The sequence below is a fragment of the Rhizobium sp. 01N48 genome (genome assembly GCF_056399145.1).
In genome coordinates this window covers 1-57,003 of sequence record NZ_JBFTQT010000015.1, presented here as the reverse complement: position 1 = coordinate 57,003, position 57,003 = coordinate 1, and the positions used below count along the sequence as shown (strand labels likewise).

General features: G+C 59.8%; 52 protein-coding genes and 1 pseudogene (1 of these 53 only partly in view). 31 read left to right on the top strand and 22 right to left on the bottom strand.

Features of this window, described 5'->3' with window-relative positions; genetic code table 11:
• Nucleotides 1-666: the 5' portion of a GntR family transcriptional regulator gene (locus tag AC1DOG_RS22555; RefSeq protein WP_477931190.1), read on the bottom strand. The gene continues 27 nt to the left of window position 1, outside the view; 666 of the gene's 693 nt are visible here — the first part of the coding sequence; its start codon is at nucleotides 664-666; its stop codon lies beyond the left edge, outside the window.
• 192 nt (nucleotides 667-858) lie between these two features.
• Between AC1DOG_RS22555 and AC1DOG_RS22550 the strand changes: the two genes are divergently transcribed.
• From AC1DOG_RS22550 to AC1DOG_RS22530, 5 genes are read left to right on the top strand one after another with little or no spacing between them, the layout of a single operon-like run.
• Nucleotides 859-1,521, top strand: a complete 663-nt coding sequence (locus AC1DOG_RS22550; protein ID WP_112944015.1) for an aspartate/glutamate racemase family protein — start codon at nucleotides 859-861, stop codon at nucleotides 1,519-1,521.
• A complete protein-coding gene (locus tag AC1DOG_RS22545; protein ID WP_477931188.1) occupies nucleotides 1,518-2,879 on the top strand; it encodes a dihydroorotase in 1,362 nt (453 codons plus the stop codon). Before AC1DOG_RS22550 ends, AC1DOG_RS22545 begins: the two co-directional genes overlap by 4 nt.
• 21 nt (nucleotides 2,880-2,900) lie before the next feature.
• Nucleotides 2,901-3,827: a dihydrodipicolinate synthase family protein gene (locus AC1DOG_RS22540; RefSeq protein WP_477931186.1), complete on the top strand. Its 927-nt coding sequence runs from the start codon at nucleotides 2,901-2,903 to the stop codon at nucleotides 3,825-3,827.
• Complete coding sequence (locus AC1DOG_RS22535; protein ID WP_477931184.1) at nucleotides 3,827-4,585, top strand: SDR family oxidoreductase; 759 nt, start codon at nucleotides 3,827-3,829, stop codon at nucleotides 4,583-4,585. The genes AC1DOG_RS22540 and AC1DOG_RS22535 overlap by 1 nt, the downstream gene beginning before the upstream one ends.
• 3 nt (nucleotides 4,586-4,588) lie before the next feature.
• Nucleotides 4,589-5,734 carry a MalY/PatB family protein gene (locus tag AC1DOG_RS22530; protein WP_477931182.1) on the top strand — a complete coding sequence of 382 codons (1,146 nt, stop codon included), beginning with the start codon at nucleotides 4,589-4,591 and terminating at the stop codon, nucleotides 5,732-5,734.
• A gap of 210 nt (nucleotides 5,735-5,944) precedes the next feature.
• On the opposite strand, the gene AC1DOG_RS22525 is transcribed toward AC1DOG_RS22530, so the two are convergent.
• Nucleotides 5,945-6,823 carry a LysR substrate-binding domain-containing protein gene (locus tag AC1DOG_RS22525; RefSeq protein WP_113198921.1) on the bottom strand — a complete coding sequence of 293 codons (879 nt, stop codon included), beginning with the start codon at nucleotides 6,821-6,823 and terminating at the stop codon, nucleotides 5,945-5,947.
• Nucleotides 6,824-7,059: 236 nt separating this feature from the next.
• Here AC1DOG_RS22525 and AC1DOG_RS22520 point away from each other — a divergent pair, with 236 nt between their 5' ends.
• Both AC1DOG_RS22520 and pqqA read left to right on the top strand, forming a co-directional pair.
• Nucleotides 7,060-9,447: a membrane-bound PQQ-dependent dehydrogenase, glucose/quinate/shikimate family gene (locus AC1DOG_RS22520; protein WP_477931180.1), complete on the top strand. Its 2,388-nt coding sequence runs from the start codon at nucleotides 7,060-7,062 to the stop codon at nucleotides 9,445-9,447.
• 190 nt (nucleotides 9,448-9,637) lie between these two features.
• Complete coding sequence (pqqA, locus tag AC1DOG_RS22515) at nucleotides 9,638-9,733, top strand: pyrroloquinoline quinone precursor peptide PqqA (protein WP_477931178.1); 96 nt, start codon at nucleotides 9,638-9,640, stop codon at nucleotides 9,731-9,733.
• 241 nt (nucleotides 9,734-9,974) lie between these two features.
• Here the strand turns inward: pqqA and AC1DOG_RS22510 are convergent, their stop codons facing one another.
• Together AC1DOG_RS22510 and AC1DOG_RS22505 are read right to left on the bottom strand one after the other, a co-directional pair.
• Nucleotides 9,975-11,513 (bottom strand): lipopolysaccharide biosynthesis protein, encoded by a 1,539-nt coding sequence (locus tag AC1DOG_RS22510; protein ID WP_477931176.1) that lies wholly within the window; start codon nucleotides 11,511-11,513, stop codon nucleotides 9,975-9,977.
• Nucleotides 11,506-12,714: a glycosyltransferase gene (locus tag AC1DOG_RS22505; protein ID WP_477931174.1), complete on the bottom strand. Its 1,209-nt coding sequence runs from the start codon at nucleotides 12,712-12,714 to the stop codon at nucleotides 11,506-11,508. The genes AC1DOG_RS22510 and AC1DOG_RS22505 overlap by 8 nt, the downstream gene beginning before the upstream one ends.
• Nucleotides 12,715-13,061: 347 nt before the next feature.
• Here AC1DOG_RS22505 and AC1DOG_RS22500 point away from each other — a divergent pair, with 347 nt between their 5' ends.
• Nucleotides 13,062-13,802 (top strand): hypothetical protein, encoded by a 741-nt coding sequence (locus AC1DOG_RS22500; protein WP_477931172.1) that lies wholly within the window; start codon nucleotides 13,062-13,064, stop codon nucleotides 13,800-13,802.
• Nucleotides 13,803-14,294: 492 nt separating this feature from the next.
• Nucleotides 14,295-15,329 carry an Ldh family oxidoreductase gene (locus tag AC1DOG_RS22495; protein WP_477931170.1) on the top strand — a complete coding sequence of 345 codons (1,035 nt, stop codon included), beginning with the start codon at nucleotides 14,295-14,297 and terminating at the stop codon, nucleotides 15,327-15,329.
• A 70-nt stretch (nucleotides 15,330-15,399) separates the two neighbouring features.
• On the opposite strand, the gene AC1DOG_RS22490 is transcribed toward AC1DOG_RS22495, so the two are convergent.
• The 10 genes from AC1DOG_RS22490 to AC1DOG_RS22445 all read right to left on the bottom strand — a co-directional run bounded on the left by AC1DOG_RS22490 (nucleotide 15,400) and on the right by AC1DOG_RS22445 (nucleotide 25,430).
• Nucleotides 15,400-16,362 (bottom strand): dihydrodipicolinate synthase family protein, encoded by a 963-nt coding sequence (locus tag AC1DOG_RS22490; protein WP_477931168.1) that lies wholly within the window; start codon nucleotides 16,360-16,362, stop codon nucleotides 15,400-15,402.
• A gap of 118 nt (nucleotides 16,363-16,480) precedes the next feature.
• The gene (locus AC1DOG_RS22485) at nucleotides 16,481-17,185 is read right to left on the bottom strand and encodes a GntR family transcriptional regulator (RefSeq protein WP_477931166.1); all 705 of its coding nucleotides are present in this window, start codon (nucleotides 17,183-17,185) and stop codon (nucleotides 16,481-16,483) included.
• 140 nt (nucleotides 17,186-17,325) lie between these two features.
• Entirely contained in the window at nucleotides 17,326-18,186 is an 861-nt protein-coding gene (locus tag AC1DOG_RS22480; protein ID WP_477931213.1) for a glycerophosphodiester phosphodiesterase, read from the bottom strand.
• On the bottom strand, nucleotides 18,161-19,240 hold the full coding sequence (locus tag AC1DOG_RS22475; protein WP_477931164.1) for an ABC transporter ATP-binding protein: 1,080 nt from the start codon (nucleotides 19,238-19,240) through the stop codon (nucleotides 18,161-18,163). The genes AC1DOG_RS22480 and AC1DOG_RS22475 overlap by 26 nt, the downstream gene beginning before the upstream one ends.
• A gap of 36 nt (nucleotides 19,241-19,276) precedes the next feature.
• A complete protein-coding gene (locus AC1DOG_RS22470; RefSeq protein ID WP_477931162.1) occupies nucleotides 19,277-20,104 on the bottom strand; it encodes an ABC transporter permease in 828 nt (275 codons plus the stop codon).
• Nucleotides 20,101-20,982, bottom strand: a complete 882-nt coding sequence (locus AC1DOG_RS22465) for an ABC transporter permease (protein ID WP_477931160.1) — start codon at nucleotides 20,980-20,982, stop codon at nucleotides 20,101-20,103. Before AC1DOG_RS22465 ends, AC1DOG_RS22470 begins: the two co-directional genes overlap by 4 nt.
• Before the next feature lie 11 nt (nucleotides 20,983-20,993).
• Complete coding sequence (locus AC1DOG_RS22460) at nucleotides 20,994-22,139, bottom strand: extracellular solute-binding protein (RefSeq protein ID WP_112973772.1); 1,146 nt, start codon at nucleotides 22,137-22,139, stop codon at nucleotides 20,994-20,996.
• A gap of 205 nt (nucleotides 22,140-22,344) precedes the next feature.
• Entirely contained in the window at nucleotides 22,345-23,292 is a 948-nt protein-coding gene (locus AC1DOG_RS22455; RefSeq protein ID WP_113011074.1) for a lytic transglycosylase domain-containing protein, read from the bottom strand.
• 124 nt (nucleotides 23,293-23,416) lie between these two features.
• Nucleotides 23,417-24,406, bottom strand: a complete 990-nt coding sequence (locus AC1DOG_RS22450) for a LacI family DNA-binding transcriptional regulator (protein ID WP_112822638.1) — start codon at nucleotides 24,404-24,406, stop codon at nucleotides 23,417-23,419.
• A gap of 19 nt (nucleotides 24,407-24,425) precedes the next feature.
• Nucleotides 24,426-25,430 carry a Gfo/Idh/MocA family protein gene (locus AC1DOG_RS22445; protein WP_477931156.1) on the bottom strand — a complete coding sequence of 335 codons (1,005 nt, stop codon included), beginning with the start codon at nucleotides 25,428-25,430 and terminating at the stop codon, nucleotides 24,426-24,428.
• 197 nt (nucleotides 25,431-25,627) lie between these two features.
• Here AC1DOG_RS22445 and AC1DOG_RS22440 point away from each other — a divergent pair, with 197 nt between their 5' ends.
• The 7 genes from AC1DOG_RS22440 to AC1DOG_RS22410 all read left to right on the top strand — a co-directional run bounded on the left by AC1DOG_RS22440 (nucleotide 25,628) and on the right by AC1DOG_RS22410 (nucleotide 33,328).
• Nucleotides 25,628-26,920: an extracellular solute-binding protein gene (locus AC1DOG_RS22440; RefSeq protein ID WP_112944031.1), complete on the top strand. Its 1,293-nt coding sequence runs from the start codon at nucleotides 25,628-25,630 to the stop codon at nucleotides 26,918-26,920.
• A gap of 85 nt (nucleotides 26,921-27,005) precedes the next feature.
• Entirely contained in the window at nucleotides 27,006-27,893 is an 888-nt protein-coding gene (locus AC1DOG_RS22435; protein ID WP_113011077.1) for a carbohydrate ABC transporter permease, read from the top strand.
• 1 nt (nucleotide 27,894) lies between these two features.
• Nucleotides 27,895-28,806 (top strand): carbohydrate ABC transporter permease, encoded by a 912-nt coding sequence (locus tag AC1DOG_RS22430; RefSeq protein ID WP_477931154.1) that lies wholly within the window; start codon nucleotides 27,895-27,897, stop codon nucleotides 28,804-28,806.
• 21 nt (nucleotides 28,807-28,827) lie between these two features.
• Nucleotides 28,828-29,913: an ABC transporter ATP-binding protein gene (locus AC1DOG_RS22425; protein ID WP_477931152.1), complete on the top strand. Its 1,086-nt coding sequence runs from the start codon at nucleotides 28,828-28,830 to the stop codon at nucleotides 29,911-29,913.
• Between the two features lie 25 nt (nucleotides 29,914-29,938).
• Complete coding sequence (locus tag AC1DOG_RS22420) at nucleotides 29,939-30,685, top strand: ThuA domain-containing protein (RefSeq protein ID WP_477931150.1); 747 nt, start codon at nucleotides 29,939-29,941, stop codon at nucleotides 30,683-30,685.
• A 215-nt stretch (nucleotides 30,686-30,900) separates the two neighbouring features.
• On the top strand, nucleotides 30,901-32,355 hold the full coding sequence (gabD, locus tag AC1DOG_RS22415) for an NADP-dependent succinate-semialdehyde dehydrogenase (RefSeq protein ID WP_477931148.1): 1,455 nt from the start codon (nucleotides 30,901-30,903) through the stop codon (nucleotides 32,353-32,355).
• A 445-nt stretch (nucleotides 32,356-32,800) separates the two neighbouring features.
• Nucleotides 32,801-33,328 carry a hypothetical protein gene (locus tag AC1DOG_RS22410; RefSeq protein ID WP_477931146.1) on the top strand — a complete coding sequence of 176 codons (528 nt, stop codon included), beginning with the start codon at nucleotides 32,801-32,803 and terminating at the stop codon, nucleotides 33,326-33,328.
• Nucleotides 33,329-33,335: 7 nt separating this feature from the next.
• Here AC1DOG_RS22410 and AC1DOG_RS22405 read toward each other — a convergent pair whose 3' ends face one another.
• From AC1DOG_RS22405 to AC1DOG_RS22390, 4 genes are all read right to left on the bottom strand, one after another.
• Nucleotides 33,336-34,253 carry a LysR substrate-binding domain-containing protein gene (locus AC1DOG_RS22405; RefSeq protein WP_477931144.1) on the bottom strand — a complete coding sequence of 306 codons (918 nt, stop codon included), beginning with the start codon at nucleotides 34,251-34,253 and terminating at the stop codon, nucleotides 33,336-33,338.
• Nucleotides 34,254-34,275: 22 nt separating this feature from the next.
• Entirely contained in the window at nucleotides 34,276-35,856 is a 1,581-nt protein-coding gene (gene ahpF / locus AC1DOG_RS22400; protein ID WP_477931142.1) for an alkyl hydroperoxide reductase subunit F, read from the bottom strand.
• 106 nt (nucleotides 35,857-35,962) lie between these two features.
• The gene (gene ahpC, locus AC1DOG_RS22395; RefSeq protein WP_018901244.1) at nucleotides 35,963-36,526 is read right to left on the bottom strand and encodes an alkyl hydroperoxide reductase subunit C; all 564 of its coding nucleotides are present in this window, start codon (nucleotides 36,524-36,526) and stop codon (nucleotides 35,963-35,965) included.
• A gap of 187 nt (nucleotides 36,527-36,713) precedes the next feature.
• Nucleotides 36,714-37,418: an SDR family oxidoreductase gene (locus tag AC1DOG_RS22390; protein ID WP_477931140.1), complete on the bottom strand. Its 705-nt coding sequence runs from the start codon at nucleotides 37,416-37,418 to the stop codon at nucleotides 36,714-36,716.
• A gap of 128 nt (nucleotides 37,419-37,546) precedes the next feature.
• Here AC1DOG_RS22390 and gcvA point away from each other — a divergent pair, with 128 nt between their 5' ends.
• On the top strand, nucleotides 37,547-38,446 hold the full coding sequence (gene gcvA, locus AC1DOG_RS22385; RefSeq protein WP_112822618.1) for a transcriptional regulator GcvA: 900 nt from the start codon (nucleotides 37,547-37,549) through the stop codon (nucleotides 38,444-38,446).
• A 165-nt stretch (nucleotides 38,447-38,611) separates the two neighbouring features.
• Nucleotides 38,612-39,979: a guanine deaminase gene (gene guaD, locus AC1DOG_RS22380; protein ID WP_477931137.1), complete on the top strand. Its 1,368-nt coding sequence runs from the start codon at nucleotides 38,612-38,614 to the stop codon at nucleotides 39,977-39,979.
• Between the two features lie 8 nt (nucleotides 39,980-39,987).
• On the opposite strand, the gene mmsB is transcribed toward guaD, so the two are convergent.
• Nucleotides 39,988-40,863: a 3-hydroxyisobutyrate dehydrogenase gene (gene mmsB / locus AC1DOG_RS22375; RefSeq protein WP_477931135.1), complete on the bottom strand. Its 876-nt coding sequence runs from the start codon at nucleotides 40,861-40,863 to the stop codon at nucleotides 39,988-39,990.
• Between the two features lie 171 nt (nucleotides 40,864-41,034).
• Between mmsB and AC1DOG_RS22370 the strand changes: the two genes are divergently transcribed.
• From AC1DOG_RS22370 to AC1DOG_RS22355, 4 genes are all read left to right on the top strand, one after another.
• Nucleotides 41,035-42,222: an acyl-CoA dehydrogenase gene (locus AC1DOG_RS22370; protein WP_477931133.1), complete on the top strand. Its 1,188-nt coding sequence runs from the start codon at nucleotides 41,035-41,037 to the stop codon at nucleotides 42,220-42,222.
• 95 nt (nucleotides 42,223-42,317) lie between these two features.
• A complete protein-coding gene (locus AC1DOG_RS22365) occupies nucleotides 42,318-42,776 on the top strand; it encodes a DUF4126 domain-containing protein (RefSeq protein ID WP_113011083.1) in 459 nt (152 codons plus the stop codon).
• The gene (locus AC1DOG_RS22360) at nucleotides 42,776-44,143 is read left to right on the top strand and encodes an FAD-containing oxidoreductase (RefSeq protein ID WP_477931131.1); all 1,368 of its coding nucleotides are present in this window, start codon (nucleotides 42,776-42,778) and stop codon (nucleotides 44,141-44,143) included. The genes AC1DOG_RS22365 and AC1DOG_RS22360 overlap by 1 nt, the downstream gene beginning before the upstream one ends.
• 39 nt (nucleotides 44,144-44,182) lie before the next feature.
• Nucleotides 44,183-44,758 carry a DedA family protein gene (locus AC1DOG_RS22355; protein WP_477931129.1) on the top strand — a complete coding sequence of 192 codons (576 nt, stop codon included), beginning with the start codon at nucleotides 44,183-44,185 and terminating at the stop codon, nucleotides 44,756-44,758.
• A gap of 11 nt (nucleotides 44,759-44,769) precedes the next feature.
• Here AC1DOG_RS22355 and AC1DOG_RS22350 read toward each other — a convergent pair whose 3' ends face one another.
• Nucleotides 44,770-45,813: an NAD(P)-dependent alcohol dehydrogenase gene (locus tag AC1DOG_RS22350; protein WP_112973753.1), complete on the bottom strand. Its 1,044-nt coding sequence runs from the start codon at nucleotides 45,811-45,813 to the stop codon at nucleotides 44,770-44,772.
• A gap of 339 nt (nucleotides 45,814-46,152) precedes the next feature.
• On the opposite strand from AC1DOG_RS22350, the gene AC1DOG_RS22345 reads away from it, so the two are divergent.
• From AC1DOG_RS22345 to AC1DOG_RS22315, 7 genes and pseudogenes are all read left to right on the top strand, one after another.
• Complete coding sequence (locus AC1DOG_RS22345; protein ID WP_477931127.1) at nucleotides 46,153-47,178, top strand: sulfate ABC transporter substrate-binding protein; 1,026 nt, start codon at nucleotides 46,153-46,155, stop codon at nucleotides 47,176-47,178.
• 8 nt (nucleotides 47,179-47,186) lie between these two features.
• Complete coding sequence (gene cysT / locus AC1DOG_RS22340) at nucleotides 47,187-48,044, top strand: sulfate ABC transporter permease subunit CysT (protein WP_026283490.1); 858 nt, start codon at nucleotides 47,187-47,189, stop codon at nucleotides 48,042-48,044.
• Nucleotides 48,034-48,909, top strand: coding sequence for a sulfate ABC transporter permease subunit CysW (gene cysW, locus AC1DOG_RS22335; RefSeq protein WP_477931125.1), 876 nt, complete (start codon nucleotides 48,034-48,036; stop codon nucleotides 48,907-48,909). Before cysT ends, cysW begins: the two co-directional genes overlap by 11 nt.
• A gap of 9 nt (nucleotides 48,910-48,918) precedes the next feature.
• A complete protein-coding gene (locus AC1DOG_RS22330) occupies nucleotides 48,919-49,965 on the top strand; it encodes a sulfate/molybdate ABC transporter ATP-binding protein (protein ID WP_112944047.1) in 1,047 nt (348 codons plus the stop codon).
• Between the two features lie 273 nt (nucleotides 49,966-50,238).
• A pseudogene (locus AC1DOG_RS22325) lies at nucleotides 50,239-51,643 on the top strand (sensor domain-containing diguanylate cyclase).
• A 392-nt stretch (nucleotides 51,644-52,035) separates the two neighbouring features.
• A complete protein-coding gene (locus AC1DOG_RS22320; RefSeq protein ID WP_112944048.1) occupies nucleotides 52,036-52,263 on the top strand; it encodes a hypothetical protein in 228 nt (75 codons plus the stop codon).
• 726 nt (nucleotides 52,264-52,989) lie between these two features.
• A complete protein-coding gene (locus tag AC1DOG_RS22315; protein WP_477931123.1) occupies nucleotides 52,990-53,448 on the top strand; it encodes a phage regulatory CII family protein in 459 nt (152 codons plus the stop codon).
• Nucleotides 53,449-53,491: 43 nt separating this feature from the next.
• Here AC1DOG_RS22315 and AC1DOG_RS22310 read toward each other — a convergent pair whose 3' ends face one another.
• Nucleotides 53,492-53,698, bottom strand: a complete 207-nt coding sequence (locus AC1DOG_RS22310; RefSeq protein ID WP_477931121.1) for a hypothetical protein — start codon at nucleotides 53,696-53,698, stop codon at nucleotides 53,492-53,494.
• A gap of 421 nt (nucleotides 53,699-54,119) precedes the next feature.
• Entirely contained in the window at nucleotides 54,120-55,571 is a 1,452-nt protein-coding gene (locus AC1DOG_RS22305; protein WP_112944051.1) for a CHAD domain-containing protein, read from the bottom strand.
• Nucleotides 55,572-55,644: 73 nt separating this feature from the next.
• Between AC1DOG_RS22305 and AC1DOG_RS22300 the strand changes: the two genes are divergently transcribed.
• Together AC1DOG_RS22300 and AC1DOG_RS22295 are read left to right on the top strand one after the other, a co-directional pair.
• Nucleotides 55,645-56,127 carry an NUDIX hydrolase gene (locus AC1DOG_RS22300; RefSeq protein WP_312471364.1) on the top strand — a complete coding sequence of 161 codons (483 nt, stop codon included), beginning with the start codon at nucleotides 55,645-55,647 and terminating at the stop codon, nucleotides 56,125-56,127.
• Complete coding sequence (locus AC1DOG_RS22295) at nucleotides 56,124-56,975, top strand: extracellular catalytic domain type 1 short-chain-length polyhydroxyalkanoate depolymerase (protein WP_477931118.1); 852 nt, start codon at nucleotides 56,124-56,126, stop codon at nucleotides 56,973-56,975. The genes AC1DOG_RS22300 and AC1DOG_RS22295 overlap by 4 nt, the downstream gene beginning before the upstream one ends.
• The last annotated feature ends 28 nt before the right edge of the window (nucleotides 56,976-57,003 follow it).

Here is a 57,003-nt window from a genome sequence, read left to right as displayed (position 1 = left end):
TGCGACAAGCGCGCCCAGTATCCCCTGGCGGGTATTTTCATTGTGCTCGACCACGGCGTCGCGCGCCTTTTCGGCATCGCGCTGGCGCAGCGCCGCCACGATGCGGTGATGATCGTCATTCGTCTCCGGATTTATGTCGCGGACCCGTGCGCCCATATAAAACAGCCGCGCGCATTCCTCCAGATGGCTCATGATCAAGGCATAGAGCCGCGGATTGCGGGAGCCCCGCGCTATGGCGGAGTGGAACTCCTGATTGGAATCGACAAAGGTCTTGGTGCTGACCTCCTCGCCGATCACATAGCTGACATCGGCGAGTTGATCGAGCAGATCGAGATCTGTATCGGAAAGGTTTTTGGCGGCAAGTGCTGCAGCAGTCCCTTCCAGCATGCCGCGAATGGCAAAAAGATCGTTCATGTCCTTCACCGTCACCGGTGTCACACGATAGCCGCGCCGCGGATAGGCTTCCATGAAACCTTCGACGCAAAGTCGCGCCAGCGCTTCGCRCACCGGCGTCTTGCTCACCGACAGCTGCTCGGCCAGTTCCGGCTCCGAGACCTCCATGCCGGGCGCGAGGTCGCCTGTGATGATGCGCTCGCGAAGAACGGCATAGGCCGTTTCCGTCAGCGACTTTCCGCGCTTGCCGCTCGACGTGTCCGCTTTAATCAAAATCAATCTCCGTTTCCGATTCCGGCGGCGCAATCCGTCGAGCCAGCATCAACATAGGCGAGCAATCCGCCAATTTCCACGAACAGTTCACGTAGGCATGCCTGGACCAACAGAACTTTGACAGGGTCGATTTTCTGATATACTACGTAATATATTTAGTAGACGCAATGCTGTCCCCCAACAGGTATCGCCTTGTCAGAAATTCTCGTTATCAATCCCAACAGCTCCGTCTCGGTCACCCGATCGATGGAAACATGCCTGGGCATCGTTCGCGACGCCAGCTGCCATGACATCCGTTGCACGGAACTGCAGAAGTCCCCACCCGGTATCGAGACCGACGCCCATGTGGCAGCGGTAATACCCAACATCCTCGAAGCCGTCGCAATCTCCGACGCCGACGCCTTCGTGCTTTCATGCTTTTCCGATCCAGGCATTGCTGCCGTTAGAAAGGCAACAACACGCCCCGTCATCGGCATTGCCGAGGCTGCCTATCTTGCGGCTCTTGGCCTCGGCCAGAATTTCGGCATCGTGTCACTCGGGCAATCCTCCATCGACCGTCACCTCCGCTATCTTAAGGCCCTCGGCTTTGACGGTCGGCTGGCCGGGGATCGCTCCATCGACATGACTGTCGTCGAACTCATGGCTGGCGACGTGGTCGAAACAGTCGCCCGCACGGCGCGCCTTTTGCGCGACGAAGACGGTGCTGATGTGGTCATCCTCGGCTGCGCTGGTCTCGGCGGCTATCGCCAAGCGATGCAGGACGCGTTGCGCATTCCCGTCATCGATCCGGTACAGGCCGGCGTCGCGCTGGCATGCACCACCCTCGACCTTCAATACGCAAGGCAAGCATCATGACCTATGATATTGTAATCAGCGGCACTGCCGTCCTGCCTGAAGGACCGCTCGACAACGCCTGGATCGCCATCCGCGATGGCAAGATCGCGGCCATCGGCACCGGTGAAGCGCCCGATGCTGCACAAAGCTTCGAAGCCGGCGCCGACCTTATCATTCCCGGTGTTATCGACGGCCAGACCCACGCTTGTAGTTATGGCGGCCTTCCGGGCATCCGCTCGACGACACGCTCGGCGGTGGCCGGTGGCATTACGACCATTGTCGACATGCCCTATGACAATCCAGATCCGCTCAACTCGGTCGCAAGGCTGACTGCCAAGGTCGCAGCGATCCGCGAGCATGCCCATACCAACGTCGCGCTGTACGCTACAGTGATGCCTGGCCAGGCAATCGACGAGATCGACGGTCTGATCGCAGGGGGCGTCGTCGCCTTCAAGATTTCGACCTTCGAAAGCAGCCCTACCCGCTTTCCGCGTATCTCATCCAACCAGACTTTGGAGATCTTCACAGCGCTGGCTAAGACCGCGATCCCGCTTGGCGTGCACAATGAGGACCAGGAAATTGTCCGCGCAAATATCGCTGCGGCCAAGGCCGCTGGGCGCGATGGCATCGAGGCGCATTCCCAAAGCCGGCCACCGGCCGCCGAGATGGCCGCGACCGCCCAGTTCCTCGAACTTGGAGCCGCCGCCGGCGCGCACGCACACATCGTGCACCTGACGACGACACGCGGCTTCGATCTCGTCGAAAACTATCTGAACGACGGCCATCGCGCCACTGGTGAACTCTGCATCCACTATCTGTGGCTCGACCCCGAGATCGATGGGCCTGCACTCGGCGCCAAGATGAAAGTCAATCCGCCGATCCGCCCTGGTCAGATCGAGTTTCTCTGGGATGATGTCGTCTCCGGTCGCGTCGCCTTCGTGAGCTCCGACCACTCGAGTTGGCCGATCGACAACAAGTTCACAACATCGATCTTCGATGCCGGCGCAGGTGTTCCAGGCCTTGAGACGTTGCTACCGGCCTTTTACACCGGAGCCGAGATACGCGGTTTTGACGCAGTGACCTTGACGGTCGAGCAGCTGTGCGAACGCCCCGCCAAATTCTTCGGCCTTTGGCCGCAAAAGGGAGCGCTCATCGTCGGCGCGGATGCCGATATCGCCATTGTCAAGTCGCAAGCGCAGGTGTGGGACGCGTCCAGAGCCCATGACGAGCTCCGCTGGAGCCCCTTTGACGGCCGCGAATTCAGCGTTCGCGTCGCGCGCACCTATGTCGGCGGCAAGCTCGCCTATGATGGCAGGGATATCGTCAACGCACCCGGCGATGGCCAGTATGTCGGCCGTGGTAATTCCGCCTGGTTCTGAGTGCTCTCGCAAGGATTATTCATGTCACATATCACAGCCGACACTTCAGGCGTCTTCGTCATAGCCTGCACCCCCTTCGACGAGAACGGTGCGATCGACGCCACTAGCATCGACAGCATGGTCGATTTCTATTACGAAAAAGGCACCGACGGCCTGACGATCCTGGGCATGATGGGCGAAGCGCCGAAGCTGACCCAGGCCGAATCGATCGAGGTGACGCGCCGGACCCTGGCGCGCTCGGCCGGCAAACCTGTCGTTGTCGGCGTGTCTGCCCCCGGCCTTGCCGCGATCGGCGAACTGACGAAAGCGGTCATGGATATCGGTGCAGCCGGTGTCATGGTCGCGCCGCCGTCCAGCCTGCGGACCGACGACCAGATCGTCACATATTATCGCAATGTCGTCGAAACGATCGGCACCGATGTTCCCATCGTACTGCAGGACTTTCCGCTGGCGACTGGCGTACAGATCAGCTCGAAAACGCTTGGCGTGATCTTCGAGGCGCATCCGAGCATCGTCATGCTGAAGCATGAAGACTGCCCGGGCTTGCAGAAGGTCGCCGACCTGCGTGCCGCCGAGGCAAAGGGCCGTCGGCGCGTCTCGATCCTTTGTGGCAACGCCGGCGTGTTCCTGCCAGAAGAAATGCAGCGCGGTGCCGACGGCGCAATGACCGGCTTCGCCTACCCCGAAATGATGGTGGGCGTTTGCAAACTGAGCAATGAAGGCCGGCATGAGGAGGCGCATGATCTCTTTGACGCCTATCTGCCATTGATGCGCTACGAGCAACAGCCTGGCCTCGGCCTCGCGGTTCGCAAATATGTATTGGCCAAGCGCGGTGCGATCGCCAGCGCCACCCAGCGTCGCCCCGGTGCTGCACTCAACGCGGCGGCGGTGGCTGAAGTCGAGCGGCTGATCGCCCGCCAGGAAAAGAAACTAGGAGCTTTGAACTGATGGACCTGCAGATCTCTGGTAAGAAGGCACTCGTTCTCGGCGCCAGCCGTGGTCTCGGCGCCGCCATCGCGGCCGGCCTCGCAGCAGAAAGTGTCAAGGTCTTTGCAGCGGCGCGCAGCGCTGACAAGATCAAGGCGACCGACAACATCATACCTGTCGCCGTCGACCTTTCCGACGCCGTCTCGGTGGCTGCCCTGGTCGAAATGCTGACGAGCCAGGGCGGCGTCGATATCGTCGTCAACAATTCCGGGGGCCCCAAGGCCGGTCCGGCGCTCGGTCAGTCGACCGAAAGCTGGGTTGACGCCTTCCAGTCGATGGCGACCTCTATCTTTTCGATCACCGACGCCATGTTGGCCGGAATGATTTCCCGCAAATGGGGGCGCGTCATTACGATCGGTTCTTCTGGTGTCGTCCAGCCGATCGCAAATCTGGCGTTGTCGAACGGTGTGCGCGCAGCTATCGCCGGCTGGTCAAAGACGCTGGCCTCCGAGGTTGCCCGTCACGGCATCACGGTGAACATGATCCTGCCCGGCCGCATCGCCACCGACCGCGTTCGCGAACTCGACGGGATCAAGGCCGAAAAGACAGGCGCCTCGATCGAGGCGGTCGAGGAAGCGTCGCGCAACGAAATCCCGGTTGGCCGTTATGGCAACCCGTCGGAATTTGCAGCCGTTGCCGTTTTCCTGGCAAGCTCTCAGGCAAGCTACGTCACAGGATCGTCAATCCGGGTCGATGGCGGCATGATCAGGGGACTGTAAGCGATGACCGATTTCGATGCTGTTTATGATCGCCGCGGCACAGGCAGCTCGAAGTGGAGCAAGTATCCGACAGACATTCTGCCGATGTGGGTCGCCGACATGGACTTTCCAGCAGCACCCGAGATCTTGGAGGCCATACGCAACCGCCTCGAACATCCGATGCTCGGCTACGGCGTAGCCCGCGACGAGCTGCGCGCCCGCATTGTCGAGGACATGCAGTCGAAATACCACTGGTCGATCACGCCTGAGGACATCGTATTTTTGCCGGGCGTCGAGCCAGGGTTCAATATGGGTTTGAAAGCGATGCTCGAGCCCGGCGATGGCCTGGTGGTGCAGACGCCGGTCTACCGCCCTATCCTCAATGCGCCGTCTCACTGGGGCCTCGTGCGTAATGACGTGCCGCTAAGGCAAACCGAGCACGGCTATGTGATGGATGTCGATCCGCTGGCCGCAGCGCTTTCGCAGTCGCGTGCGCTGCTTTTGTGCAATCCGCAGAACCCGACAGGCAAGGTGTTCACGAAAGACGAGCTCACCGAGATCGCCACGCTCTGCCGGGACAATGACGCGTTGATCATCTCCGACGAGATCCATTGCGACCTGCTGTTCGACGGTCGCCATCATATCCCGATCGCCACACTGTCTGAGGAAACGGCGAACCGGACCATCACCCTGATGGCGGCCAGCAAGACCTTCAACATAGCCGGCCTGAAAACCGCCTTTGCGATCATCCAGAACAAGTCGATCAGAGAACGCTTCGTGCTCTCGAAGCTTGGAATGGTCGATAGCGTCAATGTTCTCGGCCTTGAGGCAACCCTTGCAGCCTACACCCATGGCTCCGGCTGGAGAGCTCGGATGCTTTCCTACATCCAGGCCAACCGTGACTATCTCTCACAACAGCTGGCGTTACGTTTCCCCGCTATTCGACTTATCAAGGCAGAAGCGACGTTTCTTGCCTGGCTCGACTGCAGCGAACTAGGGCTCGCAGGCGATCCGCAGGCCTTCTTTCTAGAACATGGCAAAGTGGGGTTCAGCGCCGGATCAGAGTTCGGCGCGGCCTATGGAGACTACGTCCGTGTCAATTTCGGCTGCCCACGAGCGTTGCTGAGCGAGGGCCTCGACAGAATGGAACGGGCACTGGGCAAGCGCTAGATCCTTGTAAAGTCAGGGTCTAGCCAGCCAGCGCGTGGGTGGCATGCTGACGGTTAAGTGTCCAGACATACGCTACGAAACTGCAGCGATTCATTGGCAACGACATTCGCCTAATGATTGCCATCTATTGGTATTCTCGCACCGTGCGATAAACGCACATCCGCACCCATGTCAAAGTGTCAGGGGCCAACTCCCTCCCCATCCACTCGCCTAGTCCTCGTTTACCGCTGCCAGGAGCCAATCGCGAAACGCACCCACCACCGGTCGGGCCTCGTTGCGTCGGGGATAAACAAGGAAGTGGTTGGCTTCGGTAAGCGCCACCGCCCTTCCAGCAAATGGCTGGACGAGACGGCCGCTTGACAGCTCGCGCTCGGCGAGCTTGACGGCTTCGAGGCATACGCCCATGCCGTCCGCGGCTGCCGCTATTGCCATGAAGCTGCGATCGAAGCGAAGTGCCGGCTGGCGCGGCATCGCCGATCCATTGGCGTAAAACCAGTCCGACCAGCTCACATTCTTGATCATGCTTCTGATCAGAGGCACGCGATGCAAATCCTCGATCGTTAGTAGCTCTTGTGCCATTTCGGGCGTACACATGGGCTGGACTTCGACGGGCCCGAGCGAATGGATCACCAGTCCCTCGTCGGCAGAGCTCAAGCCATAGACGATATCGACGTCGAACTGGTCTTGAGCGAAATGCACGGGCTTGGTGTCGGCCGAAATCGTTACCTCGAAACCAGGATTGTCGATCAAAAACCTGGTAAGGCGCGGCGCAAGCCACTGCGCTGCAAAGCTTGGAGACGAATGCAGGCGCAATACTAGAGACTGGCGCGCTGACAGCGTGTCCATCGCCCCCCGCAACAGCGCCATGGCCTCGACGACCGGCCGCTGGAACATCACCCCATCTGCGGTCAGGCGCAGTTCGCCGTGGCTGCGATCAAACAGCAGCGTACCGATCTCGCGTTCCAGCTTGGTAATCGCGTGGCTAACGGCGCTGGGAGAAAGGTTTAGATCCCTGGCGGCAAGCTTGAACGAGAGATGCCGCGCCGCGGCCTCGAAAGCATGCAGCCCGCCGATTGGAATCCGTTTCATCTGTTGTCGACCCGTCCGTTTCGCCGTCGTGGCAGCGCTATGACATTTTGCCCGCTTGCGAAAGCGAAATGAGAAAAATTCATCTGCCCGGATATGATTTCATCCGTGGCCATCATTGCTTGTCCTGAAAATAGCAAGGGCGCAAAACGCGGCGTCACTCGGCCTGCGTCAATTTGCGCAGGCCTCCCAATCACGCCGACTTTTGCCGCAAGGCAGTGTCTTTCTGTGAGGCAATCTTGTTATCTTTTCGAGGCGCGAAGATCGCGCAGACTGTGTTCGGGGCGGTGCTATCGCTCCTAGGCTTGTACTTTGCCGCGGATGGCGGCTGGCTGGTGACCCTGGGCGGCACCTTCTACTATCTCATCGTCGGTCTCTTGATGGTCGTCAGCGGCGTTCAGGTGGCGCGCGGTCGCAATTCCGGCTTTATCATCTATTTCCTCGCCTGGACCCTGACGCTGGTCTGGAGCTTTGTTGAATCCGGGCTTGATCCGTGGAAGCTCGAAGTACGGCTCTTCGCACCCAGTGTCCTGCTTGCCGCCTTCCTGCTGCCAGGACTAGGGAGCGGCATCAAGGCTGCCAGCCCGCGATTCTGGCGCGGCTTCCAGGCCGTGACGGGTGTCGTTGCCGTGCTCTTGGTCGGCGCCATCCTTTACGCCGCCTATGGCCCTGCTTCAGGCGAGACCACGCAGATCACAGCTCAGAAAGCTCCAATGAGCCCGACGGGGTGGGTGCACTACGGCAATGATGCCGGCCAGAGCCGCTTCGCCGATCTGGCCCAGATCACGCCGGATAATGTCAACAAGTTGCAGGTCGCCTGGAGCTCGCATTCGGGCGACCTGCCCGATGAGATGGAGCTGCATCGCAAGGGTCGCGAGTATCACTCTGAATCGACCCCTATAAAGATCGGCAACACGCTCTATAGCTGCACACCGCACTCCTGGGTTATCGCAACCGATGCCACCACCGGCAAGGTGAAGTGGACATTCGATCCCAAGCTACCCCGCACCAATCCCTACATCGTGTGCCGTGGCGTGAGCTACTACGACGCCCCTCAGGCGGACAGTTGCAAGGCCCGCGTCTTTGCGCCGACGATGGACGGTCGCATTTATGCACTCGATGCCGATAGCGGTCAGATCTGCGATGGTTTCGGCCAGAATGGCTTCATCGACCTCAAGGACCAGACTGGCAAGGACAACAATGGCAAATCCTGGGGCGGTGGTTGGCAGGTCTCGACCTCCACGCCGCTGGTCATGAACGATCGCCTTGTTGTCGGCAGCCGCGTGATCGACAATATGTCCACGGATGAGCCCTCGGGCGTCGTGCGCGCCTTCGATCCCCTTGACGGACATCAGGTCTGGGCCTGGGACGTCGGCCGTTCGGAGGATGCCCTGCCCGGCCGCCTGCCGGAGGGTGAAGTTTACACCAAGGGCACGCCCAATGTCTGGGGCACCGTCACCGGCGATGCCAAGTTGAACCTGGTCTATCTTGGAACCGGCAACGCCGCCCCCGACTACTACACTGCCTTCCGCCGCCCTTTTGACAACAAGTTCGGCACCTCRCTCGTCGCACTTGACGTTACGACCGGCAAGTTGCGCTGGCATTACCAGCTCGTGCATAACGACATGTGGGACTTTGACGTGCCGGTCGGCCCGTCGCTATTTGACATGCCTGATGGCACGCCCGCGCTCATCCAGACGACCAAGATGGGCGAGGTCTTCATGTTCAACCGTGCAACAGGCGAGCCTTTGGTTGAGACCAAGGAAATGCCCTTTACGACAAACGGTGCAGCACCGAACGTTCCAGTTTCACCGACCCAGCCAGTTCCAGTGGGAATGCCCTCGCTCGTACCAGACAAGCTGACCGAGCAGGATATGTGGGGCGCAACGCCAATCGATCAGCTCGCATGCCGCATCGATTTTGCACGCGCACGCAACGAAGGCATCTTCACGCCGATCGGCCCAACGCGTTCAATCGGCAACCCGGCCTTCGACGGTGTGACGGACTGGGGCGGCGCATCGGTCGATCCAGTCAACAAAATCATGTACGTCAACACGATGAACATGCCGTTCTATTTCCAGCTGGTTGACCGCAACACGCCTTACGGCAAGGAACTCCTCAAGCAAAAGAGCAGCGGCGGTGAAAACGCCCAGAAACTCGACGTGCGCCTGCAGGAAAACACGCCCTATCTGGCAACCCTGCGCGCATGGCTCAGCCCCTTCATGGTGCCTTGCGTCCCGCCGCCATGGGGACAGCTGGTGGCAATCGACCTCAAGACGCAAAAGGTGCTTTGGCGCAAGACGCTCGGCAATGCTCGCAAGAACAACGCCTTCGGCCTGACGCAGAACTTGCCGCTACCAACAGGCACACCCAATCTTGGTGGTTCGTTGGCGACCGCCGGCGGTCTGGTCTTCATCGGCGCCACCACCGATAATTATGTCCGGGCATTTGATGCCCATACAGGCAAGGAAGTCTGGCGCTATAGCCTGCCCGCAGGCGGACAGGCTAATCCGATGAGCTATGTGGGTGAAGATGGCCGGCAGTATGTGGTCATAACCGCTGGTGGCCACGGCGCGCTCGGCACGTCTTACGGCGATGAGACCATCGCCTTCGCTTTGCCGAAATAGCTGGCTCTTGCCCGCTCGATCAACCGTCGGGCGGGCGGATGTCGATCTGCATCGATTGCATGTGCATAAAATCCATGCCGGTGAGACCCTGACATGAACTGCTGTGGCAAAACAAACTGTCCTGTCGCAGCGAAATTGCTGCCGGTCGAAAGACCGGTGGCGAATGAAACCAACACAAAGGAATTCAACAATGAAATGGTCTGTACCAAAATTCATCGAAGTCAGCTGCGGAATGGAAATCAATCGTTACGCGCCGGCAGATGGAGGTGAGCCAATCCTGTTTTAAACAACTGAAGCCAGCATGCCGAGCCTTTGGTTCGGGTTTCTAGCTTTAAGTGTGCCGGTGACAGCGTCGTGCATCGCTCATGCGACGTATCGATGCGGCCACCGGTGTCGCCGTTGATAGGGTTGGTACGTCGCCCGCCGATCATCCCTGGGAGCGTCTTCCCTAAAGGGCCCCAAACCCAGCCCTTTTTCGACGGCCTAAGCGGCTTTTCAGATCATGGTGCTTAAAATCGACGCAACCTCTACCATTTGTCCGCCGATAAACTCGGTGATTTCTTGAAGAGCGACGAAGCCAACTCGAGCAGCTCGCGGGCGTGTCGTCGGTATACAGGCAGAACCAACCCGCTCAAAATGCCGGCGATTGTAAACACCATCGTAATGAAGAGCGAGACGATAGGCTGATCGACATAACGGGTCGAGATCACCCGCGCAATCGTACCAATCGTATAGGCCCAAAGATACAAAGCGACCGGCAGCGCTGAACCAAATAGTAGGGGCCGAATGCGCCAGCCCAGTACCCGCATTCCAATGGTGCCAGCGACGAGCCAGCAACCCGCAAGTCCGACAGAATGTCCGATGGCTGCCCCCATTTCCCCATGCCTTGCGCCGATAGCGACCAGGCCTGCCATTACCACACGGCACGGCACTTCACACCAAAAGAGCGACCTCGTGTTGCCAGTCAAGAGAAAGGCCCAGTAATACACATAGCCAGACAACTGAAAGATCGCGCCTATCATTAACACTTGGACGACGGAGGCTACGCCTGCCCATTTTTCCCCAAGGACAATAGTGACCAACGGTGAGCCGCCGACTGCAACCAATAGACAGACTCCAAGCACAGCATATACCAGACACCTTTGGACTCGCTGCAGCACCTGCGGCAACGCTTTCAATTCGACTTGGGCCAAGAGGGGAAGAATGAGGGAGGTTAGGGGTGATGTCAGTTGGTCCACGGGGAGACTAAATAGTTGGAATGCTCGGGAGAACAGTCCAACCGCATCAGCTCCTAGGAACTTTCCCAGCGCAACTGAACTGACATTCGAACTGCAATAATTGCAAACCTGTGTAATCGTTGAAAACCACCCGAACCCGATATGCGGGCGGATCGTTTCGAGCCGAAACTTGAAGCTTGGCAGCCAGGCACAGCAATATATCAGGAGCAGAAAGGTAACGACGGAAACCGAGACATTTTGAGCTACCAAGGTCCAGTAACCTGCCCCCGATGCGGCGGCTGCAATACCCACCACCAGCCCCAATACTGCCGTCGCGGAATCGATCGCTGCAGTCTCGATGTATTTACTGCGCCTCATCATGTCGGTTCGATACTGGGCACTTGCGCCGTTGAATATGAAAATCGGAGAAAACCACAGCGCAATGTTGGCTACCCTTGGCTCACTATAAAATTCGGCAAGGTAGGGAGCTGCCGCAGCAACGATCAGCGCGAGCGATAGGCCGAGTGCTGCATTTGTCCAACAGAGGGAATTTCGCTCCAGCGTTGTCAACGCTGGCGATCGAAGCGCAGAAAGAGACAAACCAAAGTCGCCCAACATGCTTGCCGCGCCGACTATAGCACCGACCATTGCTACAAGGCCGAAATCAAATGAAGTGAGATACCGTGCTGTGACAATCAATCCGACAAACTGACAGATTATCCGAAGCGCTCGCCCGCACAAAATGATGGCAGCACCCCGCGTTGCCAAAAAAGCCTTGCCTTTTTGGCCAACGCCGGGGCCAGGAAGCTGCTGCCCTGGATCAAGAGCCCTAGTTTCCTGGTCAGGCATGGCCGATCGCACTAAGCTCTCGTGTAGCTTTCAAGTATGCCTCCTGAGTGTAGATTGACCGACACTTTAGGAATGACCTCTGTCGTAACGTCTCACATGATGATGGTTGTGCCAGACCACTCGTCACATATTTTGCAAATGTCGCCGCGCGGTCTTCGATCGCGAAAAAGAGCTCCGGCGGGATGCCTTCCGCTCCCACACTTGTTGCCACGACCGGTATTCCCCATAACATCGGAGTGATACTCTTGAATTTAACACCCGCGCCACTCAACAAAGGGACGACAACAACGCGAGCGCTTTTATAGGCGGGCGCCAGCGAAGGCATGTAGCCGGTAGCGGACGCACCAGGCGTCGTGTCAATAATCTCGAGGAGGCCTGGCGATACGCCACCGCCCGCCAGAACTATACGGTACGACGGGTCGCACCGGTAGATGTCTGGCCATACCTCCCTCAGAAACCACCGTGCACCCTGGTCGTTTTCCTTTCTCCCGAACTGCCCGACGAAAAGGGCAATTGGATCGCGGATGCTCAGGTCTGGTATCACCGCCGGCATTTCCGCATCATCCAGCGGCGGATTGACCACCGCCAGATGGAGCGACGGCACACCCTGCGACGCGAGTATACGCGCATCCTTATCATTAAGGCACACGTTCATGGTCAAAACCCTAGCTGTGCTGCGCTCACTATACCTTACGATGGCAGTGCGGATTGCTTTCACCAGGCGATGCGCGACCCTACCTTCGGCATTGAATTCCCTGGCAAGCCGTTGCGACATGACGTCATGGTAAAACCCGAATATCGGCCTCTTGAAACCCACCTGCCGGATAGACTTGGCTGTCCTTGCCATCTCGAACCACTGCAGCTCGATGATATCCGCGCCATCAACGGCGCGGCGGGCATCCGGATTGCGAAGAACGTGTGACCAAAAGGAAGAAAACAAGTTCGTAGGGTCAACCAACATTCTCAAGAAGCGAGTGGTGGTCCATGGCCATAAACGGCTCGGGGTGTTGTCAATGATCAACGTTTTGCAGGGAGCCAGAGGCAGTTTCGCCTCATCTTGTGGAAACAACGTATGGCGCGGAACAAGTAACGTCACTTCGTGATCGACACTCAAAGCTTGGATATGACGAAGGAGGAACTCGCCTCCTGCGTGCGAAACTCCAGGGTAAGCTATAACGGGAGAGGCGATCAACACATGCATCTTGTCTCTCCCAACTGGAAAGCGTCAATTCTCTTTACTTCGTTGTGCTGAACACCACCGTGTTCATTACGGACCGGGCCGGCATAACTCCGCCAGATCACCAGAGAAAAGATGCACGTGAACTATCACGATCCGCATTCTCAACTTAACTAAACTTGTAATTTTATCAAGATTGCTTAATTTTGATGTGAAGTCGCCGCGGAACCGACTATCCGCCGGATATTGCGACTGTCGACCGCGCGATTTTTGCCTAGATAACGAGCATCGGGTGTTCAGCTCATACATCGAACCAGAGAAGCACTAGTGTAATCTCAAACGGCAATGGCACTAATTAAAGAGGTTCTCGAATGGGTCCCGTCAGTGCGCTCGACATTCGGCTTCCGGATATCTGCCAAGATGAACTCATGCGGCTCTTTTTTGAGATGGAGACCAATGGGTTTGCTTGCGTCCCCCGTTTCTTGATGGACGCCGACCTCGCCATGGCACAGAAATTTGTTGCCACCTCCATGCACCGCTCTGGCAATGAGTATATTGCCTACAGGGGAAGTGAAGCCGTTCGCGGGTCTGGCTTGGACGATCTCGCTACCTCGTTGCGCTTCCAGTCCATTTTCGCCCGTCTCTATGAAGCCAGCCGGCAAAGACCCGCGCCTCCGGTGGAGTTCTATCAACTGCTACGATGCCTGGCGGGGACCGGCATGCTGAAACACTCGTTCAACTTCCATTATGATTCATACCTGATTACAGCCCTTGTTCCGATCGTCATACCTGACACTGGAAAGCCAGGGGATCTTTATCTTGCCCCGATCACGAGACCTGTTCGCAGGAGCTACATTGCAAACGTCATCGACAAAATCATTCTCGAGAAGTTCAAGCAGAAAGCATTGCGACGCCGGGCGGAAGTCGATCCGCAATGGTTCACGCGGATAAGAATGGTGCCTGGCAACCTCTATCTGTTTTGGGGGTACAGAACGGTCCATGCCAATGAGCCTTGCGATCCAGGCACAGTGCGCGCAACTGCACTTTACCATTTCTTCGACCCTCACTCTGGTAGCAGCCTCAAACACCGCCTGAGATGGTTGGGATCCTAATCGAGGTTGCTAATATCCAGATAGCGGCGGGGCGCACCTGGCGAGGTCTGCGCTCGAACGAGGCTTTAGGAATGGCTGAGGTTGCTGTGTCGGCAGCGACGTCATGACGAGCGTACACCGTTGGAACATGAACTTCCATGTCCGCCCGCCCCGCTTCCAACACACGGCGCGACCATTGCTCGTGTCTCGCGCCACCTGTCGCATTATAGGCGATTGTAGCCCTTCCGTTGCGCTTTAGGCTCGGGAGGGCGCCGCAAATAAACAGTGCTCGAACGTCGATGCGCCTTGGCCACGCAACAGCCGCCATGCGGCGCGTCTCTCGTGGTGCACTCATCATCGCCTGAACGCAGAATGATACTGCGCTTGGTTCGCAACTATCCTCCCTCAAGAAAGGGGGACGTAAAAACCACCAATAATCTTGTCGACGTCTTGTTTTTGCGGCTGTTTTCGATTCAACCTTTCCATCGAATTCGGTGCGAAAGGAACAAGACCATGGACCACGTCCGCATAAGCAAGAGCGAACTCACGGGGCGCGTTACGGCCGTTCTGCTGAAGGCTGGGCTGAGTGAGTTTCAGGCTCGGTCGGTGGCCGACGTCATCGTGGCCGGCGAAGCTGACGGCGCAAAGTCGCATGGCATCTACCGGCTGGATGGCGTGTTGCGCACGGTGAAGGCGGGTAAGGTCAATCCGGCAGCCACGGCGCATGTCGACAGCAGCGAAACCTCGGCGATCGTAAAGGTCAATGCGGGCGGCGGCTTTGCCAATCCGGCTTTCGAGCTTGGGCTCCCTCATCTTGTCGAGCGAGCAGACAAGTTCGGCATCGCGGCCCTCGTCATCAACGACTGCACGCATTTTTCGGCACTATGGTGGGAAGTTGAAGCTGTCACCCGTCACGGCCTCGCCTGCCTTGCCATGTGTCCAAGTTATGCGACGGTCGCGCCGACAGGTGGCAGCAAGCCATTGCTAGGCACCAACCCGTTTGCCTTCGGCTGGCCGCGCAATGAGGCTTTCCCATATGTATTCGACTTTGCGACTTCAGTGGCCGCGCGAGGAGAGATCGAGCTGCATCGCCGTGCTGGAAAGCTCTTGCCTGAGGGCTGGGCGATCGATCCCGACGGTAACCCGACCACGGAACCGGAAGCGGCGCTGGCCGGCGCCATGCTGCCGTTCGGTGGCCATAAGGGATCGTCGATCGGAACGATGATCGAGCTTCTCGCCGGCATCATGATCGGTGACCTGACAAGCTCGGAAGCACTCGACTATCTCGGCACCACCACGCTTGCGCCGCTGCATGGCGAGCTCGTCATCGCGATGTCGCCTCAGGCGTTCGCCGCCGGTCGCACTGGTGACCCCTTCGCGCGCGCCGAAATGCTGTTCGATGCCATTGTCGGGAGCGGCGCGCGGCTGCCGTCGCAACGGCGGTTTACGGCGCGCCAGAAATCCGACGCCGAGGGGATCGTGCTGACGGCGGCGGAAACCGAGCAGTTGGAGCGTCTGCTCGACAAGGGGCTCGACGCCGTGGCCTGACCACGGCCTCAAGGCACGAAATGAAAAGGGCCCCGCTGGGGCCCTTTTTTACTTTTGACTTTGTGTAGGCTTACGCCTTGTAGGTCTGAACCGCACCCGGGAGCTTGCTCCACTCGGCGTACCACGTGTCGAACAGCTTCAACTGGGCTTCGACGTAGCCGCGCTGGCTTTCCGAAAGGACGTCCGTTTCGTTGAAGTGCAGCGTATATTCATTGTCGCCCTTGAGCACCATCATGTGCTTGAAGAACAGGACGAGTTCGGGGCCTTCATCGAAGGAAGAGAGAACGGCGAGAGCCGATTCCAGTTCGAGCGCGCGCTGGCGTGCCTCGACATCGCCCTTGGCAGCGCCGTTCGCCAGATTGCACATGTGGATCACTTCCTTGGGAAGCACGCAGCCAATGCCGGTGATCGCGCCGGTCGCGCCGCAGTTGACGAAGCCATGGAAAACGGCCGTGTCGACGCCGATCATCAGCGATACGTCATCGTCGCGGCTGGTGATGTTTTCAGCCGCATAGCGCATGTCGGCAGCGCCACCGAATTCCTTGAAACCGACCAGGTTCTTGTGCTCTTCGCGAAGTGCAAAGAACAGGTCGGCGCGTGTGGCAAAGCCATAATAGGGGCTGTTGTAGATGACGGCGGGCAGCTCGGGTGCCGCCGAAAGGATCGCCTTGAAATGGTTCTTCTGGGCGGCAACGACCGAACCACGCGACAGCACGCGCGGGATGACCATCAGGCCCTTTGCGCCGACTTTCTGCGCGTGAGCTGCGTGCGCAACGGCTGACGCCGTGTTGACGGCGCCCGTCCCGACGATAACAGGGATGCCAGCCTTTGCCAGGCGTTCGACACCTTCCATGCGCTGGTCGTCTGTCAGGAGTGGCCAGTCACCCATGGAGCCGCAATAGACGACGGCCGACATGCCCTTGGCGATGAGCTCCTTGGCCTTGCGCACCAGTGCGTCAAAGTCGGGCGTCCGATCGTCGTTGCAGGGCGTCATCAACGCAGGGATCACACCGGAAAAGATACTGGCCTTCATGTCGCTCTCCATAATCAGTTTGACGGGTCATCAGCGGCGCGGCACGCACGCCATCCCTTATCGACAAGAAATATCATCGAAAATATTTCTTGTCGACAAGAAAAATGCAATCGCTTTCTCAGAGTTTGATGTCGAGCTTCTGGTTGCGAACGAACATGCGCTGGACCTGCTCGACAATCTGCTCGCCGTGAACTTTTCCGAGATGGTCCGCCAGGTCCAAATCGCGCGCCTCGATCGCCGCAATGATCTCGGCGTGTTCATCGACAAAGCGTTGCGGAAACTGTTCGTCATAGGAGTTGTAGTAAAGCCGGAGAATACGCCTCCCCTCGTCGAGAAGCCTGCGAAACAGCCCGGTGAAATAGGGGTTTCGCCCAGCCTCAGCGATTGCTGAATGAAACGCCGCATTGACCGCGATCATGTCGCGCAGGTCTCTTGCCTCGACAGTCGCGGCGTATTGGCTGTGGAGTTCGCGAATGGCGACCAGATCTTCGGGCCTGTGGTTTTGCGCCGCAAGCCTCGTCGTCACCCGGTACATCAGCACAAGTGCGTCGAAATAGGTGTTCAGGTTCAATAGGTCGATATTCGAGACCAGTGTGGAGCGATTGGGCAGGGTCTCGATCAGGCCCTCGCCGGCGAGCCTGACCAAGGCCTCTCGGATCGGCGTTCGCGACATCTGGAACCGCTCGGCAAGCAGCACCTCGTCAACCGAACTGCCAGGGGCAAGTTTCAGATCGAGGATCTCGTCGCGCAAAATGTCGTAGACCAGCTTCACGCCGGAGCCACGGCGCCGCTCAACCACATCTGTGTTGCTCTTTTCGACCATGATGGATTCCCGATTATGAGAATTCCCGCTTACTACAGTCGAACAGGAAGTTGAACAGGCACCACATCAACTGGGCCTGATTGATGTCGACGGTGGCCGAATACCAGCGCGGGCGCCCTGCCCTTGGCGCGCGAGAGTACCTAGCCGAGAAGTAGGGTCTCCAGGCCAACAGGGTCATCGGTGGTGATCTGGTCGACCTTCAGCGCCAGGAGGCGGCGCACGACCGGCAATGCGGCAGGAATTGCCGAATTGATGGTGTAAGCGTCGATGCTGCGCCCGGCGCGATGGAAGGCCGCAACGAGGTCGTATCCGGCATCGTCGGCAAACAGCACGAGTTGATGGTGCAGGTAGATCATCCGCGCGCGCGGCGAGGCAGCCACGGCGTCTGCGACGAAACCGTCAAAGTCACGGCTTTGCTTCAGGCGCTCGATCGCACCGTGATGGCACGGGTCGTAGCCGATCGGCATGTTCGGCACGGCCTGGGACAAGCGTTCGACAGCCTCGGGATCGCCGGCCGAGAGAATGACCGACTTTGCGACCGGCGAGATCGCGGCGGCGAAAGCGGCGATATCCTCTTCGCGGATATCGGGGGAACCTTCCTTGAGGTCGAGCTGCAGCACAGCGCCGCTTTCGCGGGCGACGCGCTTGAGCAATTGGCCGAGATCATCGATCAGCATCACCCTGTGGGCCGTAGGTTCGCCGAAGGGGTCGCGCAGATGCAGAGCGCGCAAGTCGCTCTCCGTCGCATCGATCACCCGCCCCTCGCCCGTTGTCGCCTTGTTCAGCGTCTCGTCGTGCAAAACGGCGAAGCCAGCGCCATTGAAACGCACCAGGTCGATCTCGATGCTGGCGCCCAGCGCCATCGCCTCGGCAATGCGTTGTCCCGTAAACGAGATGTCGCCGGCATAGCGGTGGCCGCGATGCCATTTCAGCCAAGTCTTGTGGCCAGCATGATCAATCGCGATGCCGTCGCGATCAAGCGTTACCGAGGATAAGATCATCATGTCGTTCACCTGAGGTTGCCGATTGGTAGACCAGCTGATTGTCGCGGAAAGCCCGGAAAGCGGAAGCCGTCGCCTCGATGCCCACGCCCTTCACCCAGTTGCTATCCGGTGCCGTCATCGCCTTCAAGCGCGTCCCGTCGGCGAGGTCGATATCCACGATCTTGTGCGTGCCGAAATCAATGCTGCGATGGACGATGGCGGTCGAGAGCGTCTTCGATGGCTGCAGCGACAACGCTTCGGGGCGAAACGCCAGGACGACGTCGCCATCTTCGATCGGCACGGTAACGGGAAAGGCCGGATGCTGGCTGACGCCACCACGAATGCTGGTCTTCACGAAGTTCATCGATCCGATGAAGCCGGCCACGAATTCCGTCTGTGGCACGCGGTAGACGATATCGGGTGGGGCGATCTGCTCGGTGCTGCCGTCGCGCATGACGACGATACGATCGGCAAGCGCCAATGCCTCATCCTGGCCGTGCGTGACGAAGAGGGTAGTGATGCCGACGCGCTGCTGGATGTCGCGCACTTCCTCTCGCAGCCGTTCGCGCAGATGCTGGTCGAGGCTGGCGAACGGCTCGTCGAGCAACAGGATCTTCGGCTCCAGCACCAGCGAACGCGCAAGCGCCACGCGCTGCTGTTGGCCACCCGACAACTGCGTCGTCATGCGCTTGCCATAGTCTGCAAGCCCGACCAGCGCCAGGGCGTTCTCGACGCGTTCGCGAATCTCGGCCTTAGGCAGGCGACGAAGCTTGAGGCCGAAGGCGATGTTGTTGAACACGTCCATATGGGTCCAGAGCGCGTGGCTCTGGAAGACCATGCCGGTAGGGCGCTTTTCCGGCGGTAGCCTCGTCACGTCCTTGCCGTCGATCAGGATCGAGCCGTCCGACGGCTGTTCGAAGCCGCCGATCATGCGAAGCAGTGTCGACTTGCCGGATCCGGACGGACCAAGCAGGCAGACGAGCTCGCCATCTTCTACATCGAGCGAGAAATCACGGACCGCAAACGAGGTCCCGAACGTCTTTGAGACGTTCTTGATCGTCAAGCGTGCCATATCAAGCCTTTCCTCGGGCCATGCCCGATCCTAGCGTCACGCGCCAAAGCCGCGGGCAAATGCGCCCGTTCCAACCACACGGCGGGCAAACATCAGAGCGAAGAACGACGGCACCCAGAGCATCACCGATAAAACGGCACCATATTGAACCACGATCTGATTGTTGATGAAGGTGATCATCAACACCGGCATGGTGCGGATCTCAGGGGCGCCGATGAGCCAGGCGCCTTCCGTTTCATAAAATGTTCCGACAAAGGTCAGGAGCAAGGCCGCCATGATTGTGGGGGCCGCCTGGGGCAAGGTGATCGACCAGAAAACCCGCAACGGTCCGGCACCTGCATCGCGGGCAGCCTCTTCCATGCGCCGATCGATATTCTGGAACGCTGCCACGGGGATCCAGATCATCAACATCAACGTCCCGACCAGCTGGATCAGGACAACGCCCCAGAAGGTGCTGATCAAGCCGAGCTTCAAGAAGATGCCAGCGATCGCCACCAGAAGTCCGAACTTCGGAAAGGCATGCGAGGCCAGAAAAGACAGGAAGAGCACGTTCTTTCCGGGAAACGACATGCGCGCAAATGCATAAGCCGCGGGTAAGCAGATGATGGCCGACAAAAGCGTGACCGTCGCCGTCAGTCGCAGGCTCAAGAACAGCGCGTCCCATACATCGGTGCGAGACAGTGTCTGCGACCAGAAGCGGAAACCGAACTGCTGCGGAATGACTGACGGATAGCGCCATACCTCGGTAAATGCCCAGGTGCCGACCACAACCAGAGGCACGGCGATGAACAGCGTCAGTAGCACGGCAAACAGAATGCCCGCCCAATCGACTTTGGAGCCATTGAACTTGGCTATCGTCCTCATCGCGACGCCTCCCGATTTTTGGCGATTGATCGCACATAAAAAATGCCGAAGACGAGGCAGAATCCGAAGGAAATTACTGCCTGCGTCAGCGCATTCAGCGGATCGTTCACATCGGAGAAGGTGCGCTGCATGAACGGCCCCATCATTTCCGGCGATGCCGGGCCGAGCACATAGGGCAAAGTGAAGGACGAGAAGATTCCAAGGATGGCGAAGGACGCCGTTACCAACAGCGAGTTGCCCATACGTGGCAGGATGATCGAGATGAAAACGCGCAGCGGCGAAGCRCCGACATCACGGGCAGCCTCGACCGAGCTCTTCGCAATACTGCCAAGCCCGGCTGTCAGCATCAGCACCGTCAAAGGAAGATTGTCCCAAACCAGACCAATGACTGGCCCCCATGGGGTCAGATAGGGGGACGGGATCTTTGGCAGACCCACGGCATTGAGCAGCAGATCGACGGTCCCGTTGGGCCCGATCGTGCGGATCAGCGCATAAGATAGGATGATCGACGGCACGAACATCGGGAAGATCGCCAGGCCCTGAACATAGGCTGGAAGACGCCCCTGTGAAAACCGCAGATAAAGCGCGATCGGCAAGCCGATCATCAGCAGCAACACGCCGCAGACCACGGTCGTCCACAGCGTCACCCAGAGATTGGCGAGGCTGTAGGGATCACTGAAGAAGAACCGGTAGGAAGCCAGCGACACCGAGGTCGTGCCGTCCGCCTGCGCAATGAAAACGGTGGTGATCACCGCCGAAAAGATCGGGTAGACGATCAGCCACCCGAGCAGAAGCACCGGCAGGGCGACCAGAAGAAGCCCAACCGGATTCTGCGCGTTGCCCGGCGCGGTTGCCCGCGCCGGCAGCGACAATGTCATGCTTTTACGCATCAGGTACGGCTGATGCCCGGAGCAACATTACGATACCAACCGTCGTTGATGTTGCTTTCCCAATCGCCGGCCGGGAAGGTCGGGATGGTGGTAGGGATGACATCGGCATATTTCTGACGGAGTTCGTCGGAAATGTGATCCCAGGCGACAGCCGGGAAACCACCGAGTTCGGTGATAATCGCTTCCTGGATTTCCTTCGTCAGCATGAACGCCGCAAGTTTCAGTGCCGCATCCTTGTTGGCGCCGTTCGTAAACACCGTCATGCGCGAGAAGTCGCCGCAAAGCGCCAGATCGGTGAGCTGGACAAGGCCGGTCGTCTCAGGCAGTACGCCCTGCGACAGGGCCTGCAGCACCTGGTCGGACCAGACCGGCGTCATCGTGACAACGCCCTGTGCAAGCAGCTGGATCGACTGCGTATTGCCGGAGGTGTAGGCACCCTTTTCATAAAGTGACGGCGCGAGATCGTTGAGGATCGCCCAAGCCGGCGTCAGGGCCTGATTTGCGAAATCAGCCGTGAAGTTGTCGATGGTGAACTTCTTGGGATCGCGACCGTTGGCTTCGTGGATCGCGCGGCGAACGAAATTGCCGCCCGAACCGCCCTTGTCGGGGCGATTGTAGATGAACTGGCCAGGATTGGCCTTGATCCAGGCCGTCAGTTGTTCCCAGGTCTTCGGGGCATCCTTGGGGTCAAGCTTGGTCTTGTCGTAGGCTAGCAACACCTGCGAACCGCGATAGGGCAGCGAATACGGGCTGTCGACGCTGAGCGTATTGACGGTCGCGAAGCCATCGATGTTCTCGGCCGAGAACTTGACCCAGAGACCGGCATCGATACCACCTGTGGGCAGTCGTGGGTTGAACGCCTCAAAGATATCCGACTGCGGATCCGTCTTCGACTTGAGAGCCGCAAGCGCACGGTCTGCAATCGCACGCAAGCCGGCGTTGTCACCTGCATCCGTAACCTTTACGGCAGCTTCGGGGTGCGCCTTTTTGAAGGCCGGAAGCACGGTGTTGTTCCAGAAGTCGATAATGTTGGCGTCGGAACCACTATAGAGGTTGATCGTGCCATCTGCAGCCATCGCAAAGCGTGGCAGGGCCAGCAGACCGGCTGCCGCCGAAGATGTGACAAGAAACTCGCGTCTGTTCATGACCGTCTCCATTGTTTCGGGCGTTGCCCTTTGGACTACGGCTCTGCTATCGCCGGCGCGTAACAGTGACATGACAAAATGAGCTCTGAAGTCATTTTTTGCACACCCGTGCAATCCAGTTGGGCAAAAGACGATGCAAGGCCGTTTTGGATAGCCATTGAATACAACGTCTCGGTTCTCGAACGGGGTGCCGGAACCCCGATATTCAATTCTTGAATATCAGGCAGATCTGGTTGGTCTTGCGGATCTGTCTGCAGACCTCGTTAGCCTCCCCCCTTGTCTGCCGCGCAATGCGGGTCACGTAGCGCGGTCGGAAACCGAAGCTGCGGTCACGCTGCCGCAGGATAAGAGGCTGCTCCTGATCGAGAGGTGCCGGAAACCGTGCAATCGCCGCAAAGAAAAGGCGACGGGCAACATCGGGGTCGGCGCTGGCCGCGATCTGCACGCCCCAAGGCGCCCAGTTTCCCTCCGGCCGCCAGACCGGATCGGCCATCTTGCGGCGATCGGCAAGCGCCACGCAGCTTTCGATAAAGGGCTGATCCTCTGCCAGGGGACCAGCCGCCTTGTCGGGTGCCGAGGACTTCCACTCCTCGACGCTATGCGCCGTAATCGCCATCACATAACTGCGGGTCTCCGTCGGCAGGCCGCCGCCATTGAGAAAGTTCGATAGACCGTTTTCGCCGGCATTGTAGGCAGCGGCCGCAAGGCCGAGATTGCCGAAGCGATCCCTGAGCTCATCAAGATATTCGGCCGATTTTTGCAAGGCTTCCAGAACATCGTAACTGTCCTGCAGCCCGCGCAGCTTGGCGGTACCCGGCATGAACTGCGCTATTCCCTGCGCGCCCTTATAGCTCAACGCGTCCGGCCTGAACCGGCTCTCGCGCCAAATCAGCCTGGCGAAGAAATCCGGCGGCAGGTCATGTTCGCTCGCGGTCCGTTCGATCGCACCGCAGAGGTCGCGGTTGAAGCTGTCCTTGCGAATGCAAAGCGTCTCCGCCGAGCCCGTCATCGAGCGTGTGTAGAGGCAGGCTGCCTCCGGCTGAGCTTCGATGGTCTCAGCAGCGCCGGCCGGGCCAATCAGTGTCATGCAAAGAGAGAGGCGCAAACCCCACGACACGAATAGAAAGATGCTGCGCCGCCTGATCACGATCATTTGCTCTCGGCGCCACGCTGGCGGCGCCGCCATTGGATGATGTCTGGCAAGCATACCATTTCGTTTGGACCCCGTAGTCAAGATGTCGCTAAGACAGCGACCTCCTGGCGCCGAGCGGATGGTGTCAGGCGGTGGATCCCCAGCGGGCATTGCAGGTCAGCGTTATGCTGTGCGGCCCCGGCAAATCGGCATCGTGACGTTCGATGAGCTCGACAACCGCATCGATGAAGGCGACATGGTCGAGGCTTAGCGTCGTCAGGTCGTTGCAATCCCACGCAGCCATTGCAATCCCATCCTGGCCGACGATGGCGATATCATCAGGGGTGTTCTTGCCGAGCATGCGCCGCGCGGCATCGCGCGCGCCGATCGCCATCACGTCGTTGCCGCAAATGATGGCATCGACCTTCGAGCGATGCAGCAAAAGCACCGCTTCCTTGAAGCCGGAATCATAGGTGTAGTCGCCAAAGGCTTCGGCCTCGATGGCCAGCCCGCGCCTGGCGAGCGCATCCGCGAACCATTTGCGTCGAAGCTTGTCGATCCAGCTGGATTTGGTGCCGGAGAGGTAGGCAAAGCGTTTCTTGCCGTCATTGACAATCTTCTCGATGATCTCGTCAGCCGCAGCCGCGCCATCGATGCGAATATTTGAGACGTTTTCGTTGTCCAAGGGTTCGAACGAGACGATGATCGGCTTGGTCGTATGAAAGATATCGACCGCGTCCTGCATCGACACCATGTCCGAGAAAACGACGACATGATCCACCTGATAGGTGGATGCCAACCGCATCAGTTGCAGGCGATCGTCGTGATCTGCACAGCACAGGATGATCGGCAGCAGCTGGCGCGCCTGCAACCTGTGGACCAGCAATTGCTGCTCTTCGGCCTCGCAAGGATTGCCAATGGCATTGACGACAAGGGCGACCAACCTCGATCGTTGATTGTTCAGCGAACGGGCAATCGCGTTCGGCTGATAGCCGTGTTCGCGCGCGACGGACAAAATTCGATCGCGCGTGGCGCTGCCGATCCTGGAATCGGGCGAAAAGGCGCGGGAAATGGTGGCGGAGGATACCCCGGCGAGCTTTGCCAGTTCCTTCGAGGTGATCCGCCGCTTGTTCATGTCTCGTGTCCCGATACGTCTATTCCGCTGGCCGGACGGGCATGCCGTCGCCTGCCGCCGATTCCTTGATTGCATCCCACAGCCTAGCGAAACGCAGACCCATTTCAACGGAGCCGGTGTTTTCCATCTCACCAGCGCGAATGGCGAGGAAGTTCTTCATCGGGTTTCCGAGAATTTCGGCCTCTTCGCGCGGCTCGTTGGCCCGACCGACGCTGATCTCGCGCCAGCCGCCCCAGGCATCGATCCGCACGATCGCCTTCGAATAGAAGAAGGTGATGTAGGAGGCGCAGCCAGGAGGCCCCTCGCCTGCGGCCGTCAATGTCGCCATGGCGCCGTTCTTCAAGCGGGCGGAAACGGCGGTGGCAATATCGACCTTGCGGCCATGCTTGTTCATATAGGCCGATACACTGGCGAAGTCGGAATTGGCCAGCAGGCAGACGGTATTCATCATGTGTGCGCCGGTGTCGAACATGAAGCCGCCGCCCGAGATTTCCGGCTCCTGTTTCCAGTGACCTGCATAGTTGCCCGCCCAGCTTTCCCAGATCATGCCCGAAATCGCGATAAGCTCGCCGAACTCTCCAGCGAGCGCGCGCTTGCGCGTGTCAATCACCAGCGGCGAGAGGCCGCCCTGGAAAGCAGTAACAACAGTGACGCCACTTTTCTTCTGCGCCGCGATCAGCGTCTCAGCCTCGGCAACAGTCGTGACCATCGGCTTTTCAAGGAAGAGATCGATGCCGGCTTCGACGACGGCCGCCGCCTGTTCGCCGTGAAAGGCGTGCGGGGTGGAGATATAGACGATGTCGAGCGCATCGCGGCATTTCGCGAGCATCTCGCGGTAGTCCTCGAAGCTCTTCGGCGCCGGCGCTCCAGCCGCGATGCACACGTCGATCAGGCGCTGGCGCGACGAAGCGGTCGTATCAGCAAGCGCTACGAACTCGATCTCCGGCATGGCCGCCCAGCTCGCCGCATATTCAGCCGCCTTCAGGCCTGCGCCGATCACGCCAAGCCGCAACTTCTGTGTCATGAAACTCCTCCCACATGATTGTGTACACGATTACACAAACGGAAAACTCGGCGCAAGTTCTATTTTAATGCGTTAAATCAATGCATTATATGAACTTGTAAATTCTTTCGGAAATCCGTCTTGCCTCATTGAGGAATGCGTGTACATTTTTCGAACGGTGCTGGAGGGCGCCGCCAATCAAAAAGGGAGGACTTCCGTTGAAGAAGACGGTCATTGGTGGCCTGTGCGCCATTTTGCTCAGCGCGGTCTCGACGCTGGCGCATGCCGAAACAATCCGAATTGCAAATCACGGCCAGGCCGGCATCGACGCCATGAAGTCGACGGTCGAGGCGATCGAAAAGAAATACGGAGTGACCGTCGAGGTCGTCGAATACCCGGCGCCCGACAAGGATTACCTGACGAAGCTGCTCACCGAGCTTGGCGCCGGCAACGCGCCGGATCTGTTCTCGATCCCGTCGACGGCGGCTGTGGCCGATATGGTCGAAGCCGGATACCTCGCCCCTGTAACCAAGGAGATCACCGCCTGGGACGGCTACGCGAATTTCTATGACGTCGCAAAGCAGCTGGCCGTGAGCCCCGATGGCGAAACCTACGTCATGCCGTTCATGCTTGGCATTCAGGAAATCTACTTCCGCAAGGATGTGCTCGAGAAAGCCGGCATTTCGACCGAGCAACCGAAGACCTGGCAGGAACTGCTGGATCGCGCCGATGAAGTGAAGGCGAAGACAGGCGCCTACGGCCTGCTCTTCCCGGCCGGCGTGTCCTGGGGTAGCGGCGCTTTCGATGAAGGCTTCCAGCATCTGCTCGTCGGCTCCAAGACGCCGCAGCTGGTCGACGCCGATGGAAAACTCGATCTCAGTGGCGAAGGCATCAAGGACGTCTTCGGCGTCTACAAGGAGCTCATCGACAAGGATCTGATGCCGACCCAGCCGCTGCTCGGCCCAGAGCCGTGGGTCATTCCCAAGTACCAGATGTTCCCTGAGGGCAAGCTTGCGGCAACTACGTGCGGTTCCTGGTGCTACATCTTCGATTGGGGCCGCGAGAGCAAGAACCCGATCCCAGAGGTGACAAAGATCGTCGGCACCTGGACAGTTCCTGGCCAGACGGGCGGCCAGTATGTGCTCGCGAACCTTGCTGCTCCGTGGGCCGTTAACGCGAAGTCCGCGAACGTCGAGCTGGCGACGAAGGCGCTGCTTGAGATCGGTTCGGTCGACACGCAGGTCTCCTACGCCGCGCGCATCGGCAATATTCCGGCAAGCAAGGATGCGGCTAAGAGCGCCGAGTTCCAGAAGCTGACGGAACTCGTTCCGATCCACGCCGCGGCCGGCAACGGCGTCTTCCTGAAGCAGGCGTCCGGCTTCGGCACCATCGCCGAAGGCGTGGCACGGGCAACCGAAGCGCTGCTGCGCAAGGAGACGGACGCCGCCGGTGCCCAGAAGATCCTTGTCGATTACGTCAAGGAAACGCTCGGCGACGACGTGGTGAAATAAGCCTCAAGCCCTTCAACTTCCGCCCAAGACTGCAGGCGCGGCCCGCTGGCCGCGTCTGCGATCATCAGACAAGGTTGCGAGCTTCATGGTCCTCAATTCTCACGAACGACGCGTCGAGCGGCAGCTCCTCGTGATCCTGCTGCCGTCGCTGGTCCTGCTTCTGGCCTTCGTGATCTATCCCGCGCTTTACTCCGTCTATCTGAGCTTCACCAACGAAGCTCTCACCGGCGCCGCAGCGCTGCGTCCGCGCTTCGTGGGCATTCGCAACTACATGCGCCTGCTGAATGACGCGAAATTCTGGAACGCGCTCATTGTGACGTTCTTTTTCGTGGTCGGCTCGGCGGTGATCGGCCAGTTCGTACTCGGCCTGATTTCAGCCATTGCGCTGCGCCGGCAGATCCTTTTCCGCCAGATATTCTCCTCGATGATCCTGCTGCCCAACGCGGCACCCGAGGTCGTTGCCGGCTTCATGTGGATTTCGATGCTGGCCGGCGGCGAGAACGCAACGCTCAGCCGCATCGTGAGCTTCTTCGGCGTGACACCCACCGACTGGCTCCAGGTCTTCCCGCTGACGATGATCATCGTCGTCAACACATGGCGCGGCATCGCCACCGCGATGATCCTCTTGACTGCGGGCCTCAGCACCATTCCGAGCGAAATCTACGAGGCTGCCCGCATGGACGGCGCCACGCCATCGCAGATGTTCCGCCGCATCACGCTTCCCCTGATGATGCCGACGATCCTTCTCTACATGCTTATTTCCGCCGTCTCGACGATCGCGGTCTTCGGTCTTGTCTATGCGCTGACGCGCGGCGGCCCTGGTGGTGCGACCGAAGTCATCAGCATCTACATCTACAACCAGTCCTTCACTGCCTTCCAGCTCGGCTACGGCGCCGCGGTCGCGGTCGTCACTCTGGTGATCTCGCTGATCCTCGGCATCGCATACGTGCGGGCAATGAAGGTGGAGGTCTGACATGGCAGTGCTTTCCCCGACAGAAAACGCCAACAAGACCCGATCGGATCTGCTCGCCTACGCCACGCTGTCGCTGATCTCGATCTTCTGCGCCGTACCGTTTCTCTGGGTTCTTTTCGCCTCGCTCGATGGCAATGCCCAGCTGTTTCTCCGCTGGCCGGAACAATGGACGCTCGACAACTATCTGCGTGTCTTCACCAAGGAGGACGGGGCGAAGTGGCTATTCAATTCGCTCTTTGTCGTCGGCTCCGCAACGATACTGGTCATGGTGCTGGCCGGCCTCGGCGGCTACGCCTTGTCGCGCACGCGGGCCTGGTGGAAGCTGCCGTTTCTCTACGCGATCCTTCTGATCCGCGTCTTGCCGCCGACAGCACTTGTGGTGCCGCTCTACAAGTTCCTGCTGACGCTCAACAATGCCGAGGGCGCGATCCTGCGGCCGATCTTCGGCGAATACGCGCGGCCGATCATGCGCTGGACGGGCTTTATCGACGGTTACCTCGGCCTGATCCTGGTGCTTGCGACCATGCAGCTGCCGCTGGCGCTGTGGATCATGAAAACCTTTTTTGACGGCCTTCCGCGCGACTATGAAGAAGCAGCGCTGATGGATGGCGCAACGATGACGCAGCGCATCCGCCGCGTCCTGATCCCGCTGGCGCTGCCGGGGCTGGCCGCAGCCGGGTTGTTTGCCTTCATGTCGGCATGGGGCGATTTCCTGCTGCCGCTGATCTTCCTCTCGTCACCGGAACTGCAAACGCTTCCCCTCGGCCTCTTTCGCGCTTTCCTGCGCATCAACGAGATCGATTACGGCCTGCTCGCCGCCCTCGCTTTCATCTACCTCCTGCCGGCTGTGATCGCCTTCGGCTTCGCGCGGCGCTTCCTCGTCCAGACCTTTTCGGGCGGCGTCAAAGGCTGATATCCAGAAAGAGTTTTACAGATGATCAATCTCAAGAACGTTCGCAAATTCTATGGCGCCCTGGAGGTCATCAAGGGCGTCGACATCACCGTCGAGGACGGTGAGTTCGCCGTATTCGTCGGGCCTTCGGGTTGCGGAAAGTCGACCCTTTTGCGGATGATCGCCGGGCTGGAAGGCATCGATGACGGCGACCTCATCCTGAACGGCAAGCGTATCAATGACGTGCCGCCGGACAAACGCGGCATCGCCATGGTGTTTCAGTCCTACGCGCTTTATCCGCATATGACCGTGGCGCAGAACATCGGCTTCTCGCTCAGCCTGAAAAAAGTGCCGGAAACCGAAATCCGCAAGCAGGTCGAAGGCGTCGCCGAAATCCTGCAACTGACTGATTATCTCGATCGCCGCCCCGCCGCACTGTCAGGCGGTCAAAGACAGCGCGTCGCGATCGGTCGAGCCATCATCAAGAAGCCGTCGCTGATCCTGTTCGATGAACCGCTGTCGAACCTCGATTCGGCGCTTCGTGTACAGATGCGTGCCGAGTTGCAGCGCTTGCACCGCGAATTGAAGGCGACCGTCGTTTACGTCACCCACGATCAGGTCGAGGCCATGACCATGGCCGACCGCATCGTCGTACTGAACAAGGGGCTTGTCGCCCAGCAGGGCGTACCGATGGACCTTTACCACAAGCCCGACAACGAGTTCGTCGCCACCTTCATCGGCTCGCCGCGCATGAACACCGTTCCCGTGACGATCAGCAAGCCGCAGGCCGGCGCGTTGCGCGTGCAAAGCCCGATCGGATTGACGCTCAACCTGCCGGATGGAGCCGGAACGGTGCCCGAGGGTGCCGCCACGCTCGGCATCCGGCCCGAGCATTTCAAGATCGCACCCGAGGGCCAGGGAAATTTCACGGTCGACGTCGTCATCGTCGAGCGCCTGGGCGTCGAGACCTACATGACCGTCGGCTCTGAAAAACAGCCGATCGTCGTCCGCGCCGAAGGCGATGTCGCGGTACGCCCCGGCGACCGCGTTTCACTGACAGCAGACGGCACCGCCTGCCACCTGTTCGACACCACCGGGCGCGTCATCCGCTCGGCTCAATCATCCTAATCACGTTGATAACATCGAGGACATCATGACGATCAAGGTCACAATCTGGAACGAGGGACGCCACGAGCAATTGCACAAGGAGGTTCAGGAGATCTATCCTGATCGCATCGATGGTGCAATTGCGGCAGGCATTGCACATTCGGATTTCGAGATTCGTCGAGGCACGCTCGATGATCCCGATGAAGGCCTGCCCGACCAGGTACTCAACGAGACCGACGTCTTGCTCTGGTGGGGCCATATGGCGCATGACGACGTCAGTGACGGGCTGATCGACCRTATCCAGCAGCGCGTTCTGAAGGGGATGGGCTTGCTCGTTCTGCATTCAGGGCACCACTCCAAGCTCTTCCGCCGGCTGATGGGCACGAACGCCAACCTCTCCTGGCGCGAAACGCCGGAGGGCGATCTTGAGCGTGTTTGGGTGGTCAACCCGTCTCACCCGATCGCGGAGGGACTGCCGCCCTATTTCGAGGTGAATGCATCGGAGATGTACGGCGAGCCCTTCGACATCCCGCAGCCCGATGAGCTGGTATTCATTTCTTGGTACTCGGGTGGCGAGGTGTTTCGCAGCGGCTGCACCTTCCAACGCGGCCGGGGACGGATCTTCTTCTTCAGCCCGGGGCATGAGACCTACCCGATCTATCACGACAAGACCATTCACAAGGTCATCTCGAACGGGATCCGCTGGGCAAAGCAGAACCACACCGACGGCCGCATTTTGGAGAACTGGCACCGCGCCGAGCCGCTGCACGGTCGCCCTTCCAAGAAAGCCTGAGCTCCGCCGTTTTGTCCGTTGAACACCGGCGTGGCCCACGGTCACGCCGCTTCCGGCACTGAAAAAGCCACTAACGGCTCCAGTTGCAAGTCCTGGGCAATTCGGCCAATTTGATCTTGCCGGCCGGGACACCAGTTTATCCTTCGCACCAGAAAGACGCTGAGGCGATCAGTGCCGGCGTCAATGCGGGCAACTTGTCAAACAGGATGAATGCGATGCAGCTGAAAGACCCTTCCCTTTTTCGCCAGGCCGCTCTTGTTGGCGGAAATTGGATCGATGCCGATCCCGCCAATGCGATCGAGGTCAACAATCCGGCCACCGGAGAGATCATCGGCCGCGTGCCCAAGCTGGGCGGCGCCGAGACGAAGGCGGCGATCGAGGCCGCGCGCGTCGCGCAGAAGGGCTGGGCTGCCCGCACCGCTAAGGAACGCGCCGGCATCCTGCGGAAGTGGTTCGATCTGATGATCGAGAACAAGGACGACCTCGGGCGAATCCTGACGCTTGAGCAAGGCAAGCCGCTTGCCGAAGCCACCGGCGAGATCGTCTACGGTGCGAGCTTTATCGAATGGTTTGCGGAGGAAGCGCGGCGCATTTATGGCGACCTGATACCGGGCCACCAGCCAGACAAGCGCATCATGGTCATGAAGCAGCCGATCGGCGTGGTCGCGGCGATCACGCCCTGGAATTTCCCCAATGCGATGATCACCCGCAAGGCCGGCCCGGCGTTTGCGGCAGGCTGTGCCATGGTGCTGAAGCCGGCATCGCAGACGCCGTTCTCGGCAATCGCGATTGCCGTGCTTGCCGAGCGCGCCGGCCTGCCGGCCGGGCTTTTCTCGGTGCTAACAGGCTCCGCCGCCGCGATCGGCGCGGAGATGACGTCGAACCCGACCGTGCGCAAGCTTACCTTTACTGGATCGACCGAAATCGGCGCCGAACTCTACAAGCAGAGCGCGCCGACGATCAAGAAACTCGGGCTCGAGCTCGGCGGCAATGCGCCGTTCATCGTCTTCGACGATGCCGATCTCGACGCAGCCGTCGAGGGTGCTCTGATCGCGAAGTTTCGCAACAACGGTCAGACCTGCGTCTGCGCCAACAGGCTCTATGTGCAGGACGGCGTTTACGACGCCTTCTCGAAGAAGCTCGCGGATGCCGTCGGCAAACTGAAGACCGGCAATGGCTTCGATGAAGGCGTGATCCTCGGTCCGTTGATCGACAAGCCGGCGCTCGAGAAAGTTGAGGAGCATGTGGCTGACGCGCTGGCGAAGGGTGCCAACATCATCCAGGGTGGCAAGCCGCATGCGCTTGGCGGCACTTTCTACGAGGCCACCGTTCTCGCCAACGTCACGAAGGATATGGCAGTCGCGCGCGAAGAGACATTCGGCCCGCTTGCTCCCCTCTTCCGCTTCAAAGACGAGGCGGATGTGATCGAACAGGCCAACGACACCGAATTCGGCCTCGCTTCCTATTTCTACGCCAAGGACCTCGCGCGTGTGTTCCGCGTTGCCGAGGCGCTGGAATATGGGATGGTCGGCGTGAATACGGGCCTGATCTCGACGGCGGAAGCGCCGTTCGGTGGCGTCAAGCTCTCAGGTCTCGGCCGCGAAGGCTCGCGGTACGGTATCGAGGAGTTCACCGAGATCAAATATGTCTGCCTCGGCGGCATCAGCTGACACCTGGCCGAGCGAAAGGCGCGCAAGCCTGACGGGTTGCGCGCTGGCGCAACCGTTTAATCCGGAAAACTGAAAGCTGAAGAACGCGTGGGTCAGAATCGAAAAAGCCTGCCGCGGGAGGAGGTGCGACAGRCTTTTCGAATTTAACCGAACGACAGCTGGGAGGAGGAATGCTGTCATTCCCGCAGGTACCCTTGGGAGGAGGATAAGGCCACCTGCAACTCGAAGCTCTGCGGGAGGAGGTGCATCGCTTCGATGATTTGTTTATACAGCAAGCACGCTCAAATCATAGGCATAATTCTGCAGAACAGCTATGCGCTATGCGCGTGACGCGCAGCTTCTGTCGCAGATCTGCGAGATGCTACCCTTGCCGCGCCGGCTGCCGGCCCCCTTGGAATCTCCGCGTTTTCTGCTACCACGCGCCGGAAAACATGAGGAAACGCCGATGAGCGCCGCATTTTATCGTGACTATGTTGTCGACCTGAAGGCACGTATCGACGGTCTGCATACCGACCCCGGCAGCTATCAGACCTACGATCTGACGATGGAGCTGCTCGCCCAGAAAAACCTGATCAGCTACGCGATGAGCCGTAAGCAGGGCCAGGTGGACAGCCTTTTCTACCGTCGCGACACGACAAGCGGCCAAGGCACGCAGATGTCGCAGGAGACGGCCTACCGGGTGTTTTCCGGCTTCTTCGGACTAGGCCAGTTCCTGGCGTCGACGGGCCGGGCAAACGGGCTCGCCGAGGAAGCGTTCGCGCAGACGCTGACGGCGGGATGGGAATATCCGACCTGTGCAGTGCAATTCGCCTACCGGAAGAAGGGCCAGCCGCGCGGCGCTTCGATGAAAATGCTGTTCGTCGGGCTGAATGGTGACGCGGATGCAGCGATCTTCGAGGCCAAGCTGACGCAACCCGAACTCCTAATCGGCACACGGCCGTTCTCGACCAAGCTACTGTGGGAATGGAATTAACGGCGCCTTAGGCGGTCGGCTTTGGTCGGATGTCGGCAAGCAGCTCCTGGGCAACGTCGCGCAGGCGACCGGCGATATTTTCCAGAAAAGTGCCCATCGCCGAACCCTTGCGCCAGCACATGCCGATCCGCCTGTTCGGCGATATGCCTTCGAAACGCAGCAGCCTTATGTCGCCCGACGCCGGATACAGCGCGGCGAGCTCCGGCAGAAGCGTGATCCCCACATTGGCGCCGACCATCTGGCGCAGTGTCTCCAGGCTAGTGGCGCGAAACGAGGTGCGCTCGCTTGCACCCGACAAGCGGCACACATCGAGCGCCTGGTCGCGCAGGCAGTGCCCCTCTTCCAGCAACATGAGGTCGTAGCGATCGAGGTCCCTGAGCACCAGGGACTGCCGCCTTGCGAGCGGATGCATGTCGGGAACGGCGAGCAGAAAGTCTTCCTCGAAGAGAAACTCGGCTTTAAGTTGGTCGTCATTGACGGGAAGAGCGAGGATCGCGGCATCGAGATTGCCGCTTTTAAGGCGCGCCAGGAGTGCATCGCTCTTTTCCTCGATCAGCAGCGTCTCCAGCCGCGGGAACTGCCTGTGGATGCGCGGCACCGCATGCGGCAGGAAATAGGGAGCGAGCGTCGGGAAGATGCCGAGACGCAGGGTGCCCACCTCCGGATTGAGGCTGCGCAAGGCCGATGACCTGATCTCGGCAACCTCCTGCATGATGCGCCTTGCCCGCTTGACGGTATCCTCGCCGAACGGTGTCAACATGACCGTGCGCGGCGTGCGCTCGATCAGCAGAGCGCCAAGGGTCTCCTCCAGTTTCCGGATCTGCATGGAGAGTGTCGGCTGGCTGACCAGGCACGCTTCGGCGGCCCGGCCAAAATGCCGGTGGTCCGCCAAGGCAATCAGGTATTCCAGCTCGCGAAGCGTCATTTCAGAACCGTGTCGATCAGCCTCAAGCCGCCTTCACCGCATCCTCGTCCGGGCTAGACGTGCGGATCAGATGGTCGAAGGCTGCAAGCGACGCCTTCGCGCCCTCGCCGAGCGCAATCACGATCTGCTTGTAAGGCACTGTGGTGCAATCGCCGGCGGCAAAGACACCGGGAACCGAGGTCTGTCCGTGGTGATCGACAATGATCTCGCCACGTGGCGACAGTTCGATGGCGCCCTTCAGCCATTCGGTGTTCGGAAGCAGGCCGATCTGGACGAAGATGCCTTCCAGATCGAGCGTGTGGCGCTGACCGGCAATGCGGTTTTCGTAGACGAGCCCGGTCACCTTCTGGCCATTGCCCAGCACTTCCGTCGTCTTGGCGGAAAGCAGGATATCGACGTTGGGAAGGCTGCGCAGCTTGCGCTGCAGGACGTCATCGGCACGCAGCTTGTTGTCGAACTCGATCAGCGTCACGTGGCTGACGATGTTGGCAAGGTCGATCGCCGCCTCGACGCCGGAATTGCCACCGCCGATGACGGCAACGCGCTTGCCCTTGAACAGCGGACCGTCGCAATGCGGGCAATAGGCAACGCCCTTGTTGCGATACTGGTCTTCGCCGGGAACGCCCATCTGCCGCCAGCGGGCGCCGGTCGACAGGATCACCGTCTTCGAGCGCAGCGTCGCGCCATTGGCGAGCTCGACCGCGATCATGTCCTTGCCGGGAACAAGCTTCTCGGCGCGCTGCAGGTTCATGATATCAACGTCATATTGCTTCACATGCGCTTCCAGCGAAGCCGCAAACTGTGGTCCTTCGGTATGCTGCACCGAGATGAAGTTCTCGATCGCCATCGTATCGAGAACCTGACCGCCAAAGCGCCCGGCGGCAACGCCGGTGCGGATGCCCTTGCGCGCGGCGTAGATGGCCGCCGCAGCGCCGGCCGGACCGCCGCCGATGACGAGCACGTCGTAAGTTTCGCGGCCATTCAGCTTCTCGGCGGCACGCGCAGCCGAGTTGGTGTCGAGCTTGGAGACGATCTCCTCGACTTCCATTCGGCCCTGACCGAACAGCTGGCCGTTGAGATAGACCGTCGGCACAGACATGACCTGGCGGCTTTGAACTTCGGCCGGGAACACGCCGCCATCGATCGCCACATGCTTCACGCGCGGGTTCAGCACGGCCATCAGGTTCAGTGCCTGCACGACGTCGGGGCAATTCTGGCAGGTGAGCGAGAAATAAGTCTCGAAAAGGAAATCGCCGTCGAGATCCTTGATCTGATCGATGATTGCCTGCTCGGTGCGCGGCGGATGACCGCCGACCTGCAGCAGAGCGAGCACAAGCGAGGTAAACTCATGGCCCATCGGAATGCCGGCGAAGCGCAGGTTGATGTCGTGGCCCGGGCTGGTCAGCGCGAAGGATGGTGCACGCTCGCCGTCATCACGCATTTCCACGACCGAAATCTTGTCGGAAAGAGCGACCAGTTCGGCGAGAAGCTCCGACATCTCTTTCGACTTGGCGCTGTCATTGACCGAAGCGGTGATCGCGATCGGGCGAACGACCCGTTCCAGATAGCCCTTCAACTGGGATTTCAGATTGTCGTCGAGCATGGGACACTCCGCTAAAAATGGATGGCCGCGCCGCGTTTAAGGCGCTGAATATGGTATTGGGTGCCGCCTTACCGTCTGGACCGGAAGGCGGCCTATTATTTGAACGTCAGATCTTGCCGACGAGGTGCAGCGACGGAGCGAGCGTCTTTTCGCCCTCTTCCCACTTGGCCGGGCAAACTTCACCCGGATGCGCGCGCACATACTGCGCAGCCTTGATGCGACGCAGCAGGTCGACAGCGTTGCGGCCGATACCTTCTGCGGTGACTTCCATAGCCTGGATGACGCCATCGGGATCGACAACGAAGGTGCCGCGGTCGGCAAGGCCTTCGGATTCGCGCATGACTTCGAAGTTGCGGCTGATCGTGCCGGTCGGGTCGCCGATCATCGTATACTGGATCTTGCCAATGGTCTCGGAGCTGTCGTGCCAGGCCTTGTGGGTGAAATGCGTGTCGGTCGAGACCGAATAGACCTCGACGTCAAGGCGCTGCAGTTCGGCATAGTGATCGGCGACATCGCCGAGTTCCGTCGGGCAAACGAAAGTAAAGTCAGCCGGATAGAAGAAGAATACCGCCCACTTGCCCTTGGTGTCGGCATCGGTCACTTCAATGAATTTGCCCTGCTTGAAGGCTTGCGCCTTGAAGGGCTTAATGGATGTGTTGATAAGGGACATGAAGGCTCCTGTAGAATTGCTGCGAAGCGAAAACCCGCTTTCGCGCCGCAACATAAACAGGGGTCGGCGATAAATGAAATAGATAAAGAAAAATATTTTGATAGCTTTTCGCTATCAATCCTCCACCGATGTCGTTTAGCAAGCGGCCGTCAGAAGCCGCTTGTTCCCGCAACGTCAGCGGTTTCGATCACACCGATCGGCCGAGTCCGCCGTCCACCTTGATATTCTGCCCGGTGATGTATCCGGCACCTTCCGACGCCAGAAACGCCACGGTCGCCGCGATCTCTTCGCTTGTGCCATAGCGCTTCATCGGTACCGATTCGCGGCGCTCCTCGGTTGCCGGCAGGCTGTCGATCCAACCCGGAAGCACGTTGTTCATGCGGATATTATCCGCCGCGTAGGTGTCGGCGAAGATCTTGGTGAATGAGGCGAGACCGGCGCGGAAGACCGCTGATGTTGGAAACATCGCTGTCGGTTCGAAGGCCCAGGCGGTCGAGATGTTGACGATTGCGCCAGACTTCTGCGCCTGCATGACCGGCGTCACGATCCGGGTTGGGCGGATGACGTTCATCAGGTAGACGTCCATGCCCTTGTGCCAATCCTCATCGGTGATATCCAGGATCGGCGCGCGCGGGCCGTGTCCGGCGCTGTTGACGAGCACATCGATGCGGCCCCAGGCCTGCATGGCGAGATCGACAAGGCGCTTGATATCGTCATTCGACTGGTTCGACCCCGTGACGCCGACGCCGCCGAGTTCCTTGGCCAGCGCCTCACCCTTACCCGAGGACGAGAGGATGGCGAGCTTGAAGCCATCGGCCGCCAGACGCATGGCGGCATCCGCCCCCATGCCGCTGCCGCCCGCCGTTACCAGGGCCACTTTTTCTACTGTCATGATACCCACCCTTTCGTCGCTTCTCTTGCGCATCGCGCGTGTTTTCAGCTTCAGTGCATGATGATACCATCATGATAACATAGCTTCGAGCCAATTCGGTTGGCGTGAACCAGTAGAAAATCTATCGAATGAACGACCCGCTTTTCCGCCTTCCGCCGCTGAATGGCTTGCGCGCCTTCGAGGTCGCCGCCCGTCATCTCAACTTTCGCGCCGCAGCCGAGGAGCTGGGCGTCACGCAGGCAGCTGTCGCGCAGCAGGTCCGTGGCCTGGAGAAGGAGTTAAACCTCGCTCTCTTCGAGCGCCTCCCCCGCAAGCTTGCCTTGACCGAGGCCGGACGCGGTTATGCCGAGAGCATCCGGCGTGCCTTCGAACTGATCTCCGACGCAACCGCGACGTTGCGGCCGGAGCCGTTGCGGTTGACGATCAGCGTCACGCCGACTTTCGCATCAAAATGGCTGATTCCGAGGCTACCGGATTTCCTAGCAGCGCACCCGGATCTCGATATGCGCATTCTCGCCAGCGAACGTGTCGCGAACTTCCAATCGGATGATGTGGATATCGCGGTCCGGTTGGCGCGACCACCGTTTCCAGCCTCGCTGGAGGCCGATCTGCTGTTCGAGCAGGAGCTTGTCCCGGTATGCAGCCCCGCGCTGATGCCGCCCACCGGTCGCCTTGACCCCGCCGATCTCGCGCGTTTCGTGCTGCTCCACGACACCCACAATCAATGGCCCGAGTTCATCGCCACGATCGCGGGTGAAAGGCCGGTCGCCGCCTCGAAGGGCGTTCGCTTCAACCAGACATCCCATGCTATCGAGGCGGCGCTTGCCGGCCAGGGCATCGCGCTGGCAAGCGGGGTCTTCGTCAACGAGGATATCGCCGCCGGGCGGCTGGTGCCGGCTTTTGCGCAAACGATGCGAGCTCAGGCGGATTTTTACGTGGTCTCGCTCCGCAGGCCGAGGCAAGCCCAATCCGTCGCCAAAGTCAGGGCCTGGTTGCTCCAGCATGCCGGCCGGTCCGTTCGCGCCTGATAATCACGGCGACAGCTGGCCGGATGGGCGAGCGTCCCATCATTGCACGGCAGCCACCGTAAAAACGCAGGGCTCCAGCGATGGACCCCGTCGCCATTCGCTATAGATTTAAATTCGTGCATACGTGCGCGGATACTGACGCATTGATTGAATTGGAATGCAGCATTGGACTTGCGGAATAAAACGCTCTGCGCCTCCGGATTTCACGCTCCGGAGCGCGGAAAGATCGATATCCTGGACGAGGTGCTGATCGATATCGGCGCGGATGGCACGATTGCCGCCATGCATCGCCCAAGCGATCCGAACTACCGGACCATTCGCGAGGCGCGCGAGGAAGGCGGCGAACTGGTCACGCTGCCTGTAGGCTCTTATCTCCTTCCAGGTTTCGTCGATCTTCACGTCCATGCGCCGCAATATCCCCAGCTTGGCAGCGCGCTCGATGTGCCGCTCGAGGTATGGCTGCAGAAATATACCTTCCCACTGGAAGCCCGCTACGAAGATCTTGCCTTCGCAAAGCGCAGCTACGGCCTGCTCGTCGACGACCTCCTCGCAAACGGCACGACCACGGCGCTCTATTTCGCCACCGTGCACCAGGATGCGACGCGATCGCTTGCGGACATATGTCTGGAGAAGGGCCAGCGCGCGCTGATCGGCAAAGTGGCGATGGACAACGCCGAAGAATGCCCAGATTACTACCGCGATGCCTCGCCGGACGAAGCCATTGAAGGCACGCGCGCACTGATTGATTACATCACCAATCATCCTGATAACGTTGAAAAGAAAGTACTTCCTGTCATCACGCCACGCTTCGTGCCATCCTGCACCGACGCGACGCTCGAGGGGCTGGGTGCTCTGGCGAAAGAGTGCGGCTGCCACGTGCAGACCCACTGTTCGGAGAGCGACTGGGCGCATGGCTATGTGTTGTCCCGCTACGGCGTGACCGATACCGAGGCGCTCGATCGCTTCGGCCTGCTCGGCCGCCGCACGGTTCTGGCACACGCCAACTTCCTGACGGATTACGACATGGACAAGGTGCGGGAGCGCGAAGCTGCTGTCGCCCACTGCCCGCTCTCCAACGTTTACTTTGCCAACGCCGTCTTCCCGCTCAAGGCCGCCCTCGACAAAGGGATGCACATCGGTCTCGGCACGGATATATCCGGCGGACCGAGCGCTTCGATGCTTGAGAACTGCCGCGGCGCGATCCTGATGTCGCGCGCTCTTGAGAGCGGTGTCGATCCCAAGCGCGATGCCGAGTCGCGCGCCAGCTACGGGCCGGCACAGATCGATTTTCGCGACGCTTTCTATATCGCAACGGCAGGCGGTGGCGTGGCACTCGATCTGCCGATCGGCCAGTTCAAGCCCGGCTATCTCTTCGATGCGATCGTTGTCGACACCAAGGCGCCGAAGGGATCGGTGCGCCTGTTTGACGAATTCGATAGCGGCGAGCAGATCCTGCAGAAGATCATCAACACCGCCTCGAAACCCAATATCGCAGCCGCCTGGGTCGGCGGCACGAACCTGCGCTTGCCGTAAGAAAGGCGTCAGCCGCGCAACATCTCGATGATCGCCGAGAAGTCACGGCCGCCATTGCCCCGCTTTTCGAAGAGAGCGAACAATTGCGCAGCTTCGGCGCCAAGCGGCGTCGAGGCGCCCGTCGCGAGCGCCGCCTCCTGCGACAGGCGGAGGTCCTTGAGCATCAAGGCGGCCGCGAAGCCCGGCTTGTAATCGTTGTTGGCGGGCGACGTCGGTACCGGGCCGGGAACCGGGCAGTATGTATTGATCGACCAACATTGGCCCGATGACGTCGAGGCGACATCGAACAAGGCCTGGTGCGAGAGGCCAAGCTTTTCGCCCAATGCAAAAGCCTCGCAGACGCCAATCATCGATATGCCCAGTATCATGTTGTTGCAGATTTTCGCCGCCTGCCCCGCGCCTGCCTCTCCGCAATGGACGATCTTCTTGCCCATCGCTTCGAGTATGGGTTTGGCCCTTGCGAAGCTCTCCGGCGTTCCTCCCGCCATGAAGGTCAGCGTTCCGGCCGCCGCACCGCTCGTTCCGCCGGAGACCGGTGCATCGAGCGATGGGCAATCGGCCGCTTTTGCCATATCATGCGCCTTGCGCGCACTGTCGACATCAATTGTCGAGCAATCGACAAGAAGCGTTCTCGAGGGAATTGCCGTTAGAATATCCGCCCACGCCGTCAGCACGTGCCTGCCTTGCGGGAGCATGGTGACAACAACATCGGCACCGCTCACGGCCATGGAAATATGGCTCGCAGACTGCACGCCGGTCGCCTCGGCGGCCTCACGCAATGCCGCCACGAGGTCGAACCCGGCAACCGCGTGCCCCGCCTTGACCAGATTTGCCGCCATCGGCCCACCCATATTGCCGAGGCCGATAAATGCGATTTTTGCCATGTCTTGCTCCCATCGTCGAGACGATCCCATTCAGGGCTCACCGAGAGATAGCTATGTCATGATCGCGCGCAGTCGAGAGTAACACAGAGGGCGGCGCGTGTTGACGCTCCCTCGCCCCGGCAGTATCCCAAGAGCGTCCGCGAAATGCCGATGGATCAAGGAGGATGAACCATGCAGTACACCCGCGAGAGTTTCGACTGGTCCGATCCGTTCCGGCTTGTCGAGCAGTTGACGGACGAGGAGCGCATGGTGCTCGACACTGCGCACTCCTACGCGCAGGAAAAGCTTGCGCCGCGTGTGCTCGAAGCCTTCCGCCACGAGAAAACCGATCCGCGCATCTTTCGCGAAATGGGCGAACTCGGCCTCCTCGGCCCGACGATATCGCCCGAATATGGCGGCGCGGGTCTCGGATATGTCGCTTACGGGCTGATCGCCCGCGAGGTCGAGCGGGTCGACAGCGGCTACCGCTCGATGATGAGCGTCCAGTCCTCGCTGGTCATGGTGCCGATCGATGCCTTTGGATCCGAAGCGCAGAAGCAGAAATATCTGCCGAAACTCGCCACCGGCGAATGGATCGGCTGCTTCGGCCTTACCGAACCCAACCATGGCTCCGACCCCGGATCGATGGCGACGCGTGCGAAAAAGGTCGACGGCGGCTACAGTCTTTCCGGTGCCAAGACGTGGATATCGAACGCGCCGATCGCCGACGTCTTCGTGGTTTGGGCGAAGACCGAAGACGGCGTGATCCGTGGCTTCATCCTCGAAAAGGGATGGAAGGGCCTGACGGCGCCTGCCATTCACGGCAAAATCGGCCTTCGCGCCTCCATAACGGGCGAAGTTGTGATGGATGGCGTCTTCGTGCCGGAAGAGAACCTGTTGCCAAACGTCTCCGGCCTGAAGGGTCCATTCACCTGCCTCAACTCGGCCCGTTTCGGGATTGCCTGGGGCGCGCTCGGCGCCGCCGAAGATTGCTATGCGCGGGCGCGGCAATACACACTCGACCGCAAGCAGTTCGACCGGCCGCTCGCCGCCAATCAGTTGATCCAGAGGAAGCTCGCCGACATGGCGACCGAGATCACGCTCGGGCTGCAGGGCTGCCTGCGCCTCGGCCGGATGAAGGAAGACGGCCACCCGCCCGTCGAGCTTACCTCGATTCTCAAACGCAATTCCTGCGGCAAGGCGCTCGAWATCGCCCGAATGGCGCGCGACATGCTTGGAGGCAACGGCATATCCGATGAATTCGGCGTCGCCCGCCATCTCGTCAACCTGGAGGTGGTAAACACCTATGAGGGCACGCACGACATTCACGCGCTGATCCTCGGCCGCGCCATAACGGGAATAGCGGCGTTCTCGAACTGATCGAGAATTCTTCTCCGCCAAATTGCAACGGACCCGACAATGTGCAAGTTTTCGCTTGTCGCGGGGAGAGCCTGCGCTGCGATGGGGGATTGCGCATGCTTCTATTTCTCGCATTTCTGATCGGCATCATCGCCGGGCTGCGCGCGCTGACTGCGCCCGCGGCCGTCGCCTGGGGCGCAGCACTCGGCTGGTTCGATGTGTCTCAGACACCGCTCGCCTTCATGGGCTATCGCTGGACCCCGTGGATTTTCACACTGCTGGCGCTGGTCGAACTGGTGACGGATCAATTGCCATCCACGCCCTCAAGAAAAGTACCGATGCAGTTCGGCGCGCGGCTGATCATGGGCGCGCTGTCAGGTGCTACCATCGGCGCCGCAGGCGGATCGTTGATACCAGGGCTCATCGCCGGCATTCTGGGCGCGGTCTCGGGCACGCTTGGTGGTGCCGCGGCGCGCGGCAAGCTGGCGAGCGCTTTTCGAAGAGATCCGCCCGCGGCGATTCTTGAGGACGCGGTCGCCATTGTCGGCGCGATCCTGATTGTGGCGTCGGTCTGATGCGCAGCTTCGACGCCATCGTTGTCGGCGCCGGCCAATCCGGCCCCTTCCTCGCTGCCCGGATGGCGGAGAAGGGCATGAAGGTCGCGCTGATCGAGCGCAAGTATCTCGGCGGCACATGCGTCAACGCAGGCTGCATGCCGACCAAGACCCTCGTCGCCAGCGCCCGCGCCGCCTATGTGGCCCGCAATGCCGGCGGCTACGGCGTGACAATCCCGGGCGATATCGGCATCGACATGGCGATCGTGCGCAAGCGAGCCGAGACAGTGACCATGGAGGCCCGCAACGGCCTGATCAGCTGGTTCGCGGGCATGGACGGCGTCACCTTAATCTACGGTCATGCGCGCTTCGAAAGCGAACGGACGATCAGTGTCAACGGCGAGCTGCTGACCGCGCAGCGCATCTATCTCAACGTCGGCGCACGACCGGCCATTCCCGATATGCCGGGTATCGACGACATCGACTATTTGACCAGCACGTCGATCATCGCGCTGGACACGCTGCCCCGGCATCTGGTGGTCATTGGCGGAAGCTATATCGGCCTTGAGTTCGCGCAGATGTATCGCCGCTTCGGCGCCGAGGTTACGGTCGTCGAGCGTGGCCCCAAGCTCGCTTCGCGAGAGGATGACGATATCTCAGACGCGATTGCCGACATTCTGCGCGCCGAGGGAATTATGGTCCACACGGACGCGGACCGTATCGCGTTTAAGAACAAGCCGGACGGCATCGAAGTCTCGGTCGCCGACGGCATCGCCGAGATCATGGCGAGCCATGTGCTGATCGCAACCGGCCGTGTGCCGAATACCGACGATCTCGGCCTCGATCGTGCCGGCGTCGCCGCCGACAAGCGTGGCTACATCACCGTTGACGACAAGCTCGCAACCAATGTCGACGGTATCTGGGCGCTTGGCGACTGCAATGGCCACGGCGCCTTCACGCATACGTCCTACAACGACTTCGAGATTGCAGCGGCCAACCTGCTCGACGGCGAGGATCGCAAGCTCAGCGACCGCATCCTCGCCTATGCGCTTTATATCGACCCGCCGCTCGGTCGCGTCGGCATATCGGAAAAGCAGGCGCGCGCATCGGGTCGCGAGATCATGATCTCGACCCGGCCGATGGCCAAAGTCGGCCGTGCCAAGGAGCGGGGCGAGACGATGGGCTTGATGAAGGTGATCGCCGACGCGCAAACCAAGCAGATCCTCGGCGCCGCCATTCTCGGCATAGAGGGGGACGAGGCAATCCATGGTTTCATCGACGCGATGAATGCCGGAACGACCTATCCCGAGCTGAAGTGGGCCGTACCGATTCATCCGACAGTGTCCGAATTGATCCCGACATTGCTTGGCGACCTCAAGAACGTGTAGCCTTCACGGCAGCAGGCCACAAACGGCGGGGGACGAATCGTGTCCATAGAACATCTGATCGAACACTATGGGATTGTCGCGATCTTCCTCGGCACCGCATTCGAGGGTGAGACCGCGGCCTTCCTCGGCGGCATCATCTCCCATCGCGGGCTGCTCACCTATTGGTCGGCCTCGCTGATGGCGTCGGCGGGTTCATTCGCCGGAGACCAGATGTGGTTCTTCGCCGGCCGCTATGCGGCCCGCTGGCACGTTGTCCGCCGGCTGATGGAGACGCCGACGCTGGCCCAGGTGACGTCGCTTCTTGAGCGCTATCCGACAGGTTTCATCCTTGCATTCCGCTTTCTCGTCGGCTTGAGGACGATCAGTCCGATCGTGATCGGCACGACGCGAATCTCGACCGGAAAGTTCGTGATGTTGAATGCGATCGCGGCGCTTGTATGGGGACAGCTGTTTACGGCGCTCGGCTATCTCTTCGGACACGGGGTCGAGCAGATCCTCGGTCGTCTGCCGCTGCATCATCACCTCTTCATCGGGGTCGGGGCCGCGGCCATCGTGGCTGGCGCGGCCCTTGTCTTCCGAAAGGCTTTTAGGAAAGTGTCGGCTAGCACGAGCTAGCCGACAGGCACCTAGTCCATCACGATCTGCAGCTTCACATCGCTCGGGCGCGCTTCGACCGCGCGGTCGAAAGCCTTGATGGAGTCTTGGAAGCCGAAGGTCTCGGAAATCAGAGGCTTCAGATCAACGCGACCGGAGCCGAGCAGCGCAATCGACCGCTCATACTGATGCGCGTAGCGGAACACCGTTTCTATGCGGATTTCCTTGGTCGACGCAGTCGAGACGTCGAAGCCGATTGGGTTGACCGGCAGACCGACGGCAACGATGACGCCGCCGGGACGCGCAAGATCCATGATCGTTTCCCAGGCCTTCGGCGAACCGGAGCATTCGAAGATCACATCGGCGCCCCATCCGTCCGTCAGCCGCGAGACTTCCTCGACGAGGTTGGTCTCGCGGATATTGACCGGGATCACGCCCTGATACTGGGCGGCGATATCGAGCTTCGGCTGGGCGAGATCGGCCACGATCGCACGAGCGCAGCCACCGGCGAGTGCTGCGATGGCAACCATCGTGCCGATCGGGCCGGCACCGAGCACGACGGCGGTGTCGCCCGGCGCGATCTTCGCCTTGGTAGCCGCCTGCATGCCGACGGCGAAAGGCTCGACCATGGCGCCTTCGGCGAAGCTCACATTGTCAGGCAGCTTGAACGTGTAGTTGGCGGGATGAACGACTTCGGGCGTGAGCACGCCATGAACGGGCGGAGTTGCCCAGAAGGAGACGGCCGGATCGACATTGTACATGCCGAGCCGGCTTGCCTTCGAGTTCGGATCGGGAATGCCCGGTTCCATGCAGACGCGATCGCCGACCTTCAGATGTGTGACGCCGGCGCCAACCTCGACGACGGTACCAGCCGCCTCGTGCCCGAGCACCATCGGCTCGTTGACGACGAAGGGGCCGATCTTGCCGTGCGTGTAATAGTGAACGTCGGAGCCGCATACGCCGACCGTGTGTATCTTGATCTTGACCTCGCCCGGCCCGGTTTCCATAGGCAGATCGATTTCGCGGATAGCGAGCTCATGCTGGCGTTCCAGCACCAGTGCGCGGACTTTGGTCATTGCATGTTCCTTCCCTTGCCTCCCCGCGCGAGTCGAGCGCGGCGTCGGCGGACTATAATCGCCGAACACGGCGGATTTCAATTCCATCGCCGAGGCTTTTGCTCATGGCGCGATGGAATGCCCGCGTCTGCTCGCAGGTTGTTTTAAAAACGTGGCCAGTCCTAACGTCCGAGAGTCAAATCGCAGCCACCAGTCGCGCAGGTTCGACAGCACAATCATTTCAAAACTGCGGACGAAATGGCACGCCATTCCGGAACCGCCGCATGGAACAGAAACAATCTTCGTTTCATTATACGACCAACTTGGTAGAGTTTGGATCACAAACGAAGGAGGTTCCCCATGCACGCACAACGGATTACCCGGCTTTTCGCGGCCGCGGTTTTGGCAGGCAGTTTCGCCATCGGCGCTGTCGCACCAGCTTTTGCCGATCAGACGCTTCTCAACGTATCCTACGATCCGACACGGGAACTCTATAAGGATTTTAACGCCGCCTTCGCACAGAAGTGGCAGAAGGACACCGGCGAGGCCGTGGCGATCCAGGCGTCGCATGGAGGCTCCGGCGCTCAGGCGCGATCGGTCATCGATGGTCTCGACGCCGACGTCGTGACGCTCGCTCTCGAAGGTGACATTGACGCGATCGCCCAGAAGACCGGCAAGATCCCCGCCGACTGGAAGAGCAAGCTCCCAAACAACTCGACACCTTACACCTCCACCATCGTATTCCTGGTGCGCAAGGGCAATCCGAAGGGCATCAAGGACTGGGCCGATCTCGTAAAGGACGATGTCCAGGTGATCACGCCAAACCCGAAAACATCGGGCGGCGCGCGCTGGAACTTCCTGGCTGCCTGGGCTTGGGCCAAGCAGGCAAACGGAGGCGATGAAGCGAAGGCTCAGGCCTATGTGACGAGCCTGCTTCAGCACGTTCCCGTTCTCGACACCGGCGCGCGCGGCGCGACGACCACTTTCGTCCAGCGCGGGCTGGGTGACGTGCTTCTTGCCTGGGAAAATGAAGCCTATCTCTCGCTCGAAGAACTCGGCCCCGATCAGTTTGAGATCGTGACCCCGAGCTTCTCGATCCGTGCAGACCCGCCAGTCGCCGTAGTCGATGGCAATGTCGACAAAAAGGGCACGCGCAAAGTCGCCGAGGCCTATCTGAACTACCTCTATTCCGACGAGGGCCAGAAGATCGCGGCCAAGCACTATTACCGCCCGATCAAGCCTGAAGCAGCCGACCCTGCCGATATCGCCCGCTTCCCGAAGCTGACGCTTGCTACGATCGACGATTTCGGCGGCTGGAAGGAAGCGCAGCCGAAATTCTTCGGCGATGGCGGCGTGTTTGACCAAATCTACAAGCCGGCACAATAATACATCGCATGAGAGCACATAGCCCCACGCGGTGGCGGTTCAGGCGGCCGAGTGTCATTCCAGGATTTGGAATGGCACTCGGCTTTACCTTGATCTGGCTCACCCTTCTTATCCTCATCCCCCTCTCGGGCCTGGCATGGCGTTCGAGCGAACTCGGCTGGGAGAAATTCTGGTCGATCGCCATTGATGCCCGCACCGTGAACGCGCTGCGGATCAGCTTCGGCACCGCCTTTGCGGCTGCCTGCGTCAACGTCGTCTTCGGCATCGTCCTCGCCTGGGTACTGGTGCGTTACCGCTTTCCCGGCAAGCGCATCATCGACGCCATGGTCGACCTGCCCTTCGCGCTGCCGACCGCCGTCGCCGGCATCGCGCTTGCGACGCTCTATGCGCCCAACGGCTGGCTTGGCCAGTTCCTGACGCCGCTCGGCATCAAGATCGCCTTCACCCCTGTCGGCATCGTCGTGGCACTCGTCTTCGTCGGCCTGCCCTTTGTGGTGCGCACGGTGCAGCCTGTGATGGAGGAGATCGACAAGGAGGTCGAGGAGGCCGCCGCCACGCTCGGCGCCAACCGTCTGCAGACGATCACCCGGGTTCTCTTGCCTGGCCTCGCGCCGGCGGTTCTCACGGGTTTCGCGTTGGCCTTCGCACGGGGCGTCGGTGAGTACGGATCGGTCATCTTCATCGCCGGCAACCTGCCGTTTAAATCGGAGATCGCACCGCTGCTGATTGTCATCAAGCTGGAAGAATACAACTACGCGGCCGCCACCGGTATAGCCGCCGTCATGCTGGTGCTATCCTTCGCCATGCTTCTCGTGATCAACCTTATCCAGAGCTGGAGCAGACGGAGGTATGGCAATGGCGCATGAGATCCAAGCTTCCCCCGCCGCGAAAGTGCGCTCCGTCGTCACCGAGCATCGATGGGCGCGGTGGACGCTGATCGTCGCCTCCCTGCTGTTCCTGACACTGATCCTGATCCTGCCGCTCACAGCCGTGTTCGTCGAAGCATTCCGAAAAGGGCCGACCGCATTCTTCACGGCCCTGCAGGACGCGGAAACCTTTTCCGCCATCCGACTGACCCTGATCGTCGCTGGCATCAGCGTGCCGTTGAACGTCGTCTTCGGCGTTGCCGCCGCTTGGGCAATCGCCAAGTTCGAGTTCAAGGGCAAGGCCTTCCTGACAACGCTGATCGACTTACCCTTCTCGGTCTCGCCGGTCATATCGGGTCTGGTCTTCGTACTGCTGCTCGGCGCTAACACCTATCTTGGCCAATGGCTGAGTGCCCACAGCATCAAGATCCTCTTCGCGGTTCCAGGGCTGATCCTGGCGACCATGTTCGTCACCTTCCCCTTCGTCGCCCGCGAGCTCATCCCGCTCATGCAGGAACAAGGGACCGGTGATGAAGAGGCGGCGATCTCGCTTGGGGCCAGCGGCTGGCAGACCTTCTGGCACGTGACCTTGCCAAACATCAAATGGGGGCTGCTCTACGGCGTTCTGCTTTGCAACGCCCGCGCTATGGGCGAGTTCGGCGCTGTCTCGGTGGTTTCCGGCCATATTCGCGGCCAGACCAACAGCATGCCGCTACAGGTGGAAATCCTCTACAACGAGTATAATTTCACCGGGGCATTTGCCGTTGCCACCCTGCTTGCGCTGCTCGCACTCGTCACCCTTGTTTTGAAGACCTTGCTGGAAATGCGTTATAGCGATGAAATCGCCGCGAGCCGGCGGCACTGAGGAATTAGAATGGAAGTTCGTGTTCAAAACCTACGCAAGGAATTCGATCGATTTCCGGCTCTGCATGACGTGTCGCTCGACATCCGCTCCGGCGAGCTGATCGCGCTGCTTGGTCCGTCGGGCTCTGGCAAAACGACCTTGCTCAGGCTCATCGCCGGGCTCGAAAGCCCGACGGATGGCCTGATCTATTTCGGCGACGAGGATGCATCGCGCAAGAGTGTTCAGGAGCGCAATATCGGCTTCGTGTTCCAGCATTACGCGCTGTTTCGTCACATGACGGTGCTCGACAATGTCGCCTTCGGCCTGAAGGTGCGCCATGCCTCGCGCCGCCCTCCAAAACACGAGATCCGCAGGCGGGCGCTGGAACTGCTCGACCTCGTCCAGCTTCCCGGCCTGGAAAAGCGCTACCCCGCACAGCTGTCAGGCGGCCAGCGGCAGCGCGTGGCGCTCGCGCGCGCAATGGCGGTGGAACCCAACGTCCTGCTCCTTGACGAGCCGTTCGGCGCGCTCGACGCCCAGGTCCGCAAGGACCTTCGAAAATGGCTTCGTGAAATACACGACAGGACCGGACACACGACCGTCTTCGTCACTCACGACCAGGACGAGGCCATGGAGCTCGCAGACCGTGTGGTCGTGATGAGCCAGGGCGCGATCGAACAGGTCGGCACACCAGACGACGTCTACGATCACCCCAATTCCCCCTTCGTCTTCGGCTTCGTCGGCCAGTCGAACTGTCTTGACGTCAAAGTATTAAACGGCGACATCTGGTTCGACGGCCGAGCCCTCGGCATCCGCGCAGACGGCGAGCCCGATGGTGAGGCGAGCCTCTACTTTCGGCCGCACGACATYGAAATTCGCAATGGCGACGGTTCCATTTCCGGCGTCGTGACGACCAGCCGCCGGGTTGCCGGCACCCGCCATGTCGAGGTCGATATAGGCCAAGGACATCCGCCGATCGAGCTTGAACTGCCACCGGCAGCTGCGGGCAGCCTTGCCCAAGGCGGAATTGCGTTTCGGCCCTCGCGCTGGAAACTGTTCAGATCTGCCAAGCGCTGATCCGTAAAACTGTCCGGGACGGGGAGAACGGCAAATTGCCGTTCTTTTCGTTTCCGCCCCCGTGCGGCCGACACCTTCAGGCAGGGCGAGCCATGAAAATCTGACATGCGCTTCCGTTATCCCCATTGTCGTCAAGCTCAGCTTTAGAATTACGCCGTAGAATGATTGGGCTGTCGCTGCAGGCGATGGTGTGACCGCTGATCGCATTGAAAGACTTTGGCCATAACAAGCATTGCTTCTGACTTCGACATTTTCGATCTGGCGCCGATTGCCATGTGGATCGAGGATTTCAGCGCAGTAGCAGCTCAGTTTTCAGACTGGAGACGGGCTGGCATCACCGATATCAGAAGCTTCCTGAACGAGGATGTGAACCGCGTCGCGGCCTGCTCGCAACGGATCCGGATCTTGCGCGTCAACCAGAAGACGCTCGACCTTTTCGAAGCCGACAGCCAGGAGCATCTGACAGAAAACCTCTCTTCCATCTTCCGTGACGAGATGCTTCAAAGCCATGTCAACGAGCTTGCCTCCCTTTGGGACGGCAGCCTCGAATTTGACGGCAGCGCCGTCAATTACACTTTCGGGTCGCCGCCTCGACATACAGCTGCGAGGGCCCGTCCTGCCCGGCCATGAAAAGACGCTCGGGCGGGTGCTGATCACCACCGAGGATGTCAGCGCGCGAGAGCACGCACGTCGTGCCGAACAAGAAAACCGTTTCTATGCCGAGGGTATTTTCGAACATTCGCCCGTGTCGCTATGGATCGAGGATTTCAGTCGCGTTAAAGCGTTGGTTGAAGACGTGCGCAGTCGCGGCATCGTTGATTTTCGTGTATTTACAGACGTCCATCCGGAATTCGTAACGCAATGCATGAGCGAGATCAGCGTGATCGACGTCAACAAGGCGACACTTGTTCTCTTCAGCGCGCCGGATCGCACCACCCTCCTCCATGGCATCGCAAACATTTTCCGTGACGAGATGGAAAAGACATTTCGCGAGCAATTGATCGAGCTATGGAATGGCAATCTCTTTCACCAACGCGAGGTCATAAACTACGCGCTGGACGGTTCGGAGAGACATGTGCTCTTGCAGTTTTCGGTCTTTCCAGGCCACGAAAGCGACTGGTCACGCGTCCAAGTCGCCTTGACCGATATCACCGCCCGCAAGAAGGCCGAGGCCTATCTTGAATATCTCGGCAAGCATGACGTCCTCACCAAGCTGCACAACCGTGCTTTTTACATGGATGAGCTCAACCGCCTACAACGTAAGCCACTGCGGCCGGTATCAGCCTTGATTATTGATCTCGACGGATTGAAGGTCGCCAACGACCAACGGGGCCACGATGCAGGCGACGCGCTGCTGCGCCGTGTCGGCGAAGTCCTGAACGGCGCTGTGTCCATGCCGAACCACGCAGCCCGCATCGGCGGCGACGAGTTCGCGGTTCTTATGCCCGGAGCCGACCGACAGGCAGCATTGGCCATGCTGGAGACTATTCAGGAGCTCCTCAAAATCAACAACCAGTTCTATTCCAATGCTCCACTCGACATTTCGGTCGGCCATGCCACCAGTGAAGAAGGCGAGACGATGGAAGCGATGGTCCGGCGCGCCGATCTGGCGATGTACGAACAGAAGCGGGCGCGTCGCGCGAACACCAGCTCCGCTCTGGCAAGGGCGAGCGCCTAGGCTCAGGTCTTGCCATGGTGACAAGGTCTCGTTTGTTACAGGTGCTGATCCTTAGGGCGGGTGAAGGCCTACCAGATCAAAATAGAGCTGCAGCACTGAGCGTCTAAGCGGCCGGCGGCACCCGACCAAGACGCAACGACCGCGAGCGGCCAAGGCAACTAGCAGGCACGCCCACGCCATCCGATCTCGTCTTTGCGAGACACAGTTCGCATGCCGGAAGATATGTTCGCAATTTGAACGTCGACCGACAAGTCAACGAAATACGAGACATAGCTTGGTCCTCGGCGATTGCGACCAGAGATCGGTTGATTGTACGCTAGCCGTCAAACGGCAGCGATGGTCTTTCGCAAAATTTCTGGTATCGTCGCTTCTTCTGTGGGGGAGTAGGTGTGATGACGAGTTTGATCCCGGACGCGTTCTACTGGGCGCGATCAAGCAAGCATGCAAGGGGACGAGCAACCATCGTTCAGGTCTCCACCATCTTCGGCAAAGAGCCTGACTACTGGACGCTCGCCGTTCCCGGATCCGACCAGCATCACATGGTCGACGACTTCGAGATAATCGCTCCGGTCGAGCTGTTTGATGCCGTTGCGGCGGAACTCAGGATCGCTGCTGAGTAGGTGAGGCCCCTATTCGATGACGACCTCCTTCCCAATCGCAGCCAAGTCGCGGTTCTGCATTTACGCGATCGTTTACTGTTGCGTACTTCCCCGCCGATGATCAGTCCGCTTAGTCTTGCGGCACCTCGCATCAAGAATGGCAAGAGGAAAGCTACTGCGTGCTCAACTTCAATCGATCTCCGCCATATTCGCCCGGACTGCACTTCGATCTTGACGCCCGACGGTTTTGGCGCAGCAACTTCGAACGAGGCAAATCCGAATAGAGCCGCGGATCGTCGAAGGCCTCACCAAGATAGGCACCGATCTGCAGTCCCGAAGATCGGGAGCTAATGGATAGTGACGGCACTCGCTGTGGGAGCTGATCTCGCCAACTTCTGTCACAACATACCAGCGTCGTCGTGAACTCACCTTGTTTGCGGTCTGGGACGGCAACGGGTCCGAGCAGAGACACGAAGGTCACTACTGGCAAAGCGCCGCGGTCGCGCCGTCGCTGCAGCGTCTCGACCGACATTGACAGGTCGCCCTTGCAGTAAACACCGCCGGTCAAAGCATGGCTCTTTCTGGTTTAGCGTGGTTCGGGCAAGTCCCCGGCGCCTCCTGCCTCGTTAGTCCAGCCGGACGGCGGGATCCCGTCGCATTGGTGGGTGCGACAGGCGTATAGGCCATATTTATCAGTTGGCGGCAGCGCCATCCAAACGTACGAATGCCTTTTTACGGAGGACAATGATGGGAGATCGTGGCCAAGAGTTCGCCAGTATCGTCTACACGATCCTCGTTATTGAGAAACGACCTCGGGTGGAGGACGCCGCTCGGTCTCTCAAGATGAGCTATGCCACTTTGCATTCACGGCTTATCGCGAGAACGAGCTTCTCGCCCGACGAAGTCCGCGAACTCCTGCGAGCTGTGCCCGATCCGAGGCTCCTGGCCTATCTCCTTGATGGAACGAAGTTTACGGCAGCCGAACGACCTATGGCCGGCGAGTTTGAACCTTCCATCGAACGTGGCGCAACCAAGGTCGTCGTCGGCGCGGCAGACGTGCTTGAGATCATCGATGCCGCAATGGCCGGAGGCGGCCTTGACCCTAGGCAGGGAGCACTGGTGCAAAGCAAGATAGACGAAACGGAGCGCGCGCTCGCATCGCTCCGGATCCAGCTGCAGCATCGCAAGGGTTTTGATGTCGATTAAGGCCGTGGCGAAGAAGTGTCGCTGTAGTGTTGCCGATGCACGATCAGCCGGTTTTACCTTTTTTATGCCATGCTTCACGCAGCCTCGTTAGATGATCGTCTCCTTCCCGCAGAAGGCAGGCTATTTCGGCCTCAGCCGCCTTCAGCTTGCCGGCATGGAGGATTTTCTTCTGGCCGGACGTCTTTGCAACCTTGTCAGAAAGGACGATCACCCTGCGCTTATAGACGTTGAGGATGCGTACGACGCGCATGTAGTTCCGCAGTGGGTCAGATATTTCAAACATGGCAACCAATGAGATTTGAATGCCTGTTAGTCGAGCCTCTGTGCCTTCGACATCAAAACGATGAGCGGATTTTTGACGCCCTCGTTGGCCGGCATCTTGCGGGGCACGCGTTGCTCGGTGCCTGCGCGGTTTCCAGACAGTTCGGGGTCTGTCGCCAGCGATTGCGTAGGACCTCGCTGCAGCTTGCCGTCATCACCACGAATGTGAGCCTGATGGTGTTCTGGTTGCCTTGCGCTGATCCCTAATCAGCCGGTGGGGCGACGTGCTGAAACTCATCGTTGGCGACACCAAGTTGGCAAAGCATATCCGCATCGGGCGCAAACCTCGCCTGCAACTATGCGGGCTCGCAAGCTTCACTCTAAAGGTTCGCAACCACGATGGCGCGCGGCTATCGCCAGAAGCGCTTGATATCGAGCATCTCGTCCACCGCAGACTGTGCCTTTCCGAGCAATCCTGCCTTATCGCGATCGGAGACAACACTGCCGCTTGCGGGGTGGTCGGCAAGGCCGTGCTTTTTCAGGACCTCCGGGCTCGTTACGAGATCGTTCAACGCACCCAGTTCTTCCTGAAGTGCCTCGATCGCAGCCAGAAATTTCTTGCGTCGCCGTACGCCGCGCTTGTCGTCGAAGAGCGACGCGAAGAACTCAGCGGCATATCGAAGCTTCTTCGCATCCTTGCGGACATCGTGCCTGTGCTCGTCGTCTGCCTTGGCAAGTGCGCTTCCATCCCTCTTAAGGCGCTTGCGCTGTTTTTCCAGCGCGCGTGCGGCAAAGTCCTGTACGCTCGGCACATCTGGCGATACTGGCCCATTGCCGGGGAGATAGTCGCCACACTCCAGCCAATTGATCATATCAAGCATCAGAGCATGCACTCGCGAAGACCCTAAGGCATCGATGGCATCATGATAGGTGGCCGCACGTGCTGTCTTGAGCTTGGAGACGAGATCGATGTCGGATGCCTTTGCCAAGAGAACGTCGATATTGCGGGCCTCGCCGAGGACCGCGGCGAGCCAGCGCAACTCCTGGCTCAGTCTTTCCGGCTCGTCACCCGGCAGAACGCTCTTGAACAACGAGAGGGCGGATCGCAGTCGGCGGATCGCCACCCTTGTCTGGTGAAGGGCTTCCGGATTTCGGCGCTGTAGCAGGATATCCTCGTTGAGCCTGAACTGGCGAACGCATGCGAGCGCAATCGCCCTGAATGCCGCCACGGCATTCATGCTCCGCTCCAAATAGACCGGCTCGGCCTTGACAACCGTCTTTTGCGCGCCGGCGAGGACGAAGCCACGCTCGGCCTTCGACCGCACGCTGAACCGGAATCTGGCCACGGCATCAATCTTCCGGGCGAAAACGAACAGATCGCTCGGGCGTCCCTCCTTCAGCTCGATCTCGACCTCTCTGATCGCAGAACGGCGGTCACCGGAGATGGCGTCACCCTCATCGAGAACCACCTCTATACGTGAGCCATTCTCCACCACGTTCCAGAGCCGTCTCGCGATCACGACGTCGAACACGGGTTCGAGCTTCACATCGCCGCCGAACTCCCCAAGCAGCGGGCTCGTGTGATCGAGAACGGGTTCGTCGCCCTCGATTGGCGTCTCCCATTCAGACCGTGCAAACAGGGATAGGCTTGGCCCCGTCGCTTTGACCGTCTGCGTCCTGGTCTCCCCGACCTGCCTGATGCGCAAGGTATAGCCTTCCTTCCAGAGCCTGCGGTCAGCGGTATCGAAATAGGTAGATCGCTGATCGAGAACCTTGTCGGGTTCCCCGAGAAGATCGGAACCAACCAGGGCATCGAGGGCTTCTTGTGACAGGTCGAGCTTGATTTCGGTTTCGGGCGACAAGTTGGACTCCGACTGTTAGAGGAACCATTTCAACGCAGACCTGACTGTCATAGTTCGGTGCTACAGCAATCTGATGAAAGACAGGGAAAAATCTAGAACAGCCATGCTTTTCTGTGACGACCAATCCACCGCGAAAATTGCCATTGCACGCGACATCCAGCAGGCTGGCGCAATCTGCTATCGAAAAAAAGGAAGTGGCCGGTTGCGCATCTTGCTCGTGGGAAGCCGGCGAAACGGACGATGGGGCGTCCCGAAAGGACATTTGGACCCTGGCGAGACGACCGCCCAGGCCGCCGGGCGGGAATCCTTCGAGGAAGCGGGCGTCATAGGCACCGTCGAGACCAAACCCTTCGGTTCATTCAGCTACCACAAGGACAGTTCGCCACATCACTACCATGTCAGCGTCCATCTTCTCCATGTTGCCGGGTCTAAACCCGATTTTCCCGAGAAGAGCACCCGCAAGCAGAAATGGTTCCCCTTGAAAGTCGCGATCCGCGATGCAGCGCAGCCTGGCCTGAAAGCTCTGCTCTCCAAGCTTCAGGACATGGACCTTTGAAACTTGGCTTCACCGGATCGCTGAAGCGATTGTTGAAGACCCAGCGCAAGGCTGTACGCTTGCTGGACAAGACATGGGGCCCGGCCCGGCGGACCCCATCAAAGCCGAAGCGACCGACACTCCAGACCACCCCGGCTTTCGGCAGCAATCCCGGCCGGCTTGTGATGAAGTCCTACGTGCCGACCAATCTGGCGAACAAGCCGGCGCTCGTGGTGGTGCTTCATGGCTGCCGCCAGACGCCGGAGAGCATGGACGCCGCCAGCGACTTTTCGAAGCTGGCAAAGGACCGAGGGTTCATTCTCCTCTATCCGGAGCAGACCCATTCCAACAATCCTCAAAAATGTTTCAACTGGTTCCGTCCGAGCGAGGTCGCACGCGATCGCGGCGAATTGCTGTCGATCAAACAGATGGTTGAGCATGCCGTGAAACGGCATCGTGCCGATCGAGCGCGCGTTTACGTCGTCGGCCTGTCCGCCGGTGGCGCAATGACAGGTGCGTTGATCGCCAACTACCCGGATATGTTTGCAGGCGCCGCTATTGTGGCCGGAATGCCTGTTGGCGCCGTTCGTGATGCTATGTCGGCCCTTCGCGCGATGAAATCGGGCGCATCACCGCCCGCGGATGGCTGGGGCGCGAGGATAAATGACATCTTTCCCGATCGGCGCACCTGGCCCCCGATCAGCATCTGGCAGGGGACAGCAGATCGCACGGTCAACCCGGGCAATGCCCTAGTACTACAGTTGCGTTTGCCTCGAAATCGTGATTCACTTCTGGTGTTTGACGGGAGGGAATTCGATGTCGGTTTCGGGTTGGTCTGGATCAATGGTGGCTTGGCAGCAGGAGCTTGATACACTGAAGCAGCGGCTAGGCTCGGTC

What these genes read in the sequence shown, in the direction of transcription:
- AC1DOG_RS22545 (WP_477931188.1), top strand. Translation starts at nt 1,518, where the DNA reads ATGACCTATGATATTGTAATCAGCGGCACTGCCGTCCTGCCTGAAGGA.
- AC1DOG_RS22540 (WP_477931186.1), top strand. Translation starts at nt 2,901, where the DNA reads ATGTCACATATCACAGCCGACACTTCAGGCGTCTTCGTCATAGCCTGC.
- AC1DOG_RS22535 (WP_477931184.1), top strand. Translation starts at nt 3,827, where the DNA reads ATGGACCTGCAGATCTCTGGTAAGAAGGCACTCGTTCTCGGCGCCAGC.
- AC1DOG_RS22530 (WP_477931182.1), top strand. Translation starts at nt 4,589, where the DNA reads ATGACCGATTTCGATGCTGTTTATGATCGCCGCGGCACAGGCAGCTCG.
- AC1DOG_RS22525 (WP_113198921.1), bottom strand. Translation starts at nt 6,823, where the DNA reads ATGAAACGGATTCCAATCGGCGGGCTGCATGCTTTCGAGGCCGCGGCG.
- pqqA (WP_477931178.1), top strand. Translation starts at nt 9,638, where the DNA reads ATGAAATGGTCTGTACCAAAATTCATCGAAGTCAGCTGCGGAATGGAA.
- AC1DOG_RS22510 (WP_477931176.1), bottom strand. Translation starts at nt 11,513, where the DNA reads ATGCCTGACCAGGAAACTAGGGCTCTTGATCCAGGGCAGCAGCTTCCT.
- AC1DOG_RS22505 (WP_477931174.1), bottom strand. Translation starts at nt 12,714, where the DNA reads ATGCATGTGTTGATCGCCTCTCCCGTTATAGCTTACCCTGGAGTTTCG.
- AC1DOG_RS22500 (WP_477931172.1), top strand. Translation starts at nt 13,062, where the DNA reads ATGGGTCCCGTCAGTGCGCTCGACATTCGGCTTCCGGATATCTGCCAA.
- AC1DOG_RS22495 (WP_477931170.1), top strand. Translation starts at nt 14,295, where the DNA reads ATGGACCACGTCCGCATAAGCAAGAGCGAACTCACGGGGCGCGTTACG.
- AC1DOG_RS22490 (WP_477931168.1), bottom strand. Translation starts at nt 16,362, where the DNA reads ATGAAGGCCAGTATCTTTTCCGGTGTGATCCCTGCGTTGATGACGCCC.
- AC1DOG_RS22485 (WP_477931166.1), bottom strand. Translation starts at nt 17,185, where the DNA reads ATGGTCGAAAAGAGCAACACAGATGTGGTTGAGCGGCGCCGTGGCTCC.
- AC1DOG_RS22480 (WP_477931213.1), bottom strand. Translation starts at nt 18,186, where the DNA reads ATGATCTTATCCTCGGTAACGCTTGATCGCGACGGCATCGCGATTGAT.
- AC1DOG_RS22475 (WP_477931164.1), bottom strand. Translation starts at nt 19,240, where the DNA reads ATGGCACGCTTGACGATCAAGAACGTCTCAAAGACGTTCGGGACCTCG.
- AC1DOG_RS22470 (WP_477931162.1), bottom strand. Translation starts at nt 20,104, where the DNA reads ATGAGGACGATAGCCAAGTTCAATGGCTCCAAAGTCGATTGGGCGGGC.
- AC1DOG_RS22460 (WP_112973772.1), bottom strand. Translation starts at nt 22,139, where the DNA reads ATGAACAGACGCGAGTTTCTTGTCACATCTTCGGCGGCAGCCGGTCTG.
- AC1DOG_RS22455 (WP_113011074.1), bottom strand. Translation starts at nt 23,292, where the DNA reads ATGATCGTGATCAGGCGGCGCAGCATCTTTCTATTCGTGTCGTGGGGT.
- AC1DOG_RS22450 (WP_112822638.1), bottom strand. Translation starts at nt 24,406, where the DNA reads ATGAACAAGCGGCGGATCACCTCGAAGGAACTGGCAAAGCTCGCCGGG.
- AC1DOG_RS22445 (WP_477931156.1), bottom strand. Translation starts at nt 25,430, where the DNA reads ATGACACAGAAGTTGCGGCTTGGCGTGATCGGCGCAGGCCTGAAGGCG.
- AC1DOG_RS22435 (WP_113011077.1), top strand. Translation starts at nt 27,006, where the DNA reads ATGGTCCTCAATTCTCACGAACGACGCGTCGAGCGGCAGCTCCTCGTG.
- AC1DOG_RS22430 (WP_477931154.1), top strand. Translation starts at nt 27,895, where the DNA reads ATGGCAGTGCTTTCCCCGACAGAAAACGCCAACAAGACCCGATCGGAT.
- AC1DOG_RS22425 (WP_477931152.1), top strand. Translation starts at nt 28,828, where the DNA reads ATGATCAATCTCAAGAACGTTCGCAAATTCTATGGCGCCCTGGAGGTC.
- gabD (WP_477931148.1), top strand. Translation starts at nt 30,901, where the DNA reads ATGCAGCTGAAAGACCCTTCCCTTTTTCGCCAGGCCGCTCTTGTTGGC.
- AC1DOG_RS22410 (WP_477931146.1), top strand. Translation starts at nt 32,801, where the DNA reads ATGAGCGCCGCATTTTATCGTGACTATGTTGTCGACCTGAAGGCACGT.
- AC1DOG_RS22405 (WP_477931144.1), bottom strand. Translation starts at nt 34,253, where the DNA reads ATGACGCTTCGCGAGCTGGAATACCTGATTGCCTTGGCGGACCACCGG.
- ahpF (WP_477931142.1), bottom strand. Translation starts at nt 35,856, where the DNA reads ATGCTCGACGACAATCTGAAATCCCAGTTGAAGGGCTATCTGGAACGG.
- ahpC (WP_018901244.1), bottom strand. Translation starts at nt 36,526, where the DNA reads ATGTCCCTTATCAACACATCCATTAAGCCCTTCAAGGCGCAAGCCTTC.
- AC1DOG_RS22390 (WP_477931140.1), bottom strand. Translation starts at nt 37,418, where the DNA reads ATGACAGTAGAAAAAGTGGCCCTGGTAACGGCGGGCGGCAGCGGCATG.
- gcvA (WP_112822618.1), top strand. Translation starts at nt 37,547, where the DNA reads ATGAACGACCCGCTTTTCCGCCTTCCGCCGCTGAATGGCTTGCGCGCC.
- mmsB (WP_477931135.1), bottom strand. Translation starts at nt 40,863, where the DNA reads ATGGCAAAAATCGCATTTATCGGCCTCGGCAATATGGGTGGGCCGATG.
- AC1DOG_RS22365 (WP_113011083.1), top strand. Translation starts at nt 42,318, where the DNA reads ATGCTTCTATTTCTCGCATTTCTGATCGGCATCATCGCCGGGCTGCGC.
- AC1DOG_RS22360 (WP_477931131.1), top strand. Translation starts at nt 42,776, where the DNA reads ATGCGCAGCTTCGACGCCATCGTTGTCGGCGCCGGCCAATCCGGCCCC.
- AC1DOG_RS22350 (WP_112973753.1), bottom strand. Translation starts at nt 45,813, where the DNA reads ATGACCAAAGTCCGCGCACTGGTGCTGGAACGCCAGCATGAGCTCGCT.
- AC1DOG_RS22345 (WP_477931127.1), top strand. Translation starts at nt 46,153, where the DNA reads ATGCACGCACAACGGATTACCCGGCTTTTCGCGGCCGCGGTTTTGGCA.
- cysT (WP_026283490.1), top strand. Translation starts at nt 47,187, where the DNA reads ATGAGAGCACATAGCCCCACGCGGTGGCGGTTCAGGCGGCCGAGTGTC.
- cysW (WP_477931125.1), top strand. Translation starts at nt 48,034, where the DNA reads ATGGCGCATGAGATCCAAGCTTCCCCCGCCGCGAAAGTGCGCTCCGTC.
- AC1DOG_RS22320 (WP_112944048.1), top strand. Translation starts at nt 52,036, where the DNA reads ATGACGAGTTTGATCCCGGACGCGTTCTACTGGGCGCGATCAAGCAAG.
- AC1DOG_RS22315 (WP_477931123.1), top strand. Translation starts at nt 52,990, where the DNA reads ATGGGAGATCGTGGCCAAGAGTTCGCCAGTATCGTCTACACGATCCTC.
- AC1DOG_RS22310 (WP_477931121.1), bottom strand. Translation starts at nt 53,698, where the DNA reads ATGCGCGTCGTACGCATCCTCAACGTCTATAAGCGCAGGGTGATCGTC.
- AC1DOG_RS22300 (WP_312471364.1), top strand. Translation starts at nt 55,645, where the DNA reads ATGAAAGACAGGGAAAAATCTAGAACAGCCATGCTTTTCTGTGACGAC.